This window comes from Pontibacillus sp. HN14 (assembly GCF_021129245.1).
GTDB lineage: Bacteria > Bacillota > Bacilli > Bacillales > BH030062 > Pontibacillus.
In genome coordinates this window covers 1-57,671 of the sequence record NZ_JAJOLR010000007.1, presented here as the reverse complement: position 1 = coordinate 57,671, position 57,671 = coordinate 1, and the positions used below count along the sequence as shown (strand labels likewise).

General features: G+C 39.8%; 56 protein-coding genes, 2 tRNA genes, 1 other RNA gene, 1 riboswitch and 1 other annotated feature (1 of these 61 running past the window's edge). Of the genes, 33 read left to right on the top strand and 26 right to left on the bottom strand.

Features of this window, described 5'->3' with window-relative positions; all coding sequences use genetic code 11:
* From ssb to LQ226_RS17925, 6 genes are all read right to left on the bottom strand, one after another.
* Positions 1 to 274, bottom strand: the 5' portion of a protein-coding gene (ssb, locus tag LQ226_RS17950; RefSeq protein WP_231419430.1) for a single-stranded DNA-binding protein. 206 nt of this gene lie to the left of the window's left edge; the window shows 274 of its 480 coding nt (coding positions 1-274); it begins with the start codon at positions 272 to 274; its stop codon lies beyond the left edge, outside the window.
* Between the two features lie 11 nt (positions 275 to 285).
* Positions 286 to 576: a 30S ribosomal protein S6 gene (rpsF, locus tag LQ226_RS17945; protein WP_231419429.1), complete on the bottom strand. Its 291-nt coding sequence runs from the start codon at positions 574 to 576 to the stop codon at positions 286 to 288.
* Positions 577 to 703: 127 nt separating this feature from the next.
* Entirely contained in the window at positions 704 to 1,804 is a 1,101-nt protein-coding gene (ychF, locus tag LQ226_RS17940) for a redox-regulated ATPase YchF (protein ID WP_231419428.1), read from the bottom strand.
* 258 nt (positions 1,805 to 2,062) lie between these two features.
* On the bottom strand, positions 2,063 to 2,263 hold the full coding sequence (locus tag LQ226_RS17935) for a DUF951 domain-containing protein (protein ID WP_231419427.1): 201 nt from the start codon (positions 2,261 to 2,263) through the stop codon (positions 2,063 to 2,065).
* Between the two features lie 11 nt (positions 2,264 to 2,274).
* A complete protein-coding gene (locus LQ226_RS17930) occupies positions 2,275 to 3,096 on the bottom strand; it encodes a mechanosensitive ion channel family protein (RefSeq protein WP_231419555.1) in 822 nt (273 codons plus the stop codon).
* Between the two features lie 125 nt (positions 3,097 to 3,221).
* Entirely contained in the window at positions 3,222 to 4,241 is a 1,020-nt protein-coding gene (locus tag LQ226_RS17925) for a YkvI family membrane protein (protein ID WP_231419426.1), read from the bottom strand.
* A gap of 89 nt (positions 4,242 to 4,330) precedes the next feature.
* On the opposite strand from LQ226_RS17925, the gene yyaC reads away from it, so the two are divergent.
* The gene (yyaC, locus tag LQ226_RS17920; protein WP_231419425.1) at positions 4,331 to 4,966 is read left to right on the top strand and encodes a spore protease YyaC; all 636 of its coding nucleotides are present in this window, start codon (positions 4,331 to 4,333) and stop codon (positions 4,964 to 4,966) included.
* Between the two features lie 84 nt (positions 4,967 to 5,050).
* Here the strand turns inward: yyaC and LQ226_RS17915 are convergent, their stop codons facing one another.
* The 11 genes from LQ226_RS17915 to rpmH form a co-directional block, all read right to left on the bottom strand.
* Positions 5,051 to 5,758, bottom strand: a complete 708-nt coding sequence (locus LQ226_RS17915; protein ID WP_231419424.1) for a DUF554 domain-containing protein — start codon at positions 5,756 to 5,758, stop codon at positions 5,051 to 5,053.
* A gap of 102 nt (positions 5,759 to 5,860) precedes the next feature.
* Positions 5,861 to 6,703, bottom strand: coding sequence for a ParB/RepB/Spo0J family partition protein (locus tag LQ226_RS17910; RefSeq protein ID WP_231419423.1), 843 nt, complete (start codon positions 6,701 to 6,703; stop codon positions 5,861 to 5,863).
* Entirely contained in the window at positions 6,684 to 7,457 is a 774-nt protein-coding gene (locus tag LQ226_RS17905; protein ID WP_231419422.1) for a ParA family protein, read from the bottom strand. Before LQ226_RS17905 ends, LQ226_RS17910 begins: the two co-directional genes overlap by 20 nt.
* A gap of 194 nt (positions 7,458 to 7,651) precedes the next feature.
* On the bottom strand, positions 7,652 to 8,527 hold the full coding sequence (gene noc / locus LQ226_RS17900) for a nucleoid occlusion protein (protein ID WP_231419421.1): 876 nt from the start codon (positions 8,525 to 8,527) through the stop codon (positions 7,652 to 7,654).
* Positions 8,528 to 9,333: 806 nt separating this feature from the next.
* The gene (rsmG, locus tag LQ226_RS17895; RefSeq protein WP_231419420.1) at positions 9,334 to 10,053 is read right to left on the bottom strand and encodes a 16S rRNA (guanine(527)-N(7))-methyltransferase RsmG; all 720 of its coding nucleotides are present in this window, start codon (positions 10,051 to 10,053) and stop codon (positions 9,334 to 9,336) included.
* An 18-nt stretch (positions 10,054 to 10,071) separates the two neighbouring features.
* Complete coding sequence (gene mnmG, locus LQ226_RS17890; protein ID WP_231419419.1) at positions 10,072 to 11,970, bottom strand: tRNA uridine-5-carboxymethylaminomethyl(34) synthesis enzyme MnmG; 1,899 nt, start codon at positions 11,968 to 11,970, stop codon at positions 10,072 to 10,074.
* A gap of 22 nt (positions 11,971 to 11,992) precedes the next feature.
* Entirely contained in the window at positions 11,993 to 13,369 is a 1,377-nt protein-coding gene (gene mnmE / locus LQ226_RS17885) for a tRNA uridine-5-carboxymethylaminomethyl(34) synthesis GTPase MnmE (RefSeq protein ID WP_231419418.1), read from the bottom strand.
* A 259-nt stretch (positions 13,370 to 13,628) separates the two neighbouring features.
* Positions 13,629 to 14,378 (bottom strand): RNA-binding cell elongation regulator Jag/EloR, encoded by a 750-nt coding sequence (jag, locus tag LQ226_RS17880; RefSeq protein ID WP_231419417.1) that lies wholly within the window; start codon positions 14,376 to 14,378, stop codon positions 13,629 to 13,631.
* The gene (gene spoIIIJ / locus LQ226_RS17875; protein ID WP_231419416.1) at positions 14,379 to 15,143 is read right to left on the bottom strand and encodes a YidC family membrane integrase SpoIIIJ; all 765 of its coding nucleotides are present in this window, start codon (positions 15,141 to 15,143) and stop codon (positions 14,379 to 14,381) included.
* 89 nt (positions 15,144 to 15,232) lie between these two features.
* The gene (gene rnpA, locus LQ226_RS17870; RefSeq protein ID WP_231419415.1) at positions 15,233 to 15,586 is read right to left on the bottom strand and encodes a ribonuclease P protein component; all 354 of its coding nucleotides are present in this window, start codon (positions 15,584 to 15,586) and stop codon (positions 15,233 to 15,235) included.
* A 308-nt stretch (positions 15,587 to 15,894) separates the two neighbouring features.
* Positions 15,895 to 16,029 (bottom strand): 50S ribosomal protein L34, encoded by a 135-nt coding sequence (rpmH, locus tag LQ226_RS17865; protein WP_036780566.1) that lies wholly within the window; start codon positions 16,027 to 16,029, stop codon positions 15,895 to 15,897.
* Between the two features lie 931 nt (positions 16,030 to 16,960).
* On the opposite strand from rpmH, the gene dnaA reads away from it, so the two are divergent.
* From dnaA to LQ226_RS17825, 8 genes are all read left to right on the top strand, one after another.
* Positions 16,961 to 18,313 (top strand): chromosomal replication initiator protein DnaA, encoded by a 1,353-nt coding sequence (gene dnaA / locus LQ226_RS17860; protein WP_231419414.1) that lies wholly within the window; start codon positions 16,961 to 16,963, stop codon positions 18,311 to 18,313.
* 183 nt (positions 18,314 to 18,496) lie between these two features.
* Positions 18,497 to 19,639, top strand: a complete 1,143-nt coding sequence (dnaN, locus tag LQ226_RS17855) for a DNA polymerase III subunit beta (protein WP_231419413.1) — start codon at positions 18,497 to 18,499, stop codon at positions 19,637 to 19,639.
* A 111-nt stretch (positions 19,640 to 19,750) separates the two neighbouring features.
* On the top strand, positions 19,751 to 19,972 hold the full coding sequence (gene yaaA, locus LQ226_RS17850; RefSeq protein ID WP_231419412.1) for a S4 domain-containing protein YaaA: 222 nt from the start codon (positions 19,751 to 19,753) through the stop codon (positions 19,970 to 19,972).
* A gap of 29 nt (positions 19,973 to 20,001) precedes the next feature.
* Complete coding sequence (recF, locus tag LQ226_RS17845) at positions 20,002 to 21,120, top strand: DNA replication/repair protein RecF (RefSeq protein WP_231419411.1); 1,119 nt, start codon at positions 20,002 to 20,004, stop codon at positions 21,118 to 21,120.
* A 9-nt stretch (positions 21,121 to 21,129) separates the two neighbouring features.
* Entirely contained in the window at positions 21,130 to 21,402 is a 273-nt protein-coding gene (remB, locus tag LQ226_RS17840; RefSeq protein WP_231419410.1) for an extracellular matrix regulator RemB, read from the top strand.
* 53 nt (positions 21,403 to 21,455) lie between these two features.
* Positions 21,456 to 23,381 (top strand): DNA topoisomerase (ATP-hydrolyzing) subunit B, encoded by a 1,926-nt coding sequence (gene gyrB, locus LQ226_RS17835; protein ID WP_231419409.1) that lies wholly within the window; start codon positions 21,456 to 21,458, stop codon positions 23,379 to 23,381.
* Positions 23,382 to 23,528: 147 nt separating this feature from the next.
* The gene (gene gyrA, locus LQ226_RS17830) at positions 23,529 to 26,066 is read left to right on the top strand and encodes a DNA gyrase subunit A (RefSeq protein ID WP_231419408.1); all 2,538 of its coding nucleotides are present in this window, start codon (positions 23,529 to 23,531) and stop codon (positions 26,064 to 26,066) included.
* Between the two features lie 89 nt (positions 26,067 to 26,155).
* Complete coding sequence (locus LQ226_RS17825) at positions 26,156 to 27,244, top strand: HD-GYP domain-containing protein (RefSeq protein ID WP_231419407.1); 1,089 nt, start codon at positions 26,156 to 26,158, stop codon at positions 27,242 to 27,244.
* A 33-nt stretch (positions 27,245 to 27,277) separates the two neighbouring features.
* Here LQ226_RS17825 and LQ226_RS17820 read toward each other — a convergent pair whose 3' ends face one another.
* A complete protein-coding gene (locus LQ226_RS17820) occupies positions 27,278 to 28,231 on the bottom strand; it encodes a YaaC family protein (RefSeq protein ID WP_231419406.1) in 954 nt (317 codons plus the stop codon).
* Positions 28,232 to 28,368: 137 nt separating this feature from the next.
* Between LQ226_RS17820 and guaB the strand changes: the two genes are divergently transcribed.
* The 6 genes from guaB to LQ226_RS17790 all read left to right on the top strand — a co-directional run bounded on the left by guaB (position 28,369) and on the right by LQ226_RS17790 (position 35,006).
* Positions 28,369 to 29,838 carry an IMP dehydrogenase gene (guaB, locus tag LQ226_RS17815; protein ID WP_231419405.1) on the top strand — a complete coding sequence of 490 codons (1,470 nt, stop codon included), beginning with the start codon at positions 28,369 to 28,371 and terminating at the stop codon, positions 29,836 to 29,838.
* A gap of 249 nt (positions 29,839 to 30,087) precedes the next feature.
* Positions 30,088 to 31,419 (top strand): serine hydrolase, encoded by a 1,332-nt coding sequence (locus LQ226_RS17810; RefSeq protein WP_370635526.1) that lies wholly within the window; start codon positions 30,088 to 30,090, stop codon positions 31,417 to 31,419.
* 103 nt (positions 31,420 to 31,522) lie between these two features.
* Positions 31,523 to 32,407: a pyridoxal 5'-phosphate synthase lyase subunit PdxS gene (pdxS, locus tag LQ226_RS17805; RefSeq protein WP_231419404.1), complete on the top strand. Its 885-nt coding sequence runs from the start codon at positions 31,523 to 31,525 to the stop codon at positions 32,405 to 32,407.
* 21 nt (positions 32,408 to 32,428) lie between these two features.
* Positions 32,429 to 33,019, top strand: a complete 591-nt coding sequence (gene pdxT / locus LQ226_RS17800) for a pyridoxal 5'-phosphate synthase glutaminase subunit PdxT (protein WP_231419403.1) — start codon at positions 32,429 to 32,431, stop codon at positions 33,017 to 33,019.
* 38 nt (positions 33,020 to 33,057) lie between these two features.
* Positions 33,058 to 33,277 (top strand) — a binding site (T-box leader).
* Positions 33,278 to 33,334: 57 nt separating this feature from the next.
* Positions 33,335 to 34,609, top strand: a complete 1,275-nt coding sequence (gene serS, locus LQ226_RS17795) for a serine--tRNA ligase (protein WP_231419402.1) — start codon at positions 33,335 to 33,337, stop codon at positions 34,607 to 34,609.
* 304 nt (positions 34,610 to 34,913) lie between these two features.
* A tRNA-Ser gene (locus tag LQ226_RS17790) sits at positions 34,914 to 35,006 on the top strand.
* A gap of 163 nt (positions 35,007 to 35,169) precedes the next feature.
* Here the strand turns inward: LQ226_RS17790 and LQ226_RS17785 are convergent.
* Together LQ226_RS17785 and LQ226_RS17780 are read right to left on the bottom strand one after the other, a co-directional pair.
* A complete protein-coding gene (locus LQ226_RS17785) occupies positions 35,170 to 35,850 on the bottom strand; it encodes a deoxynucleoside kinase (RefSeq protein WP_231419401.1) in 681 nt (226 codons plus the stop codon).
* Entirely contained in the window at positions 35,850 to 36,488 is a 639-nt protein-coding gene (locus tag LQ226_RS17780; RefSeq protein ID WP_231419400.1) for a deoxynucleoside kinase, read from the bottom strand. Before LQ226_RS17780 ends, LQ226_RS17785 begins: the two co-directional genes overlap by 1 nt.
* A gap of 210 nt (positions 36,489 to 36,698) precedes the next feature.
* Between LQ226_RS17780 and LQ226_RS17775 the strand changes: the two genes are divergently transcribed.
* Both LQ226_RS17775 and LQ226_RS17770 read left to right on the top strand, forming a co-directional pair.
* Positions 36,699 to 36,771 (top strand) — tRNA-Arg (locus tag LQ226_RS17775).
* A 137-nt stretch (positions 36,772 to 36,908) separates the two neighbouring features.
* On the top strand, positions 36,909 to 37,421 hold the full coding sequence (locus LQ226_RS17770) for a site-2 protease family protein (protein WP_231419399.1): 513 nt from the start codon (positions 36,909 to 36,911) through the stop codon (positions 37,419 to 37,421).
* Between the two features lies 1 nt (position 37,422).
* Here LQ226_RS17770 and LQ226_RS17765 read toward each other — a convergent pair whose 3' ends face one another.
* Positions 37,423 to 38,022, bottom strand: a complete 600-nt coding sequence (locus LQ226_RS17765; protein ID WP_231419398.1) for a hypothetical protein — start codon at positions 38,020 to 38,022, stop codon at positions 37,423 to 37,425.
* Positions 38,023 to 38,191: 169 nt separating this feature from the next.
* Between LQ226_RS17765 and LQ226_RS17760 the strand changes: the two genes are divergently transcribed.
* Genes LQ226_RS17760 through tatA form a run of 3 tightly spaced genes read left to right on the top strand, consistent with a single transcriptional unit; the run spans position 38,192 to position 40,887 of the window.
* Positions 38,192 to 38,941: a gluconate 2-dehydrogenase subunit 3 family protein gene (locus LQ226_RS17760; RefSeq protein WP_231419397.1), complete on the top strand. Its 750-nt coding sequence runs from the start codon at positions 38,192 to 38,194 to the stop codon at positions 38,939 to 38,941.
* A gap of 15 nt (positions 38,942 to 38,956) precedes the next feature.
* Positions 38,957 to 40,669, top strand: a complete 1,713-nt coding sequence (locus tag LQ226_RS17755; protein WP_231419396.1) for a GMC family oxidoreductase — start codon at positions 38,957 to 38,959, stop codon at positions 40,667 to 40,669.
* A gap of 26 nt (positions 40,670 to 40,695) precedes the next feature.
* Positions 40,696 to 40,887, top strand: coding sequence for a twin-arginine translocase TatA/TatE family subunit (gene tatA, locus LQ226_RS17750; RefSeq protein WP_231419395.1), 192 nt, complete (start codon positions 40,696 to 40,698; stop codon positions 40,885 to 40,887).
* A 499-nt stretch (positions 40,888 to 41,386) separates the two neighbouring features.
* Here the strand turns inward: tatA and queF are convergent, their stop codons facing one another.
* Positions 41,387 to 41,884: a preQ(1) synthase gene (gene queF / locus LQ226_RS17745; protein ID WP_231419394.1), complete on the bottom strand. Its 498-nt coding sequence runs from the start codon at positions 41,882 to 41,884 to the stop codon at positions 41,387 to 41,389.
* Positions 41,885 to 41,949: 65 nt separating this feature from the next.
* Positions 41,950 to 41,994: riboswitch (PreQ1 riboswitch) on the bottom strand.
* A 143-nt stretch (positions 41,995 to 42,137) separates the two neighbouring features.
* Here queF and aldA point away from each other — a divergent pair.
* The 6 genes from aldA (at position 42,138) to LQ226_RS17715 (ending at position 49,226) form a co-directional block, all read left to right on the top strand.
* Positions 42,138 to 43,586, top strand: coding sequence for an aldehyde dehydrogenase (aldA, locus tag LQ226_RS17740; protein WP_231419393.1), 1,449 nt, complete (start codon positions 42,138 to 42,140; stop codon positions 43,584 to 43,586).
* Positions 43,587 to 43,807: 221 nt separating this feature from the next.
* Complete coding sequence (acsA, locus tag LQ226_RS17735) at positions 43,808 to 45,523, top strand: acetate--CoA ligase (protein WP_231419392.1); 1,716 nt, start codon at positions 43,808 to 43,810, stop codon at positions 45,521 to 45,523.
* 317 nt (positions 45,524 to 45,840) lie between these two features.
* A complete protein-coding gene (locus LQ226_RS17730; protein WP_231419391.1) occupies positions 45,841 to 46,281 on the top strand; it encodes an Rrf2 family transcriptional regulator in 441 nt (146 codons plus the stop codon).
* Between the two features lie 190 nt (positions 46,282 to 46,471).
* Complete coding sequence (locus tag LQ226_RS17725) at positions 46,472 to 47,785, top strand: lysine N(6)-hydroxylase/L-ornithine N(5)-oxygenase family protein (protein ID WP_231419390.1); 1,314 nt, start codon at positions 46,472 to 46,474, stop codon at positions 47,783 to 47,785.
* A gap of 78 nt (positions 47,786 to 47,863) precedes the next feature.
* Entirely contained in the window at positions 47,864 to 48,376 is a 513-nt protein-coding gene (locus LQ226_RS17720; protein WP_255688828.1) for a type 1 glutamine amidotransferase domain-containing protein, read from the top strand.
* A gap of 91 nt (positions 48,377 to 48,467) precedes the next feature.
* Entirely contained in the window at positions 48,468 to 49,226 is a 759-nt protein-coding gene (locus LQ226_RS17715) for a DUF3891 family protein (protein WP_231419389.1), read from the top strand.
* 4 nt (positions 49,227 to 49,230) lie between these two features.
* On the opposite strand, the gene LQ226_RS17710 is transcribed toward LQ226_RS17715, so the two are convergent.
* The 4 genes from LQ226_RS17710 to LQ226_RS17695 all read right to left on the bottom strand — a co-directional run bounded on the left by LQ226_RS17710 (position 49,231) and on the right by LQ226_RS17695 (position 52,923).
* On the bottom strand, positions 49,231 to 49,815 hold the full coding sequence (locus tag LQ226_RS17710) for a DUF421 domain-containing protein (RefSeq protein ID WP_231419388.1): 585 nt from the start codon (positions 49,813 to 49,815) through the stop codon (positions 49,231 to 49,233).
* An 84-nt stretch (positions 49,816 to 49,899) separates the two neighbouring features.
* Positions 49,900 to 50,991, bottom strand: coding sequence for a L,D-transpeptidase (locus LQ226_RS21215; protein WP_231419387.1), 1,092 nt, complete (start codon positions 50,989 to 50,991; stop codon positions 49,900 to 49,902).
* A gap of 33 nt (positions 50,992 to 51,024) precedes the next feature.
* Positions 51,025 to 52,314 carry a glycoside hydrolase family 18 protein gene (locus tag LQ226_RS17700; RefSeq protein ID WP_231419386.1) on the bottom strand — a complete coding sequence of 430 codons (1,290 nt, stop codon included), beginning with the start codon at positions 52,312 to 52,314 and terminating at the stop codon, positions 51,025 to 51,027.
* Between the two features lie 72 nt (positions 52,315 to 52,386).
* The gene (locus LQ226_RS17695; protein WP_370635534.1) at positions 52,387 to 52,923 is read right to left on the bottom strand and encodes a cysteine hydrolase family protein; all 537 of its coding nucleotides are present in this window, start codon (positions 52,921 to 52,923) and stop codon (positions 52,387 to 52,389) included.
* A gap of 71 nt (positions 52,924 to 52,994) precedes the next feature.
* Between LQ226_RS17695 and tadA the strand changes: the two genes are divergently transcribed.
* From tadA to LQ226_RS17660, 7 genes are all read left to right on the top strand, one after another.
* The gene (gene tadA, locus LQ226_RS17690) at positions 52,995 to 53,474 is read left to right on the top strand and encodes a tRNA adenosine(34) deaminase TadA (protein ID WP_231419384.1); all 480 of its coding nucleotides are present in this window, start codon (positions 52,995 to 52,997) and stop codon (positions 53,472 to 53,474) included.
* Positions 53,475 to 53,581: 107 nt separating this feature from the next.
* An RNA gene (gene ffs, locus LQ226_RS17685) (signal recognition particle sRNA large type) lies at positions 53,582 to 53,847 on the top strand.
* Between the two features lie 156 nt (positions 53,848 to 54,003).
* Entirely contained in the window at positions 54,004 to 55,704 is a 1,701-nt protein-coding gene (dnaX, locus tag LQ226_RS17680) for a DNA polymerase III subunit gamma/tau (protein ID WP_231419383.1), read from the top strand.
* 13 nt (positions 55,705 to 55,717) lie between these two features.
* Entirely contained in the window at positions 55,718 to 56,032 is a 315-nt protein-coding gene (locus LQ226_RS17675; RefSeq protein ID WP_036780665.1) for a YbaB/EbfC family nucleoid-associated protein, read from the top strand.
* Positions 56,033 to 56,043: 11 nt separating this feature from the next.
* Positions 56,044 to 56,640: a recombination mediator RecR gene (gene recR, locus LQ226_RS17670; RefSeq protein ID WP_036780666.1), complete on the top strand. Its 597-nt coding sequence runs from the start codon at positions 56,044 to 56,046 to the stop codon at positions 56,638 to 56,640.
* Positions 56,641 to 56,653: 13 nt separating this feature from the next.
* Positions 56,654 to 56,869, top strand: a complete 216-nt coding sequence (locus tag LQ226_RS17665; RefSeq protein WP_231419382.1) for a YaaL family protein — start codon at positions 56,654 to 56,656, stop codon at positions 56,867 to 56,869.
* Positions 56,870 to 56,936: 67 nt separating this feature from the next.
* Complete coding sequence (locus LQ226_RS17660) at positions 56,937 to 57,200, top strand: pro-sigmaK processing inhibitor BofA family protein (protein ID WP_231419381.1); 264 nt, start codon at positions 56,937 to 56,939, stop codon at positions 57,198 to 57,200.
* The last annotated feature ends 471 nt before the right edge of the window (positions 57,201 to 57,671 follow it).

Sequence of the window (57,671 nt, the reverse complement as noted above, 5' to 3'; positions counted from 1 at the left end):
CAAAGACACGTTTTCCTTCTTGATTATCGAAGCTGCGGGATTGAAGGCGTCCATCAACACCGACTAAGCTTCCTTTATTCATGAAGTTTGCTAGGTTCTCTGCGGCACGACGCCATACAACGCAGTTAATAAAATCTGCATCACGGCTACCTTGTTGGCTAGTAAACGGGCGGTTTACAGCAATAGTAAAGTTCGCAACGGCTACTCCGTTGGGTGTATAGCGCAAATCAGGATCCTTGGTTAATCTGCCGGCAAGAACGACACGATTTAACACAGAACCACTCCTTATTGATCGTCTTCGCGTACAGCGATGTGACGAATAATATCATCAGAATACTTAGCAAGGCGATCAAATTCACTAACAGCTTGGCTGTCACCGTTGAATTTAATTACCATGTAGTAACCATCACGGAAATCGTTAATTTCATAAGCTAAGCGACGCTTGCCTACTTCTTTAGTTTCAGTAATTTCCGCACCATTATCAGTAAGAACCGTGTTGAAACGTTCTACAACTGATTTCTGAGTTTCCTCATCTACGTTTGGGCGGATGATATACATGATTTCGTAATTTCTCATCCGACTTCACCTCCTTTTGGACTTAGCGGCCCTTAACGGGCAAGGAGTAATTTCTCGTACAATTACTCACAATGTTGTATTATATCAAAGTTAATAGAAAAGCACAACCAAGTTTCCAATTTTACGCTTATACATTGAAGCGGAAATGAATAACATCTCCATCTTTAACTAAATATTCTTTGCCCTCTAAACGAACTTTACCATTTTCTTTAGCCACTGACATTTTACCAGCTTCCACAAGATCATTATATGCCACCGTTTCAGCACGGATAAACCCTCTTTCGAAGTCACTGTGAATAATCCCTGCTGCTTGAGGGGCTGTCATGCCTTCTTTAAAGGTCCAGGCGCGTACTTCTTGCTCACCTGCAGTGAAGTAAGTTGCTAATCCCAGAAGATTATAGGCCGCTTTAATAAGCTGATCAAGTCCGGATTCAGCAATCCCTAAATCGTCTAAGAATTCTTCCTTTTCTTCTCCTTCAAGTTCAGCAATTTCAGATTCAATCTTGGCACAAACCACAATAACCTGAGCGTTTTCTTTTTCAGCAAACTCTCTTACAGCTTGTACATACTCATTCCCGCTAGGGTCTGCAATTTCATCTTCTCCAACATTTGCTACATATAAAACTGGCTTAGATGTTAACAAGTGAAGTCCTTTAACAATTTTCTGTTGGTCATCACTATAATCTAGAGCTCTTGCTGGCACTTCTTCTTCCAGACCTTCTTTAATCTTCTCAAGAACCGCCTGTTCTGCAAGTGCTTCTTTATCTTTTTGACGTGCCATTTTAGCCACACGATCTAGTCGCTTATTAACCGTCTCTAGATCTGCTAAGATTAGCTCAAGGTTAATCGTTTCAATATCTGCAATTGGGTCCACTCCTCCAGAAACGTGTGTAATATTATCATCCTGGAAACAGCGCACTACGTGACTGATTGCGTCTACCTGACGAATATGGGAAAGGAATTGGTTCCCTAATCCCTCACCTTTACTGGCTCCTTTTACAATCCCTGCAATATCTGTAAACTCAAATGCTGTAGGGACTGTTTTTTTAGGATTAACCAGTTCTGTTAGTTTCTCTAACCTTTCGTCTGGAACTTCAACAATCCCAACGTTTGGGTCAATCGTACAGAACGGGTAGTTCGCTGACTCTGCACCAGCTTGTGTAATTGCATTAAATAAAGTTGATTTACCAACGTTAGGCAAACCTACAATTCCTGTTGTTAATGACATTAACTTTCCACTCCTTAAGGATTACCGTCCATATGAACGTCTGCAGTAACCCAATTATATTGCTCGTCCATTTATATGACAAGTAAGCACATTAGAAAAACAAGGGGGAAGTTCACCCTTGTTTTTCTATTTTTAACTCGATATTTTTCATTTTTTAAACAGCTAATCTGTATGATTTCTATATTTTCTAGTATACAACATAACATATACAAAGTTTAACGTGAAACAGATCAGAATAGCTCATGATTCATTCTTTGCTTATTCTTCTTCGTGTTTTTCAAGCACTTTCTTCATTTTACTCTCAAAGCGACGCCGCGGGATTAAAACACTATGCCCGCATCCTTCACACTTAATACGGATATCTGCACCTAAACGAATGATTTTCCATCTGTTCTCACCACATGGGTGTGCCTTTTTCATTTGTACAATATCGTTTAAAGAGTATGATTGAACAGCCATTTAAATCCTCCTTACGATGTTGTCTCCATGATTTCATGTTCCTCTTGCCTGCTGTACATCACTAAACGTGGGAACGGAATTTCAATACCTTGTTCATCCAGTCTAGTTTTTAATTCTTTTCGAATGGCACGTGCGATCGCCCAATGTTCCATAGGTTCTGTTTCAGCTATTACCCTTAGCACAACATCAGATGAACCCAGGCTCTGCACTCCAAGAAGGTCTGGAGTTCCCTTCAGTTCCTGATAGCGTTGAGGCAATTCTTCCAATAGATTCTCAATGACTGTTTCAGCTCGCTTGATGTCACCTTCATACGCAATACTGACATCCACTACGGCAATACTGTTATGAACAGAGTAATTCGTCACCTCAACGATACTTCCGTTAGGAATGATGTGTAATTTACCAGTCCAATGCTTGATCTTTGTTGTCCTAAGGCCAATTTCTTCTACAAATCCTTCTGAACTAGACGTTTGAATATAATCGCCTACTGAAAATTGATCTTCAAAGATAATGAAAAATCCTGTAATGATATCTTTCACTAGGTTTTGGGCACCAAAGCCGATGGCCAATCCTGCAATTCCAGCCCCAGCTAATAGCGTTCTAACATCAATACTAATCGTATCCAGAATCATAATGGCCGCAGTAAAATAAACCATATACGTGAGCGTATTCTCCAGTAATTTCACAAGAGTTAGTTCACGCCTTTGAGTAATCTTAAATGGACCTTTACGTCTTCTTTTAAAGATGTTCTGAATGACTTGCTTCCCAAACTTAATAATGAAGTAAGATAGTATCAATATAACCAGTACATTGAGTACGCCCTTACCAAGCATGATCCACAATTCCGGGCCGGTAATATAGCTAATAGAACTCGTCCATTTATCTTGTAGCCAGTTCCACAATGTGCTTTGATCCCTCCCCCTTAAAAACCTTCATAATATACTATTGTATCAGCTTTTTAATCAATTTTGTATCGATTTAAAAAGGGGTACAACAAAATAGCAGAGAGCACATAAAGGTTTAACAAACCATACAATGGATATAAATATTTTATCAACGTTGAGAAACCAATACTGGTAAGAGGAAGCATAAGGAATAACGTGCATGCTGCCATAAACCAAAGCGGCCCTTTCAAACGATTTCTGAATCTCGTGATTAATCCTAGAACGCCTGATGCCGCTGTTGTAAAAATGGCAATCCATAATAGAAAGGATATAAATAGGAACATCTCATAAGGGTAATGTTTAAGGATAGCAAACAAGGGAATTTCATAAAGTAAAATATCGTCTGCAATTTGAATGAGACTACTATTGTATATAAAGGAAATTAAACCAAGAACCAAACCGCTCCCAACACTTGCAATCCAAATTTCTCCCTTATTACGCACCTCACTACCTACTGCACCTAACACTGCAATAAGAGGAAGAATATTGAGGGCAGTGAAAGGGAAAGCCGCTGGCCAGTTCCTTTGTTCACCAAGGTGAGAGAAGATTGATAGTTCTTGCTGAACAGTGAAGAGAATCAACACGTAAAGCAACCCCCCAATAAGCAAAGGCAGTATAAAACTATTCATGGATAAAATTCCTTTGATATCCCAGATAAATACAAGAATAAGAGGCACTACTATAGCGAAGATTCCTAACCAATAGGAGAAGTGAAAGGCCTGCCAAGTAGCACCACTTCCTGCCAACATAATAACAGTAGTGGTAAAAAGGTAAAGAATGATCATCCCATCATACAGAAACGTTAAATGGTCTCCCACAATCGTGCGAAGAACAGGAAGGTAATGCTTCGACTTTTTTTCGAAACTAATCCTTAAGATTACGTAACAGGAAATAGTAAATAATATGGTGAATATCAGAATAGCCAGTCCGCTTTCATGACCAAAGAATTGCCATAGCTCTCTTCCTGAAGCGTAACCTGCTCCAATCATGGTGCCAATGATCAAAAACATCCATTTAATACCAGATCGAATCATATTTTTCCTCCTACCTTCTTTCTTCGTCTATGTATAGAATTCGTGAAATCGCTGTATACTAATAACAATATGACTACGGAGGAAAAGCTATGAATCTAAAGCAAAGACTTTTTTCTCAGAAAACAGAACATCGCTACCATTATGAAGATGAGCAATTAATGATTGGTCTAACTCAAACTCTAAAAGAGTGGGTACCAGCTAATCGTGATATTGTTGTTGTTTGCATTGGTACAGATCGTTCTACAGGTGACTCACTCGGCCCTTTGATTGGCACTCTCCTTGAAGAAGGAAAGCTACAGCACATCCATGTGTACGGTACTCTAGATGAACCTGTTCATGCTGTTAACTTAAATGAGAAGCTTGAATTGATTCAAAAGCGTTACCATCATCCATACATTATCGGAATTGATGCATGCCTTGGTAAGTTATCCTCAGTAGGAAACGTAATACTAGGGCAAGGCCCCGTAAAACCAGGAGCCGCAGTAAAAAAACAACTCCCTGATGTAGGCGAAATCCACCTTACAGGTGTAGTGAACGTGAGTGGGTTCATGGAATATTTTGTTTTACAGAACACACGGTTAAATATTGTGATGCAAATGGCAAAGAGGATGGCGAAGGCAATTCAAAGTTTCGATCAGCAAATAGAACGAACACAGGTAACTAAGCACCTTCAATCTGATGCGCTTACTCCAAAAAGAAAGCGCTGGTTACCTATAAAGGAATAATACTTCATGCTAGATTAAGTCTGAATACAAAGAAGGAGCCGAAACTTTACTCGTTTCGGCTCCTTCTTTGTCACTGAAGTACTTTCATATCCCTATTTGTAACCAACCATACAGAATGAACCCTATAAACAACAGGCTTGGTAATAAGTTAGCAACGCGTATTTTGGTTATATGTAAAATGTTAAGTCCAATGGCTACAATGAGAATTCCACCGGTGGCTGTCATTTCTACAATAAATAGATCCATGAAAGATTGGGGAATCCACTTATGAATTTGGGTAGCGAGTAACGTAATTCCTCCTTCATATAATAAAACCGGAATAACCGATAGCATAACGCCCCATCCTAAAGTTGTCGTTAGAACTAAAGCAACAAAGGCATCAATAATAGCTTTAGTCACTAAGACATCATGGTCACCTCGAATCCCACTATCAAGAGCACCCACAACAGCCATTGCACCAATCACAAATATTAAAGAAGCTGTTATAAATCCCTCTGAAACTGTGGAGTGTCCACCTTTACTAAATTTAGATTCTAGTACAGAACCAAGTTTCTCAAAACGCTCCTCTAGCTGTAGCCATTCCCCTGCAAAAGCTCCAAACAATAAACTAAGAAGCATAACAATAATTTGATCCGTCTCAATAGCCATTCGTAGACCAATTAAGGTGACAGCTAACCCAATCCCATTCATCGTTGTTTCTTTTGTTTTTTCTGGAATTCTATTAAAAAAGAGACCTACTAAGCTTCCAATAGCGATCCCTACCCCATTTACGAGCGTACCAAATAAAATCATATTTCGTTCCCCCAGCTTACTATGTTTCATGTGAAACATGTCGAATGAAATTAGACGAAGAAAAAACCTGATGCTTGGGTCACAAACATCAGGGCCGCTTCTTTAATCTTCAAAGTAGTGTAAAATACGGTCAAGATCATCTTCTGAGAAAAACTCGATTTCTATTTTTCCTTTTCGTTTTCCTTTTTGAATCGTAACCCCTGTTCCTAAGCGTTCTTGTAGAAGGGATTCCCTCTCCTGAATGAAGACATCTTTTTTTACTTTTTTCTTTTTCTTCTTTTGCATGTTCTTCTCATTTAACTGGATGATATACTGTTCAACTTGCCGTACATTTAATCCTTCTTTTCGGATCTTTTCAACGAGGGGAAGAAGCTGATTTTTATCCTTTAATCCCAGCAATGCCCTTCCTTGCCCCATTGAGAGTTCTCCGTTATTTATAAGCTCTCCTACAGGTTCAGGTAATGATAATAGGCGAACTAAGTTTGCAATATGTGGACGACTTTTTCCAAGACGCTTTGCTAACTGTTCCTGTGTTAAGTCGAGCTCTTGCATTAAGTTAGAATAGGCTTGCGCTTCCTCAATAGGAGTGAGGTCTTCACGCTGAAGATTCTCAAGCAACGCTAGTTCCATCATATGTTGTTCAGATAGGTCACGTATGACAACGGGAACAGTTGTTAGTCCTGCCTCTTTAGCAGCCCTAAATCTTCTTTCACCTACTACAATGTCATACCCTTTTATACTTTTACGTACAATGATAGGTTGAAGAATGCCATATTGGAGAATAGATTCCTTTAATTCTTCAATAGCTTTTGGATCAAAGACTTTTCGAGGTTGATAAGGATTCGGGCGACATTCCCTTACAGAAATCTCTTGAACCTTTTCCTCTTCTGTTGCTTCCATGTCAGGAAAGAAAGAACCTAAGCCTTTACCCAACCCTCTGGCCATTCGTCATCACTTCCTTTGCTAATTCTAAGTAAACTTCAGCGCCACGTGACTTTGGATCATAAAGAATGATGGGTTTTCCGTGACTTGGAGCTTCACCTAAACGAACGTTACGAGGTATAACCGATCCATAGACCTTATCTTGGAAGTATTTCTTTACTTCCTCAATTACTTGTATTCCTAAATTGGTACGAGCATCTAGCATTGTAAGTAATACGCCTTCAATCATAAGCTGTTTGTTCAAATGTTTCTGCACGAGGCGTACCGTGTTTAACAACTGACTTAACCCCTCTAACGCATAATACTCACATTGCACCGGTATTAAGACAGCATCGGAAGCCGTTAATGCATTAATTGTAAGCAAACCTAAGGACGGGGGACAGTCAATAATGACATAATCATATTCATCCTTAACCGAATCAATTGCTTTCTTTAAGCGAACTTCCCGTGAAATCGTTGGAACAAGCTCAATTTCTGCACCTGCTAACTGGATCGTTGCAGGAATTGCATCTAAATTCTCCACCATCGTAGGAACCTTCACATATTTTGCTTCTAAGTCCTCGACCAACACATTGTATACACACTGATCCATATCAGCTTTCTCAATACCAACTCCACTTGTCGCATTTCCCTGTGGATCAATATCGACAAGCAATACCTTGTGATTTAAATAGGCCAAACAAGCACTTAGATTTACAGCAGTCGTGGTCTTTCCTACCCCACCTTTTTGATTGGCAACGGCGATTACTTTACCCATGATGTCACCTACCTCTAATCTGTCAAATCTTCCAATTTTTATTTTATCATTTTTTGAATGCACAAGAAGCAATAATTCAGATAAATCGTGAAAAATAAAAGCCTTCTCTTTGAAAAGCTCTTTATTTCTTAACATGTTTCATGTGAAAAAAATACCCACCTTATGCAGGACACAAAAGATGGGGAGTTAGAGCATCATGATTGTTTTTTAGGAATTTTAATTGTGATCTGGTAATAGTCATCATAGTCTTCTTCATCCGTTTCAAGGTCAATACCTGTATCAGATACCATCGTTAGCGATTGCTTGATCGTGTTCATCGCAATACGCATATCTTTACTGATTCCTTTTAATCGTGGCTTACGCTTTTGGGGTTTACTTTCCCCTTCACGCAATTTCGCTATTTTCTCTTCTGTTTGCTTTACATTAAGAGACTTTTCTATGATCTCTTGCAGTAACTGTTCTTGCTTCTCCGGATCTTTAAGCGCGATTAATGCCCGGGCATGTCGTTCGGTTATTTTCTTATCCAGAATAGCCTGTTGCACCACATCGGGCAGCTTTAATAATCGCAGTTTATTGGCAACGGTTGATTGGCTTTTCCCTAGTCGTTGCGCTAAAGCTTCCTGTGTAAGGTTATGAATTTCTAATAGTTTCGCATACGCCATTGCTTCTTCAATAACCGTTAGTTCTTCACGTTGTAAGTTCTCAATTAGAGCAACGGATGCCGTTTGGGCTTCATCCATTTCTCGAATAATAGCCGAAACATTTTCCCATCCTAAATGTTGTACAGCTCGCCAACGACGCTCTCCTGCAATTAATTCATAACCAGCATCTTCATCTTCCATTTTGCGAACCACAATAGGCTGAATCATCCCGTGTGTCTGAATGGTCTGAGCCAATTCTTCAATCTTCTCATGGTTAAAAATTGTACGAGGCTGATAGCGATTCGGCTGAATATTCTTCACCGGTAATTGAATGACTTCATCAGGATGATAGTCTTGTCGCTCTTGTTCTTTCTCTTCCGCTTCGGACTTATCCCCTATTCCAAATAAGCGGCTGAATGGGTGTTTCATCCTTTGACACCACCTTTTCTACTTTCACCCTTTTTAGGGTACCCTTCGTGTTATCATCTAAGGAATGTTTCACGTGAAACAGTAAAAGAAACCATTATAGAAAACATCTCTTCACATGAGAGATGCGAGGATCCAAGTATGCTTTTCTTTTATTACTTAAAGAAAAGTTGAAAGTGCAAAAAAGCGCTGCAGCGGAGAGCTGCCGCGCATATAACGTCCACTTTGCGATTGTATAGAAGCAGTCTTCTTCTATTATCGTTTAATTCTACCTATATTTTAGCATACAATCTATAAAATGAGCAGGGAGAGCTAGAAAATCTTTTCAAATATTCTTGGCTAAACGACAATTCTACAACACTTCTTTCATTCAATATGTATATATTCTCCATGTGTAGACACAATTCCTTCTCCCTCATTCACCCTCCTACACAATTCGATGATCACATCTGTTTTCGTAGGTCGTTTCCGCTGAATCATTTTGTTTCTCTTCCATTACTACTTAAAAGCCCTATATTTCCTACCAGTTATCAACAGAATATTCGTTTTCGTTAACTTCTGATAGACTAACAGAATTGTGCTTCCCTCACAAACTTGGGTCTAAATGTATTGTCTCGTTTAAGCTATTTCAAGGATAATTGGTGTTTGTAAACGGACCGTAGTGAACCCTTTCTAATAGCCTGTTTCCGCCCCCCTTACCTCAAGTCAAAAGTAAGGGAAACACACTCTAAAGCATGACTTGTTCAACTATCCTACAAAAAAAGCATGCGGGCTCCGTTAAGGAGAACCACATGCTTTTGCTAAAGCTATTATTGTGTTAGCGGACTCTTATTCGGAAGCCCTGCCTTACGAGGATATTTCTTAGGTGTTTTGCGTCGTTTATGATAGATTCCAATATTCCGTTCACTATCCTCTTCAGGTAACTGAAATGTATAATGCTTCTCTAGTTCAGCTCCAAGGAGATTTGTCGCAAAGGCAGCATCCTCAAGCTCTTCTTTAAAAGAGGCACCTTTCATCGCTACAAATTTGCCACCCACTTTCGTAAGGGGAAGGCATAATTCGCTTAAGACAGATAGTCTTGCTACAGCTCTCGCTGTTACCATATCATACTGCTCTCGGAACTGTTGATTCTTACCGAAGTTTTCAGCCCGATCATGATAGAATGCTACATCGTCCAGTTCTAATGTAGTAGCTAGATGATTGAGAAAGGTAATTCGCTTTTTTAACGAGTCAACGATTGTCACTTTTAGCTGTGGAAACACGATTTTTAATGGAAGGCTAGGGAATCCTGCCCCAGCCCCTACATCACAAATCGATAATGGTTCGTTAAAGTCTAAATAAAAGGCTGCCGTCAATGAATCATAGAAGTGTTTTAAATAAACACCCTCTTCATCTGTAATAGCCGTTAAATTCATTTTTTCATTCCACTCTACTAAGGCTTCAAAGTAATCATGGAATTGCTTCTCTTGTTTCTCACTCAGCTCAATTCCTTGATCTTGTAAAGCTTGAAGAAAGGTTTGTTTGTTCATGACACCGGTCCTTTCTGCTTAGGCTTCATCTCCAGATACCTTAGCAATTTTTCCTTGTTCTATATAAACAAGCAAGATCGAAACATCCGCTGGGTTCACACCAGAGACACGAGAAGCCTGCCCCACAGATAATGGACGAACCTCTTTCAGACGATCCCTCGCTTCAGATGCAATTCCATGAATATCATCATAATCAATATCTTCAGGAATTTTTTTGTTTTCCATTTTTCTCATTCGTTCAATTTGTTGTTCCGACTTTTGAATATAGCCTGCATATTTGGTGTGGATCTCTACTTGCTCTTCCACTTCATTAGGAAGGTCCTTTTGCTCCTCTAGAAGCCCTGCAACCATTTCATATTTCATTTCTGGTCGTTTCAGAAGATCATAAGCATTTACAGCATCTTTAAGCGGCGAGCCTCCAGCCTGTTCAATAACTTCCTGAGCTTTTTCTGTTGCTTTAATCGTAATTCCTTTCAAACGTTCAATCTCTTCTGAAATCATACGTTTTTTGTCCTGGAAACGAGCATAGCGATCCTCTGAAATTAAACCAATATCATGGCCAATATCCGTAAGGCGTAAATCCGCATTGTCGTGGCGTAGAATTAAGCGATATTCAGCACGGGAAGTTAGAAGACGATACGGTTCGTCTGTTCCTTTTGTGACCAAGTCATCAATGAGCACTCCAATATAGGCTTGAGAACGATCTAAAATAACCGGGTCTTTACCTAGTACTTTAGAGGCAGCATTAATTCCAGCCATGAGCCCCTGTGCCGCCGCTTCTTCATAACCAGAAGTTCCGTTAATTTGACCAGCGGTGAAAAGTCCTTCAATCGCTTTTAACTCAAGAGTTGGCCAAAGCTGTGTAGGCACCACAGAATCGTATTCAATTGCATAGCCGGCACGCATAATTTCTGCTTTCTCAAGGCCTGGAACTGTCTCGATCATCTGCTTTTGCACATGTTCAGGTAGGGAAGTTGATAGCCCCTGTACATAGACTTCTTCTGTATTTCTTCCTTCAGGTTCTAAGAAGACCTGGTGACGAGGTTTATCATGGAAACGCACAATTTTATCCTCTACTGAAGGACAATATCGAGGTCCTGTACCTTTTACCATACCAGAGTACATCGCAGAAGAACTTAAATTATCATCAATAATCTTATGAGTGAACTCATTGGTATACGTTAACCAGCAAGGGATTTGATCTGTGATATACTCCGTCGTTTCATACGAAAACGCACGAGGAACTTCGTCTCCTGGCTGAATTTCTGTTTTTGAGTAATCAATAGAATGACTGTTTACACGCATTGGCGTCCCAGTCTTAAAACGAACCATATTAATGCCAAGCTCTTCAAGGTGAACCGACAGATCGGTAGAAGCACGTTGGTTGTTAGGTCCGCTTTCATAAGCTAGATCTCCAATAAGAACTTTTCCGCGCATAAATGTTCCGGTAGTAACAATAACAGAGTCTGCCGTATAGGCTGCTTTCGTCTCTGTTACAACGCCCTTACATACCCCGTCTTCTACCATTAGTTCCTTAACCATCCCTTGGCGAATCGTTAAGTTTGGTTCATTTTCGATTACCTTTTTCATTTCTTGAATATATAAATGCTTATCTGCCTGTGCACGAAGGGCGCGAACAGCAGGCCCTTTTCTTGTGTTCAACAGACGCATTTGAATATACGTTTTATCAATAACTTTGGCCATTTCGCCACCTAAAGCATCAATTTCACGAACAACGACACCCTTTGCCGGGCCTCCAACAGATGGGTTGCACGGCATGAAGGCGATCATATCCAAATTCAAAGTCAACATTAGCGTTTTTGCACCACGACGAGCGGCCGCTAAACCAGCTTCTACACCTGCATGACCAGCACCAATAACAATAACGTCATAATGTCCTGCTTCAAAAGTATTCATGACTCTCTCTCCTTAACTCACTTTATTTTCCTAAACAAAACTGAGAGAATAACTGATCAATTAAGCTTTCTTGAACCGTATCGCCCACGATTTCACCAAGAAGCTCCCATGTTCTCGTTACATCTATTTGTACCATATCAATCGGCATACCAGCTTCCATGCCTTGCATTGCTTCTTCTAACGTATCTTTTGCCTGATTCAGCAACTGAACGTGACGAACATTTGAAAGATAGGTCATATCACCCGTATCAATATCTCCTTCAAAGAAAATCTCAGATATGGCGGTTTCTAATTGATCAATCCCTTGCTCTTCAATTAACGACGTCGTGACAATAGGATGGTTCCCTGCAACTTCTCGCAGTTCTCCCATATCAATTTGTTGCGGTAAGTCTGTCTTATTTACGATGACAATAACGTCCATCCCTTTAACCGCTTCAAATAACTTTTTATCCTCTTCTGTAATGGTATCTCCATTATTTAAGACAAGGAGGATTAAGTCGGCCTCTTGCAATACTTGCCTGGATCGTTCGACACCAATTTTCTCGACAAGGTCTTCTGTTTCCCGGATGCCCGCTGTATCAATTAGACGAAGGGGGACTCCTCGGACGTTGACATACTCCTCAATCACGTCACGAGTCGTTCCTGGCACCTCAGTAACAATCGCTTTATTTTCATGAACAAGAGCGTTCATTAAAGACGATTTCCCTACGTTTGGACGCCCGACTATAGCCGTACCAAGACCTTCACGAAGTATTTTCCCTTGTTTGGCCGTTCTTAACAGTCGCTCGATCTCTTGATGAACGCTTTTCGTATTGTGAATCATCATCTCATTGGTCATCTCTTCAACATCATCGTATTCAGGATAATCAATATTCACTTCTACTTGAGCCAGAACTTCAAGTAATTCCTGCCTTAAATTCTGGATCAAACGGGACAAACGCCCATCCATTTGTTTTAACGCAACATTCATCGCTCGATCCGTTTTGGCACGAATTAAATCCATTACAGCCTCTGCTTGGGATAAATCAATACGTCCATTTAAGAACGCACGCTTCGTGAATTCACCTGGTTCCGCTAAACGGGATCCTTGAGCTAATGTTAATTCCAACACACGGTTTACAGATACAAGACCACCATGACAATTGATCTCTACTATATCTTCACGAGTGAACGTTTTAGGAGCACGCATGACAGAAACCATCACTTCTTCTACTAATTCATTGGTCTTAGGGTCTACTAATTTTCCATAATGAATTGTATGAGTGTTGACTTCGTTTAAATCTTTTCCTTGAAATATTCCGTTGGCTAACGAAACAGCTTCAGGGCCACTTAAACGAACAATGGCAATCGCCCCCTCTCCGACCGGGGTAGATATTGCACTTATAGTATCTGTTTCCATGCTCTCACCTCTTTTCTTAATCTTAATTATATTTTATCCACAATTATTTGTTTTATATAGTCACTAACTTATTAGATTAGCACATAACACGATTCTTTGAAAAGCTTTTACTTCAAAAGGTTTTTATATACGAAAGTTATCCACATGTGGACAGTCAATTTCTTTATTCTAACACGTTTTCTTCTTCTATAATTGACCGATTCTTCAAACAAGAGGCACAAGAAATGCCCCCGGTACTTAACCAGGGGCAATTTCATTACTATTCAGGTTTTATAACCACGTGACGATGGGGTTCTGAACCGTCTGAATAAGTCGAAACTTGTTTGTTATGCTGCAACGCAGCATGGATAATCTTTCGTTCATAGGAAGGCATTGATTCAAGTGCTATTTCAGTCTTTGTACGCACTGCTTTATCTGCTAAACGCCCGGCTAACCCAGAAAGAGTCTCTTTTCTTCTTTCACGGTAGCCTTCCGCATCAACTATTGCTGTTAAATACTGACGTCCATCTTGATTGATGACGAGTTGCGCTAATGACTGCAAAGCATTTAATGTTTGGCCACGTTTTCCAATGAGTAAAGCGATCTTGTCTCCCTCAAGCTCAAAGATAATCTCTTTACTTTTCTTCTTATAAGAGACTTGGATCGGTGCCCCCATTTGCTGACCAATTTGTTCTAAATACTCTTTAGTCGCTTCAATAGCTTCTTCCATCTTAAGTGATTTATTTTCACTTTCATTTTCTGAACTGGTATGATCATCTATCTCTAATGAATCAACTTGCGGTTCGTCAGGATCTTTAGCCTGCTCAGGTGCGGTTTCAACCGGTTCTTCTTTAGCGGCTACCATCATAACTTTAACAATGGCTTTTTTAGCACCAAACACACCGAAGAATCCCTTCTTACCTTCGTCAATAACTTCTACATTAACTTGGTCCCTCGAGGTGTTTAACTGCTCTAATGCTGAACGGACCGCGTCCTCAACTGTTTGTCCAGTAGCAGTTACTTGTCTCACTTATTTCGCTCCCTCTGTTTTTGAATCCTTCATCATTGGCTTACGAATAAAAACAGTTTGTGCAATCATAAATAAGTTACCTACCACCCAGTAAAGCGCAAGCGCAGCTGGGAAGTTTAAAGCAAAGATACCAATCATAACCGGCATAATATAAAGCATCATTTTCATTTGCGGATTTTGATCAGCTGTTCCAGCCATCATGAGCTTTTGCTGAATGAACGTAGTAGCTGCCGCAACGAGTGGCATGATAAAGAATGGATCTGATTGCCCTAATTCAAACCATAGGAAACTGTGATTTTCAATTTCCTGTGTTCGAACAATAGCATGGTAAAAGGCAATTAAAATTGGCATTTGTAAAAGAATCGGGAAACAACCCGCTAACGGATTCACACCGTTTTGTTGGAACAACTGCATGGTTTCTTGTTGCAATTGTTGCTGAGTTTTTTGATCTTTTGAGCTATGTTTTTGTCTTAGCTCTTGTAATTGTGGTTGTATTTCCTGCATAGCTTTTGAGCTCTTTAGCTGTTTAACGTTTAATGGTAAAAGAATTAAACGAATAATCAGCGTAACTACGATAATAGATAAACCATAGCTCTCACTAAACAAGCCTGCGAAATACTTAATTAACAACGACAGTGGATATACAAAATACTCGTTCCAAAATCCTGTACTTTCAGATGTAATGTTTTGGTCAATTTGCGTACAACCTGATAGCACAACAAGAAGTCCTGTCAGCGTTAATAAAAAAAGGACCTTCTTTCGCAACTTTTCTTCCTCCTTATTATCCCAAACGGTATTATTCCAGTAATACATGTATTCTATCATTAGTCACTGGCTGGCTTCTATATAAAATCTTAAGCTTTTAGCGATTTTGCTAACAGATTTGTTTTCTTTAAAACGTGAGACAAACTTTTCTTGATTTCGTGAAAATCCATTTGATTGGTGGGTTTTCTAGCAATGACAACTACATCGTAATTCTGTTTCATTCGTGGCTCAAGTTCAAGAAAGGCTTGTCTCAAGTAACGCTTAATCTGATTTCTCATGACCGCGTTTCCAATCTTCTTGCTTACTGATAGGCCAATCCGAAAGTGAGGTTGTTCCTCTTTTTTTACGTAGTAAAGTACCAGTTGTCTGTTAGCGAATGAAGAACCATTCCTAAATACATATTGAAATTCTTCATTTTTTTTGATCCGATATTGTTTCTTCATATTTTCATCCTCACTCTAAAGAAAGCATAGTGCTTTGAGGAAGCACGAAAGGTTCATCGTCAAGAATAACCCAGTAGTTACAAACGACAGAATCGTAATTGAACGTTCTGTCCTCCCCTATTGCCATCTCAACATAAAAAACGTATTCCCCCTGCTTACAGCATATCCCCTACAGAAAAAAGTTATATCATACGAAACAGCATTTTCTTAAAGAAATATCAGATCAGCGCCATTGAATAGGCATGTTGAGGAATACGTTTTATTTACGTTCAAACTAGAAAAAAGACCACTGACATATGTTCAGTGGCCTATGCAGATAATGTTTTTCTACCTTTGCGACGACGGCGCGCTAGTACTTTACGTCCGTTAGCAGAACTCATACGATTACGGAAGCCGTGCACTTTTTTACGTTTACGGTTATTTGGTTGAAATGTACGTTTCATTGTATAGACACCTCCCTGAGGATTAAATAAAATCAAAAACTAAAAAGACAGTCCAATTCATTATAAGAAGAATAGGTATAAAAAGTCAACTTTCTTTTTAAATCAACAGCTGAAAGCAACGCATCCTTGTGAACCATAAGCGTGCTGTGCCACCTTTAACAGCTTTCCAGACTCCTCAAATTTTTTATTAAAGTCCTTCTTCAACTCTCCATTTTTCATTTCAAATATGGCCGCTGTACTGTTCCAAACTTTCTAAAAGACAGACGCGTTCCCAAATTCTTTATCAACATCACTCGTTTAGTTCCTAGTTTGTCCAAATGTAAGTATAAACCTTTAGTCAGATCTATGAAAGATCCATGTTACTAAATCTATTTTTAGAGGATCCAACGATTTATGAAAAGAAGTTATAAAAATGGTTTAACAGGTCATCTTTTTTCTGTACACTTCGTCTGTGCATAACTTTTTAACCCCATTTCGACTATCCACATCAATTATCGACAAGATAATCACAAAATATAGTGTTGTGGATAAAAAATGTCTACAAGCAGTAGATAATGTGGATAAGTAACCGAAAACCATTGCAACAGAGGGATTTATTTGGTATTATATTTGTGTTTTAGTAATGAATAATTAAACACGCCAATAATTCTTTTCCACAGGTTGTGGATAAAGTGTGGACATCTATTCACAGTGGTGTGCATGTACTTATCAACAATATTGTGGATTGTGCTTATAAGTGAACTGCAAGCTGTTATAGTAACAGTTTTGCTTCCACAGCATTATAAGTCCTTAAGATTGCACAAAAGTTGTACAACCCACCTCCGGATCTCCTTTCTTCTGGTTTATTTAGAAAGAAAGGTTTAGATACGTGAGGTTTTTTGTTTCATAAACCATTCTTTATTACATGATTGCTCGAAAGGGGTGAAATTTGTTGGAAAATATCAATGAGCTTTGGGACAACACACTTAAAAAGATAGAAGAAAAAATCAGCAAACCAAGCTTTGAAACCTGGCTAAAGAGCACAAAAGCAGATTCTCTTAAAGATGATACGCTCATTATCGTAGCGCCCAATGAATTTGCTAGGGATTGGCTTGAAAGCCGTTATTCTAAGTTAATCTCTGATGCTTTATTTGAAGTAACAGGAGCAAAGCTTCAAACAAAATTTATTATTCCTGAAGCAAAAGATGTAACTCCTGACGAAGTGAAACCAGCCATGAAACAGGTTCAGAATATGGAACAAAATGAGCAAGAGGAATCGCCTCAAAGCATGCTAAATTCTAAGTATACGTTTGATACATTTGTCATTGGATCAGGAAACCGTTTTGCTCACGCAGCCTCACTCGCTGTAGCTGAAGCACCTGCAAAAGCATACAATCCTTTATTTATATACGGGGGTGTTGGGTTAGGGAAAACACACCTCATGCATGCAATTGGCCATTATGTTCTTGATCATAATCCATCTGCTAAAGTGGTTTATCTTTCTTCAGAGAAATTTACAAATGAATTTATCAATTCCATCAGAGACAACAAAGCCGTTAATTTCCGCAACAAATACCGCAATGTAGACGTGCTATTAATTGATGATATTCAATTCCTTGCGGGAAAAGAACAAACCCAAGAAGAATTTTTCCACACCTTTAATACACTTCACGAAGAGAATAAACAGATTGTCATTTCAAGTGATCGACCACCTAAAGAAATTCCTACTTTAGAAGACCGCTTGCGTTCTCGATTTGAATGGGGACTCATTACGGATATAACCCCACCTGATCTTGAGACACGTATTGCCATCTTGCGCAAAAAAGCTAAAGCAGAAGGTCTAGATATTCCGAATGAGGTTATGCTTTATATTGCCAATCAAATCGACACCAACATTCGCGAACTAGAAGGCGCACTTATTAGAGTTGTAGCTTACTCATCTCTGATTAATAGAGATATTGATGCTTCATTAGCAGCTGAAGCATTAAAGGATATTATTCCAAGCTCCAAGCCTAAAGTCATTACCATTCAAGCTATACAAGAAGTTGTAGCTGAAAAATATAATATTAAACTTGACGATTTCGCTGCGAAAAAACGAACCAAAACCATTGCTTATCCAAGGCAAATCGCTATGTACCTATCAAGGGAAATGACGGATTACTCTCTTCCGAAGATAGGAGAGGAGTTTGGAGGACGCGATCACACTACCGTCATCCATGCTCATGAAAAAATTTCAAAGATGCTTAGCCAAGATCAGCAGTTACAAAAAGACTTAGATGATCTAAAAGAAACACTTAAATCGTAAATGTCGTCTGTGGATATCCATTAAAGTTATTCCAAAAATTACTCACAGTCTATCCACATGTGGAAAACCTGACAGTTATAGCGATGAAACCACTTATGCACATATTCACAGCCCTTACGACTACTACGACCTTTTTTATAAATAAATATAATTAAAGAAGATCCATTTAGGAGGATTCGATTCATGAGATTTACAATTCAACGCGATCAATTAATGAACAGCGTTCAAGATGTTATGAAAGCTATATCTTCTAGAACGACTATTCCTATTCTTACCGGAATGAAAGTAGAAGCTACAGAATACGGGGTAAAACTTACAGGTAGTGATTCTGATGTCACTATTGAATCCTTTATCCCTGTTGAAGAAGATGGGATTGTTTTGGTTGAGAACATCGAACCAGGCAGTATTGTATTGCAAGCTAAATACTTCCCGGATATTGTTCGCAAGTTACCTCAACAAACGGTAGAAATCGAGGTTGATGATCACTTCAACGTAAATATTCGTTCTGGTAGTGCAGAATTCCATTTAAATGGCCAAGACGCTGAAGAATACCCGCACTTGCCGCAAATTCAAACCAACCAAAGTTTTGAAGTTCCGATTGATTTACTAAAAGACTTAATTCGACAAACGGTCTTTGCGGTGTCCACCTCAGAAACACGCCCTATCTTGACAGGTGTAAACATGAAAGTGGAAAACGATGATTTATACTTTATTGCAACGGATAGTCATCGTCTTGCTTCTAGAAAGATTCCAATGGGTGACAACGTTCAACCTTTATCATTTGAGAATGTTGTTATCCCTGGAAAAAGCCTGACAGAACTCAACAAAATTCTTGATGATTCTCAAGAAACCATTGAAATCAGCGTTACAGAAAATCAAATTTTATTCCGTACAAAGCACTTGTACTTTTTATCACGCTTGCTAGACGGGAATTATCCAGAAACATCAAGACTTATTCCTGATGAAGTCAAAACAACGGTGTTCATTGATACCAAAGAATTGCTTCAGTCTATTGATCGTGCATCTCTGTTGGCAAAAGAAAATCGCAATAGTGTGGTCAAATTAACCACAAAAGAAAACAACCGTGTGGAGATTACAAGTAATTCCCCTGAAGTAGGGAATGTTGTAGAAGAAGTAACAGCGGAATCGTTAGAAGGGGAAGATTTAAAAATTTCCTTTAGCGCGAAATATATGATGGATGCACTTAAAGTTGTCGACTGTGAAAAAGTAAACATCCAGTTTACTGGTGCTATGCGTCCATTCTTAATTCGACCAAATGAGAATGATCAAATTTTACAGCTTATTTTACCTGTTCGAACGTATTAATTTCTCCATTTAGCAAATAAAAAGCAAGGGATGACATCCCTTGCTTTTCTTATGGACAAATCTTTAGTAAAATAGGTAGAAGGTCAAGTCTGGAATTAGGGTGAAAAAATAATGTATGAAGCTATTGAAATAGAAACTGATATGATTCCTTTAGGTAAATTTTTACAAATTGCCAATGTTATTGAAACTGGAGGTATGGCTAAATGGTTTTTATCCGAATACCCAGTTTTTGTAAATGGTGAGCCAGAGAATCGTCGTGGTAAGAAACTATCTATTGGAGATCTTGTAGAGGTTGAAGGTGTAGGTACCTTTAAGGTTGTATCAGAATCTTAATTTCCCAATTAAGTTGAAGGGGACTCCCTATGCATTTAGAACAACTAACATTAAAACACTATCGTAATTATGAGCAGTTAGATATAACGTTTGATGATAAGGTAAACGTTATTATTGGAGAGAATGCTCAAGGAAAAACTAACCTTATGGAAGCTATTTACGTTTTAGCTTTTGCAAAATCCCATCGAACTCCCCGTGATAAAGAACTTATCATGTGGGACCAAGAGTATGCTAAAATTAAAGGGAGTGTGTTTAAGCGAAAACGCCATTTCCCATTAGAAATTGTAACGTCAACAAAGGGTAAGAAGGCAAAGCTTAACCATCTTGAGCAGAAACGTTTAAGCGACTATATAGGCGCATTAAATATTGTCATGTTTGCACCTGAAGATCTAAACCTGGTAAAGGGGAATCCTCAGGTTCGTCGTCGTTTTATAGATATGGAGATTGGACAAATTCAGCCTGCTTATATTTATCATTTGGGACAGTACCAAAAAATCTTAAAGCAACGAAATCATTTATTAAAAGAGTACCAGCGTAAACAAAATCCTGATTTAACGATGTTGCGAATATTAACTGACCAACTTATTGAGCATGCTGCAACAATTGTTCAGAGAAGATTTAAGTTTCTGGGGCTACTTAGAGACTGGGCCTTGCCAATACACGAAGGAATTAGCCGCCAACTGGAAAAACTTGAAATTGCTTATAATCCTACAGCTGACGTATCAAAAGATATGGATTTGTCTATGCTTGTAAGGGTATTTCAAGAAAAATTTCAAGAAATAGAAAAACGTGAATTAGAACGTGGAACTACTTTAATTGGTCCACATCGTGATGATTTAATTTTCTATGTGAATGGAAAAGACGTACAAACCTATGGCTCTCAAGGTCAGCAACGTACGACGGCTTTATCACTGAAACTAGCTGAAATTGAGTTAATTCATAGTGAGGTTGGTGAGTATCCGATCTTGCTTTTAGATGATGTATTAAGTGAATTAGATGATTATAGACAATCCCATCTATTGCATACCATTCAGGGAAAGGTTCAAACGTTTGTTTCTACGACAAGTGTAGACGGCATTGAGCACGAAACACTTAAAAAGGCGGATGTTTTCTACGTTCAGGAAGGTAGCGTAACCAGGGCGAATTGAGGTGGAAGTTTGTTTATTCATATTGGGGAAGATCATGTTATTGAATCAGGAGACGTTATTTCGATTATTGACTTTGAATTGCTAAGCTCATCTTCAATCGTAGAGGAAATGATTCAAAATCAGCGATTGAACCAAAGAGTCTTTGAATCTCCAAATGCGGAGGCAAAGTCAATTGTTATAACGAGAGACTATATATACTTCAGTCCACTTTCTGTCTTTACTCTTAAAAAACGTGCCAACATGACTTCAACATTGAACAAAATCGAAGACTTTGCAGAATGATTCAGGAGAACGAAAGAATATAACCTAGGGAAAGAAATGTAGGTGAATGACTGATGAGGGAAGAAAATCTACCAAATCAACAGGCATATGATGAGAGTCAAATTCAGGTGCTTGAAGGTTTAGAAGCGGTGCGGAAACGTCCAGGAATGTACATTGGTTCAACAAACGAAAAGGGACTTCATCACCTTGTTTGGGAAATTGTTGATAATAGTATCGATGAAGCACTAGCAGGCTATTGCGATCACATCACTGTAACAATTGAGAAGGACAATAGCATTACCGTAACAGATAACGGACGCGGGATTCCTGTAGGTATGCATAAAAAGGCAAACCGTCCTGCTGTTGAGGTTATTCTAACGGTACTGCACGCTGGTGGTAAGTTCGGTGGCGGCGGCTATAAGGTATCAGGTGGTCTCCATGGTGTTGGAGCTTCCGTGGTAAACGCCTTATCGAGCAGTTTAGAAGTATATGTACACCTGGATGGTAAAATTCATTACCAAGAGTATCATAGAGGTGTTCCTCAAGAAGATCTGAAGGTAATTGGAGAAACGGATGTAACGGGTACACGTATTCACTTCACCCCAGATCCTGAGATTTTCAACGAAACAAGAGAGTATAATTTTGATACATTAGCTAACCGACTTCGTGAGTTAGCGTTTTTAAATAAAGGGATTCGCATTACGATTAATGATGAGCGTAATGAAGAACAAGGGGCAAAAGATTTTCTTTACGAGGGTGGTATTGTTTCTTATGTAGAGCATTTAAACCGTACTCGTGAAGGACTGCATGAGCCTTTCTATGTTGAGAATGAAAGTGAAGACATCAGTGTGGAAATTGCTTTACAGTACAATGATGGCTTTGTAAGTAACATCTATTCTTTCGCAAATAACATCAATACCTATGAGGGCGGAACACACGAATCCGGATTTAAAACAGCTTTAACAAGAGCTATTAATGATTATGCCCGTCGGAACCAAATGTTTAAGGAAACAGACCCGAATCTAACAGGTGATGATGTACGCGAAGGGCTTACAGCAATCATTTCCATTAAGCACCCAGATCCTCAATTTGAGGGACAAACCAAAACAAAACTAGGAAATAGTGAAGCCCGTACTGTCACGGATAATATCTTTAATGAGTATTTCTCTAAGTTTTTATTTGAAAACCCTGACTCAGCGAAGATGATCGTCGAAAAGGGGCTTATGGCTTCTAGAGCACGATCTGCTGCTAAGAAAGCACGTGAGTTAACGCGCCGTAAGAGTGCGTTAGAAATCTCTAACCTACCAGGTAAGTTGGCTGACTGTTCTTCTAAAGATGCTAAGATCAGTGAGTTGTATGTGGTAGAGGGAGATTCAGCAGGTGGATCTGCTAAGCAAGGACGAGATCGCCATTTCCAGGCTATTCTTCCTTTAAGAGGTAAGATTATTAACGTTGAGAAGGCCCGTTTAGATAAGATCCTATCCAATAATGAAGTTCGCTCTATTATTACAGCGCTTGGAACGGGTATTGGAGAAGAATTTGATATTACAAAGGCAAGGTACCACAAAATTGTCATTATGACGGATGCGGATGTCGATGGAGCGCACATTCGAACATTGCTCTTAACATTCTTCTATCGTTATATGCGTCCGCTACTTGAATATGGCTATATTTATATCGCCCAGCCACCTCTTTATAAAATTCAACAGGGGAAAGCTATTCAATACGCCTTTAACGATAAAGAAATGGAAGCTACTCTAGCCCAGCTGTCTAAGCAGCCTAAGCCTAGCTTGCAGCGTTATAAGGGTCTTGGAGAAATGAACTCAGAGCAGCTTTGGGAGACTACAATGGATCCTGAAACGCGTACAATGCTTCAAGTTAGTCTCCAGGATGCTATGGAAGCAGATGAAGTGTTTGAGATCTTAATGGGAGATAAAGTAGAGCCTCGTCGTAACTTTATTCAAGATAATGCCCAGTATGTTAAGAATTTAGACGTTTAAGATAAAGAAATGCTTCATGGACTTACACAAGCCGAACCCTCTTATGGTGGTTCGGCTTGTAAGCTTGAAGCAAGAGAAATGAGAACAGATGAATGAACTTTAGAGGCTGTAGAGCTCTCTTTTCCTTATTGAATAGGAGGTATCACGATGGCGGATGAACAACGCCCAAACGTAAAAGAAATCAATATTAGCCAAGAGATGCGTACATCCTTTATGGATTATGCCATGAGTGTTATTGTGTCCCGTGCTTTACCAGACGTAAGAGATGGATTAAAGCCTGTGCACCGCCGTATTCTATATGCGATGCATGATTTAGGTATGCACTCAGATAAGGCCTATAAGAAATCAGCACGTATTGTAGGGGATGTTATTGGTAAGTATCACCCTCATGGTGACTCTGCTGTGTATGATTCTATGGTACGTATGGCACAAGATTTTAACTACCGCGCGATGCTGGTAGATGGCCACGGAAACTTTGGTTCTGTAGACGGTGATGCTGCCGCAGCAATGCGTTATACAGAAGCAAGAATGTCCAAGATCTCAATGGAACTCCTGCGTGACATCAACAAAGATACCATTGATTATGCGGATAACTATGATGGGACAGAGAAAGAACCTATTGTTCTTCCTGCCCGTTTCCCTAACTTACTTGTGAATGGAGCAAGTGGTATTGCGGTGGGAATGGCTACTAACATTCCTCCACACCATTTAGGGGAAGTCATTGATGGCGTTTTAGCAGTCAGTCATAATAGTGAGATTACTATTGATGAACTAATGACTGATTATATATATGGACCGGACTTTCCGACCTCTGGTCAAATTTTAGGGCGAAGTGGTATTCGCAAAGCCTATGAAACAGGAAAAGGGTCTATTACCATTCGTGCAAAAGTAGATATTGAAGAAATGAAGAACGGGAAGTCCCGTCTTTTGGTTTCAGAACTACCATTCCAAGTGAATAAGGCTAAGCTTGTCGAGAAAGTAGCCGAACTTGTTCGTGATAAGAAGATTGATGGAATTACGGACTTACGTGATGAGTCAGACCGTGAAGGAATGCGCGTTGTTATTGAACTTCGTAAAGATGTAAATCCAAACGTTGTTTTAAATAACCTCTATAAGCAAACAGCTCTTCAAACATCCTTCGGGATTAATATGCTTGCACTAGTAGATGGGCAACCGAAAGTATTAAATCTAAAGCAATGTTTAGAACATTATTTAGAACACCAGAAGGTTGTCATCAGACGTCGTACAGAATATGAGCTTCGTAAAGCGGAAGCTCGCGCACATATTCTAGAAGGTTTACGAATTGCGTTGGATCATATTGATGAGATTATTGCTTTAATTCGCGAATCTGAAACGACTGACATTGCTCGTGAGAACCTTATGACGAATTTCGAGCTCTCAGAGAAGCAAGCTCAAGCGATTCTAGACATGCGTTTACAACGTTTAACTGGGTTAGAACGCGATAAAATTGAAAAAGAATATGAAGAACTTGTTCAGTTGATTGCAGAACTAAAGGCTATTCTAGCTGATGACGAAAAAGTTCTTGAGATTATAAGAGAAGAATTAACAGAAGTAAAAGAACGATTCTCTGACGAGCGACGAACAGAAATCATAGCTGGTGGAACAGACTTTATCGAGGATGAGGATCTGATTCCTGAAGAGACGGTGATTGTAACGGTTACTCACCAGGGTTATATCAAACGTCTCCCTGCGACCACATACCGCTCACAACGAAGAGGAGGACGCGGTGTTCAAAGTATGGGAACCAACGAAAATGATTTCGTAGAACACTTACTATCAACATCCACTCATAACACTCTTTTATTCTTCTCAAACAAAGGGAAGGTTTACCGGGCTAAAGGGTATGAGGTACCTGAGTTCAGCAGAACAGCAAAAGGAATTCCAATCATTAATATGTTAGAAATTGAGAAAGATGAGTGGATTAATGCTGTAATTTCTGTAGAAGAATTTGCTGATGACTGGTATTTATTCTTCACAACGAAGCATGGTATTTCTAAACGTACTACGTTATCTGCCTTTGCTAATATTCGCCGTGGTGGACTTATTGCGCTGAACCTCCGTGAAGATGATGAATTAATCTCAGTCCGTCTTACAGATGGTCATAAGCATATTATGATTGGTACAAAAGGCGGTTATCTGATCCGATTCCCAGAAGAAGATGTACGTACAATGGGACGTACAGCAGCTGGGGTGAAAGGAATTTCATTACGAGATGAAGATGAAGTTGTCTCTATGGAGATTATTGAAGATGGCCTTCAAGTTCTAAACGTTACGACTAAAGGGTTCGGTAAACGAACACCAGCCGATGAGTACCGTATTACAGGGCGTGGTGGTAAAGGAATTCGTACTTGTAATATTACTGAGAAGAATGGTGACGTTGTCGCTGTAAAAGCTGTTACAGGTGAAGAAGATGTTATGATTATTACAGCAGCTGGTGTGCTTATTAGAATGGGTGTAGAGAGCATCTCTCAAACCGGACGTAACACACAGGGCGTACGTTTAATTCGTCTTCAAGAAGGCGAAGAAGTAGCAACGGTGGCTCGTATTCAAACTGAAGAACAAGAAGAAGAAACGTTAGAAGAAGCAAGTGAACAAGCTATTGAAGGCATTTCTACAGAGCAAGAAACAATCATCGAAGAAGACTCAACATCAGAAGATGAGTAACTAAAAAAGGAGATGTACATACATCTCCTTTTTTTTACACAAAATGAGTTCCAATTTAGTGGAAATGGTTATAGTGGAGGGGGAAAAACATGCGTGTGCACCCTGACCAGTTAATTCCTGGTTGTATTGTAATGAGAGATGTTATGGGGAAAACAAATCGTCCAATTGTGACAAAGAATACAGTGATTAAGCCTGTTCACATTACGGTCCTGCACAAGTTCTTAGTAGATGAAGTGGAAGTTGGACAAAAACTTTCAAACGGAAGTTCTTTTTTACCTGAAAAAAGTAATAATCAGCCACAAGAAATATCGGCTGTTCACGAAACAGAGCAACCTCCGTTTACAGAACAATATCTCCAGGCCGTTCAGGCCTATAAGAAGATGTTTCACCAGTGGAAAGCTGGATTTGCTATTAATATGCCTGGTGTTAGGGAAGTAATTGTCCCTTTAATTGAACAAGCGCCAAAGCATAAAAATGAAATTTACTCTTTGCATCATTTCACGAGTAAAGATGATTACTTTTATCATCACGGCATTGCTGTTGCCCTATTGTCAGCCATAATAGCAGATCAGCTGAACTATTCTAAAGGAGAGGTCATTCAAGTTGGGATTGCAGGTTTCTTAAGTGATTGTGGAATGGCGAAAATTGATGAAGGGCTTTTATCAAAGAGGGGATCACTAACTTCTTACGAATACGAAGAAATTAAAAAGCACCCGACTTATTCTTATAGAATGGTCGAAAACATTCCGGCTTTAAAAAATGAAGTTCGTCTCGCTGTGCTGCAACATCATGAGCGCCTTGATGGAAGTGGGTATCCATTAGGTATCTCGCAGGATAAATTGCATACATATGGGAAAATAATTGCTGTGAGTGATCTCTATCATGCAATGACTTCAGAAAGGGTCTACCGATCTAAACAGTCTCCTTTTAAGGTATTAGAAGAACTTCTACATCAACAATTTGGGAAGTTTGATCCTACTATTACTCAAACACTCGTTCAGAGTATGACTAGCCTATCTTCAGGGATGAAGATACGCTTAACAAATAACCAATTAGCAGAGATCGTTTTTATTGAATCCAAATATCCAACAAGACCTATGATTCGACTACAGCACAACGATGAGATTATTCATCTTAAATTCCACCGGGAAATTTATATCGAAGAAATTATCTCCTGACAAACGTCCTCCTTAGAAGTAAGGGGGACGTTTTTATAGGTGAGAGTGAAGAAAGTCGGCTATTAGCCATGGAATCTTTGTCTTTGTTATTTCTAGAAACGTACGAATATACACCAAGTCCTCACTTGTGTAGGAATGAAGAATATCTCCCCACCACTCAGTCTCATAGCGGGAAAGCATGCTTAAATTATACAAAACCAAATAGTGAGACAGGAGTTCAGGAAAAGGATACTGTAATGAACGATGGTTAGATATAAATAAACGATCATCCTCTTGATTGACGTAAATATAAGGGTGGTGAAGTGTACGGAAGGGTGATTTCAGAGATACATTTATTGAGTTATTTTCTATACTGACATGGTTTCCTTCAGTAATAATAGATGGAATATGTTGTTTGAAGTAATTCTCAGACCAGTGGTAATCATCAAGGATAGAAAGGGGGAAAGTGAGCGTATCTGCTCCCATACTTCCAATAAAGTATCCTTTTTTGGGGTGGTTTTGGAAACGATACACCTCACCCATTTCTGGAATCCTTGAGAGTAATTCACTCATTGTAAACTTTTCTTTAGAAGATTGTTCCATGTGAAACATATGCTCGGCGACATAAGAAAAGAGTCCTTTGTGTTGAACTTTCACTTCGTCTTGAAGAAAAGAATAATTTTGCTTTTTTCGTTTGCGACTTGTTACCCCGTGAGCTAAAACACTCGTTGACTCAGGATAATCTGGACGTACGGTTAAGAGCGCAGCTTTAATAAACTGTGCCATTCCATAAAAGTATAGAATAGGTTGAATCGATAATGGAGACTCCTCTCCTTGCTTATAAAAAGTTTGGCCATGTTCTAAATAATAGATTAACCGATAGGTGTTATCATAACTCTTTCGTTCAGCATCTACATCAATGGGGGCATAACATTGTTGTAAGTAACTTTGGGCGAAAGGAGCAGATTGAAGATTTGTATAAATGGACAGAATATTTCGGATATTCATAATAGAGGCCCCACTTCCTTAAAAACAGTTGAAAAACCCTTTTTAATAACGTATTGTAATCTACAATATAACAACTTATAGGTTTAGTTTGTCCTAAATCACAAGAAAACATGAATACGTGTCAGGAGGGTAATGAAATGCGTGAAGATAAGTTCGCTAAAGAAAGTTTAACATTTGATGATGTACTCTTAATCCCGGGGAAATCAGACATATTACCAAGGAATGTAGAAGTAAAAACTGAATTAAGCTCTAGTTTGAAACTGAATATTCCGCTGATTAGTGCAGGGATGGATACGGTGACAGAGGCAGAAATGGCAATTGGAATGGCTCGCCAAGGCGGCATTGGTATTATTCATAAGAATATGTCCATTGAGGAGCAGGCAGAGCAAGTGGACCGTGTGAAGCGAAGTGAAAGTGGCGTCATTTCAAATCCTTTCTTCTTAACGCCAGAACATCAGGTGTATGATGCTGAATATCTAATGGGGAAATATCGTATTTCAGGCGTACCAATCGTGAATAACGAACAAGACCAACAGTTAACTGGTATTATTACAAATCGTGACCTTCGTTTTATTCAAGACTATTCTATTAAGATCTCTGAAGTTATGACAAGCGAAAATCTCGTTACAGCTCCTGTTGGAACAACGCTTGAAGAAGCAGGAAAGATCCTTCAAACCTACAAGATTGAAAAACTTCCACTAGTAGATGATAACCGGGTTTTAAAAGGCTTGATTACAATCAAAGATATTGAAAAAGTCATTGAATTCCCAAATTCAGCTAAAGATGAATTTGGACGACTTCTAGCAGGTGCGGCTGTAGGCGTAACAGCTGATGCTGACACACGTATTCAAAAGCTTGTTGATGCAGGAGTTGATGTTATCGTAATCGATACAGCTCATGGTCATTCACAAGGTGTAATTGACCAAGTAGCGTCTGTTCGTAAGCTTTACCCACACCTAAATATTATGGCGGGTAATGTCGGTACACAAGAAGCAACCCGCGAATTAATTGAAGCAGGGGCGAATATTATTAAAGTAGGAATTGGACCTGGTTCTATTTGTACAACCCGTGTTGTAGCTGGAGTCGGGATCCCGCAGATCTCAGCCGTCTACGAATGTGCTTTAGAAGCCAAACAGCACGGCATTCCAGTTATTGCTGATGGGGGAATTAAGTACTCAGGAGATATTGCCAAAGCTCTTGCAGCCGGTGCCCATGCCGTTATGATTGGAAGTATGTTTGCTGGTGTATCTGAAAGTCCAGGTGAAACAGAGATCTTCCAAGGAAGACGCTTTAAAGTATATCGTGGAATGGGCTCTGTAAGTGCGATGAAGTCAGGATCTAAAGATCGCTACTTCCAAGAGTCTTCAGAAGCAAATAAATTGGTTCCAGAGGGAATTGAAGGGCGCGTACCTTATAAAGGGCCTCTAGCTGATACGGTACACCAACTGATTGGTGGTCTACGTTCTAGCATGGGATATTGTGGCGCTTCTGACTTAACCATTTTCCGTAACGAATCTCGCTTTACTCGTATTACCAATGCCGGTTTACGTGAAAGCCATCCACATGATGTACAAATTACGAAAGAAGCACCGAACTACTCTATTTAATACCTTCTTTTTTTAAAATTAAACATTCATTGGATCAGAGCTCAGTTTGTCATATTCTGAGCTCTGTCTTTTATGGAGGAAACAACTAAACATACAACTATAAGGTTCTACATACGACCAGGATCAACTTAAAATGAGGTATATACGGCTCAGTTCCGTCATAACGGGTGGAAAGTCTGTTTCTCTATTAAGTCGTCCTATGATAAAATAACGTCATATGTATACTATCTTTTTGGAGGTTGAAGGACGTTGAAAACTAGATTAAAAGTACCTTTTCTATTGTTAATAATGGTACTTGTAACATTTACTTCCATGCTGACGAAACCGATTACAACTTCAGCAGCGGTAGATGTGCAAGCTAAAACTGCCATTCTAGTAGACGCAGAAACTGGTAAAATTCTATTTGAGAAAGATGCAGATGTAGCATTGCCACCCGCTAGTATGACAAAGATGATGACCGAATACTTAGTACTTGAAGCCATTAATGAAGGGAAAATTAGTTGGGACACGACGACCCAAATTACAGACTACCCTTATAGCATTTCTGCAGATCCAGCTTTCTCTGGAGTTGGATTGAAGCAAAATCAAGACTACACGGTTCGAGAACTTTATGAAGCGATGGCTATTAACTCAGATAATGCTACAGCTATTGCATTAGCTGAACTTGTTGCAGGTTCAGAAGGCGATTTCGTTAAGATGATGAATGAAAAAGCAGACCAGATGGGTCTCCCTGATGCAAAGTTTGTCAATGCGACAGGGCTGGCTAATTCTGATTTAGGTAATAATGTCCCGGAAGGAACTGGCGCTGACGAAGATAACTTAATGTCTGCTCGTTCAGCAGCATTACTTGCCTACCGTTTAATTAATGATTACCCAGAAGCTCTGGATATATCCAGTATGACGACCACAGAATTTGATGGTCAGGAAATTCAGAATTGGAACTGGATGTTGCCAAATATGCCGGGTTATTTATCACAATATGGATATGAAGGCATGGATGGACTTAAAACAGGTTGGACGGACTTAGCTGGATTCTGTTTCACGGGTACAGCTGAGCGCAGTGATCAGCGCTTGATTTCAGTGGTCATGAAAACGGATAGTAAGGAAGCTCGTTTTGAAGAAACGAGAAAACTACTAGATTATGGATTCAACCAGTTTGAAAAGAAAGAATTATACCCTAACGAATATCAGATAGAAGATCAAAAGACTTTATCTGTTACAAAAGGGAAGCAAGACACAGTTGAAATTGCTTCTAATGCCCCTCTCACGACTATGATTGAGAAAGGAACGGAAGATCAATACAACGTGGAATACAAGTTGGATGACTCAGTTCTGAACGACAAAAAAGAATTGACTGCCCCGATTAAAAAGGGACAAAAAGTCGGTTCTGTAAAACTAGTCAATAGTGAGAAAGATTTCGGATATATCACCTCTGATGGTGAGCAAAAAGAAAGCGTTGATCTTGTAACACAAGAAAAAGTAGAGAAATCTAACTGGTTCATGCTTATGATTGGCGCTATTACTGGTTTCTTTGCTGATATCTTTACGAGTGTTGTAGATACTGTAAAAGGATGGTTTTAAACCTAGTAATGATGTAGGTTTTTAGAGTGGTTTGGTATACAATATCTTTAGGAGAAGCTGTCCTATAAATACTATGTGCACATTTGGACTAGGAGGAATATTCATGTCAAGAACAGGTACAGATCGAGTAAAAAGAGGTATGGCGGAAATGCAAAAAGGCGGCGTCATTATGGACGTTGTAAATGCGGAACAAGCTAAAATTGCAGAGGAAGCTGGAGCGGTTGCTGTAATGGCGCTTGAGCGAGTTCCGGCAGATATTCGTGCAGCAGGTGGCGTAGCCCGCATGGCTGACCCAACGATTGTAGAAGAAGTTATGAACGCTGTATCCATTCCAGTTATGGCTAAGGCACGTATTGGACATGTGGTAGAAGCTCGTGTATTAGAATCAATGGGCGTAGATTATATTGATGAAAGTGAAGTACTTACTCCAGCAGATGAGGTCTATCATATTAAGAAAAATGATTATACCGTTCCATTTGTTTGTGGTTGTCGCGACCTTGGTGAAGCAACACGCCGTATTGGCGAAGGTGCTTCCATGCTTCGCACAAAAGGTGAACCGGGTACAGGGAATATTGTAGAAGCGGTACGTCATATGCGTGAAGTACAATCTCAAATTCGTCAAGTAGTTGGCATGAATGAAGATGAATTAATGACTTATGCTAAAAACATCGGAGCCCCATATGAACTCCTTATTCAAATTAAGGAAGAAGGGCGTCTGCCTGTTGTAAACTTCGCTGCAGGTGGTATTGCAACACCAGCTGATGCAGCATTAATGATGCAACTTGGAGCAGATGGAGTCTTTGTTGGTTCTGGGATCTTCAAATCCAATAATCCAGAGAAGTTCGCTCGTGCTATTGTAGAAGCGACAACTCATTATGATGATTACAAGTTAATTGGAGAGCTATCTAAAGGTCTTGGAACGGCAATGAAGGGTATGGAGATGTCTACTCTACAACCTTCTGATCGTATGCAAGACCGTAGTATGTAATGAATAAAAGGGGAATACATCATGACTTTAATTGGTGTCTTAGGTTTACAAGGAGCAGTTCGTGAACATGTCCGCTCTATCGAAGCGAGCGGAGCTGAAGCGGTTATTGTTAAACGTACATCACAATTAAACGATATTGACGGCCTAATTTTGCCTGGGGGCGAAAGTACAACCATGCGTCGTCTAATTGATAAGTACAATTTTCTTGAGCCTTTAAAACAGTTTGGGCAAAGTGGTAAACCTATCTTTGGAACTTGTGCTGGTTTAATTTTGTTAGCTACTGATATTCAGGGCCAAGATCAGCCGCATCTTGGCTTAATGAATATGACAGTAGAACGAAATGCATTCGGTCGCCAAAGGGAAAGCTTTGAAGCCCATCTGGATATTAAGGGGATTGCTGAAGGGTATGAAGCCGTATTCATCCGGGCACCCTATATTGTAGATGTAGGGGACGGATCTGAAGTCCTTGCCAAGCAAAATGATAAAATCGTTGCAGCTCAGGATCGGCATTACCTTGCATGTGCTTTTCATCCTGAATTAACAGATGATCATCGTTTAACGGAACATTTTGTAAGAATGGTGGAAGAATCCAAGAAAACACTTGCATCTTAGTCAAAAATTCGCTATTCTTCTTCATAACAACATTTATATGAAACGTGATGACAGGAACTAGTAACAACGTTAACTTCTTAAGAGAGCTGGTGGTCGGTGAGAACCAGTGAAGGTGCGTTGCCAATCCATCCTCGAGCTGATATGCCGAATCTAAGTAAGCATGTCCGGTGCTGACGCATCGTTACTGTAAAGTGAGCCGGAAGGTAGATACCTTCAATAAGGGTGGCATCGCGGGAATATACAACTCTCGTCCCTAATCAATTGATTAAGGACGAGAGTTTTTTGTATGTACAAATTATTGAGGAGGCAACAACAATGCTAGATTTAAAATACTTACGTAATCATTTTGATGAAGTAAAAGATAAGCTTCAAAATCGTGGGGAAGACTTATCCGATTTAGACGCATTTGGTGAATTGGATGAACGTCGTCGTGAGCTTATTCGCGAAACAGAGGAACTAAAAGCAAAACGAAACGAAGTATCTAAAGATATTTCTGCTTTGAAAAAAGAAAAGAAAGATGCGGATCATTTAATTACGGAAATGCGTGAAGTAGGAGATCGCATTAAAGAATTAGATACAGAGTTAAAAGAGGTTGAAGAACGTCTTGAAACTCTTCTTCTTTCGATCCCGAATATTCCTCATGAAAGCGTACCGGTAGGAAGTGATGAGGATGATAATATCGTTGCTCGTGAGTGGGGAGAATTACCTCAATTCACGTTTGATCCTAAAGCCCATTGGGATGTAGCGGATCATTTAGATATTCTAGACTTTGAGAGAGCTTCCAAGGTAACAGGGAGTCGTTTTACTTTCTATAAGAAATTAGGGGCTCGCTTGGAACGTGCACTAATGAGTTTTATGATGGACTTGCATGCAGAGGAGCATGGTTATGAAGAAATGCTACCTCCTTATATGATTAACCGGACAAGTATGACAGGTACAGGGCAGCTTCCTAAGTTTGAAGAAGACGCCTTTAAAGTAGAAGAGTGGGATTATTTCCTTGCACCTACAGCAGAGGTACCTGTTACAAACTACCATCGCGAAGAAATCCTTTCTCTAGAGGACCTACCACGAAAATATGTCGCATTCAGTGCTTGTTTCCGCTCAGAAGCAGGGTCTGCTGGCCGCGATACACGTGGACTCATCCGTCAGCACCAGTTTAACAAAGTAGAGCTTGTGCAGTTTGTAAAACCTGAAGAGTCTTATGACGCACTTGAACAGCTTACAGGGCACGCAGAGAAAGTACTTCAGCTGTTAAAACTACCTTACCGTGTCATGGATATGTGTACAGGTGATCTGGGCTTCACAGCTGCTAAGAAATATGACATTGAAGTATGGCTGCCTAGTTACAATACGTATCGTGAAATCTCTTCTTGCTCTAACTTCGAAGACTTCCAAGCTCGTCGAGCGGGCATTCGCTTCCGACGCGATCAGAAAGGGAAGCCTGAATTCGTTCATACCTTAAATGGATCTGGTTTAGCCCTTGGACGTACGGTAGCTGCAATTTTAGAAAATTACCAGCAAGAAGATGGAACGGTAGTAGTTCCAGAAGTCCTTCGTCCGTATATGGGTGGGAAAGATGTAATCAAATAAATGAAGAAGTAAAAAAAGAGCTCGCTTGCACGAGCTCTTTTTTTATTGGGCGATTATGGGGCCGTTACGTTTGATAAGAGCTTGGGCTTGCTCGGAGACAACGGTAAACTACAGTGAACATACTAGCTTTTTATAAAAAAATTAATAAAAGGCTTGTTTTTTATATATAATTCAGATACAATATTCTTTGTGGTTGTTTTCAGCCGATGTAAGAGGCAACCAACAGTTTTCAACATTTTAAAAGATATTGTTGAAAATCATTGACTTTAATAATACTAAATGTTATATTATTAAATGTCGCTACGGAGGAGTACCCAAGTCTGGCTGAAGGGAGCGGTCTTGAAAACCGCCAGGGGGTTAACGCCCCGCGGGGGTTCGAATCCCTCCTCCTCCGCCATTTTTTATGCGCGTAAAAATTGGAGATTGAAAAATCACTAACGATATAGATCAAACCTCAGTGAGTTATCACTGAGGTTTTTTTAATGGCTTATTATAGTGAGTCAAAATTAAGATATAAAAAAAGTGAGCAGATCCTTTAAAAAGGAAAGCTCACTCTTTTTTTACGTAAGTTGGCGAGAGCGCCACTTGCGGGATTGTTGAATGAAATGTCCAATCTTCTCTAAAATGGGTTCAATGGAATTCTCATCATTTACAACGTCGTAATCGGCAATGTTAAGACGAAGGACAGGGCATGCATTGAAGTCATCAATCCAGTTCTCATAACGCCCAAACATTTCTTCCCAGTACTCTACTGGTGTTTGTTGTTCCATTGGGCGACCGCGTTCCTTGATGCGGCTTACCACATCATCAAATGATCCTTCTAAATAAATAAGAAGATCAGGATGTGGGAAGTATGGTGTCATAACCATTGCATCAAATAGGTTCGTGTAGGTATTATAATCTACTTCATTCATCGTACCTTTTTCGTAGTGCATTTTTGCGAAGATACCAGTGTCTTCATAAATCGAACGATCCTGGATAAAGCCGCCACCATACTCAAAAATCTTCTTCTGCTCTTTGAAACGTTCAGCTAAGAAGTAAATCTGTAAATGGAAGCTCCAACGCTCGAAGTCGTTGTAGAACTTATCCAAATAAGGGTTCGTATCAACTTTCTCAAATGACGTTCTGAAATTTAAAGCTCTGGCTAAAGCGTTTGTCATGGTAGATTTACCAACACCAACAGTGCCGGCGATCGTAATGACAGCATCATGTGGAATGCCATATTGATTACGTGCATTCATTATATAACTTCCCCTTTTTTAAAGTGATTCTCGATTGTTTGAATCATGTAGTCTAGATCATCCTGGTGTTTGACAAAATCCAAGTTGTCTCCGTTAAAACGGATTACAGGAATATCTGGATGTTCACGCTCGAATTTCTCCATAAATAATTCATAATCATGAAGTAATTGTTCTAAATAACTCGCTTGGATATTTTGCTCTACTTCACGGCCGCGCATTCTTATACGTTCTAGGAGTGTATCTAGACTGGCATGCAAGTAAATAATCATATTCGGACGAGGCATATCCTTTGTGAGGATATCGTATATTTGAACATATTTTTTATATTGTGTTTCCTTTAGTGTACGTTCAGCGAAAATTAAATTCTTAGAAATATGGTAATCAGAAATCACAGGTCGGTTTTGATTTAAATAGTAAGTTTCGATATCTTCTAACTGCTTAAATCGATTGCATAAGAAGAACATCTCAGTCTGGAAGCTCCATTCTTCAATGTTGTCATAGAATTTCCCTAAGAACGGATTCTCCTCGACAATTTCTTTTAATAAGGTATATTCAAATTGGGTGGCTAATTTTTGTGCCAGGGATGTTTTCCCTACCCCAATTGGACCTTCTACTGCAATAAAGGGAGTATTCCCCATCTCTCCTCCTCCTTCGCCAACAGTATTACTCTATACGTTCAGACAGACAAACTACATTTTATCATAATCACTGGACGTAAGTAACGGTCATATTCTTTAAAATTGATTCCATATGTAGGTTGTGCCAGTTGGTTGTATACCATGTATTGAGCTGAGTGCAGAGACTTCCCAAAATCGTTCTTTTTTTATATAATAGGGAAAGGAATTCATGGCTCCGTAGCTCAGGGGATAGAGCATAGGTTTCCTAAACCTTGTGTCGCAGGTTCGAATCCTGCCGGGGTCATCTATTAGAAAAAGCTGTCCAACTCTGGACAGCTTTTTCTTTTTATTTCCTATTTTAGGATAGTGTTCCTAGTTTAATGTCTTGGATAAAAAGGAATCCCATTCACATGATTATTTTCCGTGAAGGGGGCATTAAACTTGTTTGGATTATACGATATCTTGTACTTAATGGTTTCCATTTTTATTATATTGCCCATTGTGTCTATGATTCATGAGATCGGACACTTATTCTTCGCGGTCTTGTTTAAAGCGAAAAACCAAACGTTAGATATCGGCTGTGGAAAGCCGATTTTACAAATCGGACGATTATGCTTTCGTAAATATTATTTCTTCTATAGCTGGTGCCAGTTCGAGCGCCTTGAAAAGAATACACGCTTTCACTATATTCTGGTCTATGCCGGCCCAATGATTTTTAATATTTTAGCCGCTATTGGCGTAAACGCACTCATTTATTATGATCTTATAGAGGGACAGAAGTTTTGGAATCTATTTGTATATTATTCCATTTACTTTGTTATGTTTGATGCGATTCCAATGCGTTATCCCGATGGACAGCCGAGCAACGGTTTAGTGGTATTTGAAATGTTAAAGGATGGGAAGCGTGCGACTTTCCAAAAGGAAAAATGGGCAGAAGAGGAGTTAAACTGTTGATTTACTCCTCTGGCTCAATAAAAATTGTCCTCATTGGCACGTCATTTGCTTCTATATAGGCATAAATTTTATTACGGTAGTCAAAGAAGTCCCGATCATTCTGAACCGTAAACCGCGTTCCGTCTTTTCCGATAAACTCGTGTTCTTTTAATGTAATGGTATTGTTCTCACGTGTTGTTACCTTAATGACCTCTTCTATATCCCCCCACTCCATATCATGACGCTCCAGTGTGAAAGCTTCATTGAAGTGAAGTCCTTCTGGATCAAAGTAAAAGTAACTATTTACTCCTAATGCACAAGTTAAAATAACCACAGGTATACCGATGAAAAACATCCACGGTCGGTGTTTTAAATTTTTATTCTCTCGTTTGGAATTGTAGAGAAGATCTAAAACGACCGTACTAGCCATTAACATGGATCCCGCAAAGAAAAAGGCATAGGCAGCGAATAAAGGCTGGAAGTAAATGTGCTCTCTTGAGAAGAAGAAGATATCTTGAAAGAAGATTACAAGAAAGAGTGGAAAGAAGAAGCTCCCAATTACAAAAATGACGATCATACCAACTTTTATTGGCTTTGTATCTTGTCCAATCATGGCTTTCAAATGAATTCCCCCTGAACCCTAACGATCTTTATTTCTTTCTATAACATAGAAAATATTAACATATTTTGACTGATGCTTAAAACTTTTTAAGTATCTTTTTTGTTTTGGAAAGTATAACAGTATTTTCTAGAGGAATACTGAAGACAAAACATTTAAGGGAGGTCTACACATGAGCGAGCAAGAGAAATATAGTCGCCGGGACTTTTTAAAGAAAAGCGGTTATGCAGCAGGTGGTGTAGTCGGTGGAGGGTTAATTGCTAGTTTGATTACTATGCAAGTAATGGAGGATGACCCTAAAACCAAAAATAGTCAAACGAATGGTGGAAGTGAAGATCAATTCAATGATGCCTTTATGTTCTTTACGAACCGTGATGACTTCCGTGTATTAGCTTCAAGCTGTGAGCGGATTTTTCCAGAAGATGAAAATGGTCCGGGGGCTATTAAGCTAGGTGTACCATTCTTTATTGATCATCAACTTGCAGGTCCTTGGGGCAATAATACTAAAGAATACATGCAAGGTCCTTTCTACAAGGGCGAGCCTACACAAGGATATCAGTCTCGTATGAACCGCGGGGAGATCTTCCGTGTGGGCATTAAGAAGTTAAAAGAAAAGGCCCAATCTGATTATGAGAAGAGCTTCCAAGAGTTAAGCGCAGAAGAACAGGATAAGATCTTAACGGCTTTTGAAAATGATGATGTGAAGATAAGTGGTACAACTTCTGCGGAGTTCTTTGAGATGATGCGAGCAGCAACGATTGAAGGAGTTTATGCAGATCCAATGTATAGTGGAAACCGCAATATGGAAGGCTGGAAGATGAAGCAGTTCCCAGGTGCCCAAATGTCTTATATCGGTAAAATCGAGAGCGATAAGTTTGTAGATATAGAGCCGCAAAGCTTGCATTCTATGTTGAATAAATAGAAAGGCGGAGATCATATGGCAAAGACGTTGCCAAAGGTTGATGTAGTAACGGTAGGAGTAGGTTGGACAGGTGGTATTTTAGCAGCAGAGTTAGCGAAAGATGGTATGAAGGTAGTAGGACTTGAAAGAGGGAAAGAAAGGTCAACAGAAGATTACTTGCATGGTCACGATGAACTGCGTTATGCGCTTCGCTATGAGCTAATGCAGGATACATCTAAAGAGACCCTTACATTCCGTAATAATCGTAAGCAGCGCGCTCTACCTATGCGTCAACTAGGTTCCTTCTTATTAGGAGAGAATTTAGGTGGTGCTGGTGTGCACTGGAACGGACAAACCTATCGCTTTTTCCCTTATGACTTTGAAATCAAATCTATGACTGAGAAGAAGTATGGAAAAGGGAAAATTAAAGATGGCTATTTTGTTCAGGACTGGGGCATTACATATGACGAGTTAGAGCCCTACTATGATCAATTTGAAAAAGCATGTGGCATCTCAGGCGAGGAAAATCCTATGGCTGGAAAGCGAAGCAATCCTTATCCAACCCCTCCAATGAAAAGTACTCGTTCATTAGATAAGTTTACAAAAGCGACAAAGGATTTGGGGTACAAGCCATATCGAATCCCTTCTGCTAACTTATCTGAACCGTACAAGAACCAATATGGTATGCAAATTAATGCGTGTCAATACTGTGCCTTCTGTGAACGTTTTGGATGTGAGTACGGAGCAAAGTCTGATCCGGTGATCTCTGTTATTCCAGCCGCTAAAGAATCAGGGAATTATGAAATTCGCTATCACTCTAACGTGACAGAAATCATCTACGATGGAAATAAAGTAACAGGAGTGAAATACGTAGATGTTCAAAGCGGAGAGGAATTTATCCAGCCTGCTGAGGTTGTGGCCCTAACATCTTACGTGATGAATAATGTTAAGTTCTTGCTAATGTCTAATATTGGTAAGAAGTATGATCCTAAGACAGGTAAAGGTGTTGTGGGACGTAGCTATTGCTATCAGATTCTTCCTGGTGCAACCGGTTTTTATGAAGAGGAGCAATTTAACACTTTTATGGGTGCCGGTGCCCTTGGTACTTCGATTAACGATTTTTATGGGGATAACTTTGACCATTCTGATCTTGATTTCATTCATGGCGGAGTCGTTTCCATTACGCAAACAGGTAAGAGACCTATAGCAAATAATCCAACACCTCCTGATACACCGAGGTGGGGGAAAGAGTTTAAAAATAATTCGATTAAATATTATACACGCACACTCACAATCGGTTCTCAAGGTGCTTCCTTACCTTATAAGGAAAACTTCTTAGATCTTGATCCAACCTATAAAGATGCCTATGGTCTACCTTTATTACGTATGACGTATAATTTTACCCAACAAGATAAGAATCTGCAAAAGTACATTACTAAAAAGGCTGCAGAAATATCTGAGAAAATGGGAGCCTCAAAGACGGTTCCAAACCCAGAGTTAACAGACTATAGCATTGTGCCATATCAGACCACCCACAACACGGGTGGTGCCATAATGGGGGCTGATCCAAATAGCTCTGTTGTAAACAACTACTTGCAGCATTGGAATGCGGAGAATTTATTCGTCGTAGGAGCTTCAGCATTTGCTCATAATGGAGGAGTAAACCCAACAGATACAGTAGGCGCACTTGCCTATCGTGCCGCTGAGGGGATTAAGAAATATCGTAAAAATGGTGGTTCTCTCGTTTAATTTCTAAACAAAAGGAGTGAAGCCCTATGCTTCCTCAAATCGGAATCCCTGGTTTAGTGCTCATCTTAGTATTGTCGCTCATTTTATTCGGCCCCAAAAAGTTACCGGAGATCGGTGCAGCGTTTGGGAAGACATTAGCTGAATTTAAACAGTCTACAAAAGAATTGCTAGAAGATGAAGAGGAACCTAAATCATTACAGGAACCTAAAAAAGAATAATGTAAAGCCAAGTACATCCTTTTGTACTTGGCTTTTTTATTTCTTAATGTTTTCCTTTTGTCCAAACCGCTTGGGCTTTTCTAATGTCTAGCTCCGGCAGGTAAAGGCTAGCGAGATAAGCAAACTACCTGCAGTGGCTAATCGCCACTTCCGGCAGTTTGCTTCTCCGGCCCCACAGGACGTGGGGTCGTTCGATGTTGTCACAGGATGTGACGTTCTTAGTCGAACTTCCTCATTTCCTTCAACCCGCCTGCGCTTTTCTAATGTCTAGCTCCGGCGGGTAGGACCTAGCGAGATAAGAAAAGCCACTGCAGTGAGACAAGCTCACTTCCGTGGCTTTTCTTATCCGTACGGTCCTGACCAACCCGCCTGCGCTTTTCTATGGTGTCTAGCTCCGGCTCCTAGCCCCTAGCGTCATAAGCAATCTAACTCCAGTGGCCTTCAGCCACTTCCGTTAGCTTGCTTATGCGTACGGGGCTAAACAGTCGCCTGCGCTTTTCTATCTATTATCAATCTTCTCCGGATACATATCATGATTCATTAGGCGGTGTTCGGCCATTTTTTCGTACTTGGTGTTTGGTTTTCCGTAGTTGCAGTAAGGGTCGATTGAGATGCCGCCTCTTGGTGTGAATTTACCCCATACTTCAATATAACGAGGGTCCATAAGGTTGATTAAATCGTTCATAATGATATTCATACTGTCTTCATGGAAATCGCCGTGATTGCGGAAGCTGAAAAGGTAAAGCTTTAAGGATTTACTTTCCACCATCTTTTCTCCTGGAATGTAACTAATATAAATGGTTGCGAAATCTGGCTGGCCTGTTTTAGGGCACAGTGTTGTGAATTCTGGGCAATTAAATTTAACGAAATAATCTCGCTGTGGATGTTTGTTATCAAATGACTCTAATACGTCTGGGTCGTAATCAAATGAGTAACTCGTTCCTTGATTACCGAGTAATGTTACTCCTTCTAATTCTTCGTCTTTTCTTCCTGCCATAGTTGGTCACCACTTTCTCAAAGAACAAAAAAAGAGGATGCTCTTCTCATGGAAGATTCACCTCTCGTCCTTTAGTTTTTTATAGAGGGTTTAGCTAGAACCTCTCCCAATTCGGAATGTCCTATACTGTTAATAACTTTAGTATATAAGGGGGAGTCAAAGGTGTCAACGCGCGCTAGTAACCTACTAAAAAGTTTTGATTTCTAGATAACGAGGTAAATTTGTAGAGAACACTCATTTAAGGAGGATTCTCATGCAACCCCATAAATTATACATTAACGGCGAATATGTTGAGTCTACAGGCAGTGAGTTTATTGATATTATAAATCCATCGACAGAAGAAGTTATTTCAAGAACCCCAAAAGGGACTGAGGAAGATGTGAACAAAGCTGTTGAGGCAGCTTTTCATGCTCAGAAGGAATGGGAACTTACCCCCGCTATTAAACGCGGTGAAGCAGTACGTGAGATGGGAGATAAAATAGCAGAGAAACGCGATACATTTATTCAATTACTACAAGAAGAGCAAGGGAAAGCATATGAATTAGCAAGTGGGGAAATCGACCTTGCTATAGATTATTTCCGATACATGTCAGAATGGGCAAGAAGAATAGAGGGAGAAATTGTTCCAAGTGATCGACCAAATGAAAACATCATGGTTTATAAGAAACCTATTGGCGTAGTAGCAGGTATCGTTCCGTGGAACTTCCCTATGTTTATTTTAGCCCGTAAAGTTGCTACATCCCTTGTGACAGGTTGTTCTATTGTACTAAAACCGAGTCAACAAACACCAAATACAGCAGCGGAGTTTACTAAGATCATTGATGGTATGGACTTGCCGAAAGGAATTTATAACTTTATCACAGGTACTGGAGGTACGCTTGGTAATGCCATGGCTACCCACGAGAAAGTTCATATGATCTCAATGACAGGTAGCGTGGGTGCTGGTACCAAGGTTATGGAAGCGGCTGCGCAGAATATTACAAAAGTTAATCTGGAACTGGGCGGTAAAGCGCCAGCTATTGTAACGGCGAACGCAAACTTAGACGTGGCGGTAGAAAATGTGATGCAATCTCGCCTGATTAATAATGGACAAGCTTGTACAAATGCTGAAAGAGTCTATGTACATGAAAGTGTAGCGGAGGAGTTTATTAATCGTCTCCAAAAATCCTTCGAAAATCAAAAACTCGGAAATCCTCTTCAGGACAAAGAAGCGGATGTAGGTCCTTTAATTAGTGAAGACCGTATTCAAGAGGTTGAAAAAATGGTAGAGAGTGCTGTGAGTGAAGGAGCTCGTATCGTAACAGGAGGTAAGCGTGGTGACCAGGAGAAAGGTTTCTTCTATGAACCGACCATCCTAGCTGATGCTACTCATGATATGACGGTTGTACAGGAAGAGATCTTTGGGCCTGTTATTCCGGTTGTGACGTTCTCCACTATTGATGAAGCCATTGAAAAAGGAAACGATACAGTTTATGGACTATCCTCTTCTGTATATACAGAAGACCTTAGTGAAGCCATGCGTATCGTAAATGAACTTAAGTTCGGGGAAACATATGTAAACCGTGAGAACATGGAAGCGGTCCAAGGGTATCACCAAGGACTTCGTAAGTCTGGTATAGGTGGCGCCGACGGTAAGCACGGTGTCGAAGACTTCCTTGTAACGCAAGTGGTTTATATGGATTATAACTCCAGTAAGAAATAATAGAAACGTGGAAAAAGTCCTGTGAGATTTTATCTTGCAGGGCTTTTTTCATTCTCTGACTAGTATATTCCAGTTATTGTGAGGGTTATGACTTTAAATTTATTCGTGAATCCCATACAATAGAATTAATTAACGGAATTTTTAAATAGTTTCAGCTTCAAACGAACCTTCTTTTTTAAAGAAGACTGTAATCGTTTACAAAATGGGGACGAGGTGATTGGATGAACATGCAACGTATTGAAACCAAAAGTGGAAACTACAACATGAAGAACTATGAGGAAACGTATCAAAATTTTAATTGGGATGAAGCTAAATCCAATTTTAGCTGGCATACGTCAGGGAAAGTAAATATCGCGTACGAAGCCATTGACCGCCATGCTGAAAATCCAGATAAGGCAGATCAAGTTGCCCTTATTTACTCTGCACCCGATCGGGAAGAAAAACTGACTTTTACAGATTTAAAACAATCGAGTAATCAATTTGCTAATGTATTGAAAAAATACGGGGTAGAGAAAGAAGATCGTATCTTTCTTTTCATGCCTAGAAGTCCGGAGTTTTACTCCGCTTTCCTCGGGATCTTAAAGGTCGGAGCCATTGCTGGTCCACTGTTTGAAGCGTTTATGGAGCAAGCGGTTCGTGATCGTTTAGAAGATAGTGAAGCTTCCATGTTGGTAACGACACCGGAGCTATTAGAGCGAGTACCTTTTGAAGATTTACCTCACTTAAAGAAAATCGTCTTGGTAGGAGACTCTGATCACACAGGGGATGCGTATATTGATTATTACGCGGAAATGAAAGAAGCCTCTAAAAGTTTTGATGTGGAGTGGGTGGATTTAGAAGATGGTATGCTTCTTCATTATACTTCCGGGTCTACTGGTAAACCAAAAGGGGTGTACCATGTTCACAATGCCATGTTACAACACTATCAAACAGGTAAATGGGTATTGGATTTAAAAGAAGATGATATCTACTGGTGTACAGCAGACCCTGGCTGGGTAACAGGCACAAGTTACGGGATTTTCGCCCCTTGGCTAAATGGCGTTACTAACTTGGTACGTGGAGGGCGATTTAGTCCTGAACAGTGGTATGAAACACTGCAAGATCAAGAGATCACTGTGTGGTATTCTGCACCGACAGCGTTCCGTAAGTTAATGAGTGCTGGTGAGGATATTGTTAAACAATACAACCTGAAGAATCTTCGCCATGTACTCAGTGTAGGGGAACCACTTAACCCTGAAGTTATTGCCTGGGGAATGAATGCATTAGAGCTTCGCATTCACGATACATGGTGGATGACAGAAACAGGAGGTCAATTAATTTGTAATTTCCCTGCTCTTGATATGAAACCAGGCTCTATGGGGAAACCATTCCCAGGGATCGTTGCTTCTATTATTGATAATGAAGGGAACGAACTACCGCCTAATCAAATGGGTAATTTAGCTGTTAAAGCCCCTTGGCCTTCTATGATGCGCGCTATATGGAAGCGACCAGAGAAGTATGAAAGCTACTTCTTAAATGGATGGTACATTTCAGGGGATAGTGCGTATAAAGATGAGGAAGGTTATTTTTGGTTCCAAGGACGTCTGGATGATGTTATTAATACGTCTGGTGAACGGGTAGGACCTTTTGAAGTAGAAAGCAAATTAATTGAACACCCTGCCGTTTCAGAAGCCGGCGTTATTGGTAAACCGGATCCTGAGCGAGGAGAAATCATTAAAGCATTTATTACGTTAAACGAAGGATATTCAGAATCAGACGAGCTTTTAGAAGAGATTCGTCAATTTGTAAAGAAAGGGTTAAGTGCTCATGCTGCACCTCGTGAGCTAGAAGTAAAAGATACCATTCCAAAAACCCGTAGTGGTAAGATCATGCGTCGATTGCTGAAGTCTTGGGAGTTAGGGCTTCCAACCGGAGATGTATCTACGCTAGAAGAGTAAAAGTATTGGGCTGTTCCAAACAGGAACAGCCTTTTATTTATGTGAAATAAATATAAGAAGTGGGCATAAGTAAAATGTTTATAAAATGGTATATTTAGCAGAGTATAATAAAATTACACTTATTCCTTTCGGGGTTAAGGTTGTTAAATAATTTTCAATAAATTTAAGTTAGTAATAAAATTTACTTTAAATAGCTGATATACCAGGGTTTTGCAGTAATGGACGTTTTAGGGTAATCATTATTATAGTTCGTTAGGAAGGAAATTCTTTGTTATAATAATATAATAAAAACTGACGGCTATAAAGGAGCAAAATGTATGCGTCTAAAAAAGTACACAGATTACTCTTTGCGCGTCCTCGTATACGTAGGTTCTAAAGAGCAAGATCATTTATCTTCAATAAAAGAGATTTCTCAAGCATTTGGAATCTCCCAGAACCACTTAAGTAAGGTGGTTTTTCATCTTGGGAAACTTGAACTTATACAAACGATTAGGGGACGATCAGGTGGAATTAAACTTTTAGAACCTCCTGAAAATATTAATCTTGGAGAGGTCATTCGAAAAATGGAAAATGACTTTGTTCTTATAGATTATGGTCAAAAAGAGTCACAAGAGGAAGTTTTAAAACCATCTGATCAGTTAAAGTATGCTCTAGAAGAAGCTTTGCAGTCCTTCTTCTTTGTTTTAAATCAGTATACTTTAAAGGATCTCTTACAAGAAAATGATGAAGCGACTAAAATACTACACCTTGAAAAATAGGTGATAGGGTCACAGAGGAGAGGTTATATGTTCTGCATATAACCCAGATCTTCCCGTCTTTTTCCCTGGATCTACTTGAACCATACATATAGCGAAAGAGTAACCTGGCTAGTCTAAGGTTACTCTTTTGTTTTATTTTCCTGAAATTGAGGGAAAATGAAGAGGACTCTGTATAAAAGGTGGATAAAGTATGTCTAATCAAATATATGATGTAATCGGCGTAGGAATAGGCCCATTTAATCTCGGGTTGGCAGCTCTTATAGAGCCGCTAGAAGATGTAAATGGTCTTTTCTTTGAACAGACAGAGCAATTGCAATGGCATCCTGGAATGTTAATTAAAGGAACAAATCTACAAGTTCCTTTTCTTGCTGATTTAGTTACATTTGCAGATCCTACAAGCAACTACTCGTTTGTTAATTATTTACATAAACAAAATCGGTTGTACCCCTTCTTTTTCTTTCAAGAGCTTCAGGCTCCAAGAGAAGAGTACAATGAGTACTTACAATGGGTGGCGGATCAGTTAAACCATCTACGCTTTGGAGAAAAGGTCGTAGACGTTGAGGAAAAAAGGGAAGAGGATGAACGTTTCTTCACAGTAACCGTGAGAAATCGTGATGGAGAAGAAGTCTATTATAATACAAAACATATTGTGATGGGGACAGGTAGTAAGCCGCTTGTTCTAAAGGGGATGGAGGATCTCCCAGAAGATGACGTTGTTCATACAAGTCGCTATTTATATAAGAAAGAAGAGCTTGTAAAAGGAGAAAAGATTACGGTTATCGGATCTGGGCAAAGCGCTGCAGAGATTGTTGAGGATCTGCTAGTAGAACAAGGCCATTATGGTTTTGAGATAACCTGGCTCACACGTTCACCCGGCCTCTTTCAGCTAGATACGGCGAAGTTGCCTCAGGAATTCTTCTCGCCGGACTATGTCACTTACTTTCATTCATTAACATACGAACAACGAAAGGACACACTCTCTGACCTTGATTCCTTACAAAATGGGGTGGATCCTTCTACTCTAAGTAATATATATAACTGGTTATATCATCGTTCTATCGGTTCTAAAGAGAACAAAGTTACCATTCAACCCCTAACGGAGGTAAGTGGTATACAACAAGCTGAAGAAGGGTACACCCTTGAGTGTCACCAATGGCAAGCGGATGAAACATTTTCTTATTCTACCGATAAAGTGGTCTTAGCTACTGGTTATAAACCGAATATCCCTGCATGGTTTACTAAACGATTCGCCAAAGATGTTATTTATGAAGATGAGAAACTGTTTAAAGTCGGTCGAAATTGTGAAATTAAATTTCAAGAAGAACGTCCAAATAAGATCTTTACCACTACAAATATTAGTCACTCTCATGGTACGGGCGCGAACAATTTAGGTCTCTCAGTAAATCGAAATATCAAAATGGTCAATACCATTGCAGGTAGAACGGTATACCCTGAGGGAGAAGGAGCTATATTTCAGCAGTTTCAAATGAAAGAAAAGGATTGAAGCCGCCTGTAGTGTTTAAACAAGAGGACAAAGGGAATTAAAGGAAATGTAATCAAAATTGAAGGAGAGGATATCATCATGAGTAAAATTGCATGTGTCATTACAGAACTTTTTGAAGATGTTGAATACACAGATCCAGCTAAAGCTTTTAAAGAAGCTGGCCATGAAGTTGTAACGATTGAAAAGCAAAAAGGCAATACAGTGACAGGGAAGCAAGGGAATGAATCTGTAACGATTGATCAGAGCATTGATGATGTGAAACCAGAAGATTTTGATGCGTTATTTATTCCTGGAGGTTTCTCCCCTGACCAGCTACGTGCAGATGAACGTTTTGTTCATTTTGCCAAGCACTTTATGGATGAGAAGAAGCCGGTCTTTGCCATCTGTCATGGTCCTCAGCTGTTAATTACAGCTAAATCATTAGAAGGGCGAACGGCAACAGGTTTTACGTCTATAGCGGTTGATATGGAATATGCAGGCGTTACGTACAAAGACGAAGAAGTCGTGGTTTGTGGCAATCAACTAGTAACAAGCCGCCAGCCAGATGATATACCGGCATTTAACCGAGAAGCACTGAAGCTTTTGGGCTAATGTAGCCACTTTAAAGATAGACTTCATAAAAAATCCTGCAACTGTAAAGGTTGCAGGATTTTATCTTGTTATAGAAAAAGGGGGAGGAACCATGATTGTTGTAAAAAATGATGATTCCATAATGATGTTTAATCAACATCATCATGCGTTAGTGTCAGGTGTGATGGCAAGAAAATGGAACAAGGAGTACAAAACCAAAGGTGGATATGAGGATGAGGTTGAATACGCTATTATGAATCACGATCGGGCGTGGGTGCCGTTGGATCAGAAACCACGGTGGAATACGGAACAACACCTGCCCTATTCCTTTATTGATTATCCTGAGGAAGAGAAAGTAGCAGCTTATCAAGAAGGGGTTAATGAAATTGAGAAAACTTCGTCCTATGCTGCCCTTTTATGTAGTTTACATTACGCTTCTTTCTATCATAATGACGATACAACTTCAAAATCGGTAAAACAGTTTTTACATAATGAAAGTAGGAGGCGAGAGGCCATTCTTTCTTCTCTGCCTGTAGAACCCGTTCGCCTATATGATCATCTCGATCTCCTTCAATTTTGCGATAATCTTTCTCTTTATTGTTGTATGAATTCACCAGGTGTGAAAAAGGAAAACGAATTATCCTGGTTTCGTAGCGGGTTCCCGCAGAAATTCTCCTTTGCTCCAGAAGGGGTGGAGGCCGAATGGGTTGATTCTACACAAATCCGCATCCGTCCATTTCCGTTTGAAGATGCTTTCACACTCTCTATTCCTTTTAAGTGTATCAGTCCTTCCGTTTCTGGTGATCAACTTTTGAAAGCTTATCATTCAGCTGATTGGCAAGAGAGAACTGTGACATTTATAGAAGGATAAGGGGCTATTTGAGTTTTGGATCAGAATGCAATTCCTTTTGGTTGGTCATTTCTTCAAATATATTTGTACTGGATTGATTAGAAGTATTCGGAACTTCCTTTAGCATAGAAGGGTGGATGAGTCGCTTGAACTCTCCAATTGTCAGGGGCTTTTCTTCTTCCTTTAATTCGTACCCGAGTTGCCCGTTTGGCTCAATTGTGGCCGTCTTCAGCGAAGAAAGACTAGTAATGCCTTGTTGTCGTACAAGCATCTCTAATTGGTCCACCGACAATCGTAACTTTCGAAGTTCGGCCGTCTGTAGTTGACTGTTCTGAATGACAATGCGTGATTTGCCGGTAATCCATTTCTCGAACCCATTAAATTTGAGTTGTAAGAACTCAAATAGAATAAGCATTAAGACAAATACGGAAGCAGCTACAATGGTGCGCCATATACTTGTTTCGATTATGGGTTGAATAATAATGGATCCAATTGAAATCATTATAACCGTTTGAGCTAAAGACATTTGAGAAATTGATTTTCTGCCGGCAAATCTTAATAAGCAAACGCCTGCGGTTATCATAAGAATGGACTTTAAAATAACGATCATTCATGACACTCCTTTCTGCACATATAGGTTGTGACAAAGGAGTGTTTTTTAGTACGGGTTTAGGTGAAACACACTTTTAAAAATTTAATGTCTCCACATAAACGATTGGCTCGACTCTTCATCTGCCGACTTGAGGAGCGTATGAGCTGGGTAAGGTGGAAGGCCATTTTGAAATACAGGAGGGTCCGGGGATTCGTGACGAACAATAAATGGTGTTCCAAGTGGGATGTATTTATATATTCGTTCAATATCTTCATTAAACATACGAATGCAACCGTTGCTTTCTTTTAGGCCAATGCTAGTGGGCTCATTTGTTCCATGTATGGCTATGTTATGTTGCAACACTAATCCCCTTGTTCCATAAACCCCATCCCCTCCGTTAGGTTTCACGATCCTTCCTTGTACATAACCTTCTTGAAAAGGTAAGGGAGGGCCGCTTCCGACAGGATAAACCGCCATAGTGTTTCCGTCAGAGGTTTCAACAGATAATTGATTTCCTTCTGGATAAAAGACCAGGATTAGAGTTGGGATTGCTTTCTTTACTGAAGCGGAAGACAGGCCAAGCGTGATGTTATCCCCCGCTTTACTATAGGAAAAGGTAGCAGGGGCAACTGATAGATAGTTATTAGGATAATCTTGAATTAAATCTTTAATGAAAGAGGGGTATGTTCCATGATCCTTCTGATAGCTAGATAAGGCTGTTTGGACTGTAGCTAAGGCGAGTTCCCCTTGGGTAGGTGAGGCAGGAGTCTCAATGGGAAGAGTGGGTCGATGGAATACGTTTTGTTCATAGTAGTGTTGTTCTATTGCGACTTCTTGGTACAAAGTGTGATGGAGGATGAAGTAGGTAAGTAGAAAGCCGATTAAGAATAGGAGACATAACAACACGATATACCAAATGAAGGATGGGACAGCTCTCTCTTTATTGGAAGTTATAATAGGGACAGATGAGGGGCGGATTGCCCTCATTGCCCCCAGGTGCCCAAGCTGAGCTGCCTTCTTTAACCTGGCCTTATACGCTTTGTGATCTCCGCTACTCATTGCTTCATTTGCATATTCAACCCACTTATCCGCGTCATAAGGACGATAATGCAAGTACTTCCTTAAATAGCCGGGATCATGCTTTGAGAGAAATATATTAGGCTTTACTTCAACGAGAACTTCGGAAGACTTCACAAACTGTTTTCCCCCTTCTTCCTTTCTGTTTTTTTAGGAACGTTTAACAACGTCGAATTGATTCTCAAGCAGTTCCCAGTTTTGGGGGAATGGAAGCCCCAACTTCCAATAGCTTACGCCTTTCAAACCAAGTTCTTTTACGAGGTCGAATTTAGCTTGTATGGATCTCGCATCCTCAAACCAAACTTCATGTTTTTTCCCATCCGCATCTTTATACGTATAGAAAGGGGCCTTGGCTTCTTCGTCAAATTGAATTTCCACATTATTTTCTCGTGCCCTACGAATTGCTTTTTGAGGAGAAAGTGCCTCGGCTGGTTCATTACCTTTTTTATATGGGAGAGTCCAGTCATAACCATATAGGTTCTGGCCAAGAAAGATCTTTTCAGCTGGCATGACGCTTAAAGCGTACTCTACTACGTTTCTGACGGGTTCAATAGGTGAAACAGGCATAGGCGGTCCACCGCTATACCCCCATTCATATGTCATGAGGACGACGAAATCGGCAATCTCACCGTGCGCTTTGTAATCATGTGCGCTATACCAAGCTCCTGTTTGCTCAGCACTTTTTTTAGGAGCGAGCGCTGTAGACATTTGAAGTCCTTCAGCTGAAAGGCGTTTTTTGGCTTTTCGCAAAAAGGAGTTGTAGTCTTCCCTCGTATCAGGAGGAAGAAATTCAAAATCAAAATGAACATCGCCGAACCCTTTTTCCTTTGCCGTCTTGATTATATTATCAAGAAGTTTATCTTGTAGTGTGGCGTCTGTCACAATAAGGCGTCCTAATTCTTTACTGAAACCACCTTCTTCAATGTTATTTACGACTAGCATCATTTCAACATTGTTTTGTTTTGCTATTGAAAAATAATCATTTAGAGGAGGTTCTACCAATGACCCATCGCGGTTAATTTCATAACTAAACGGTGCCAGGTAGGATAGTGATTTAGCATGCTCTCTCACATAGTCCTCTAACTCTTTGGATACTTGATCACCATAGGTTTCTGCATACCCATTAAAAGCTGCTTTTACTTTGGGTTGTGGTGGAATATATAGACGTAAATTTAGAGGAAGAGGTTGATCAACCGGTATGTTATTGATATTAGCCAGCTCCTGGGCTGTTAGACCGTACTGCTTGGCAATAGAATATAGAGAATCCCCTTTTTGTACAAAATAATACTCACCCCGGTCTGGGATGACTAAGGCTTGACCGATGACCAGATCATTAGGCGCATCCAATTCATTTGCTTTAACGATTTCCTCCATTGAAACACTGTACTGATTTGCAATACTATAGAGACTTTCACCTGAAGACACGACATGAATTTGCACACCATTGCCCCCTTCTTTGTAAATGCTTAACTAATTAAGACATATGTAGAAAGGGGCTGAAGTATGATTGGATCATGTTTTACGAATAGGAGAAACATCAGCTTTTAAAACGTTTTTCATCATTTTTAAAGCATAAATGTTATCCTCAGGATCATTAGATGCGATGCAATCAGAGGGAACGTGTAATGTGTATTCACGCATATAAGCGTCGTTTGCTGTAAATAACACACAAATGTTGCCTGCAATACCGCTTATGATAAGGTGGTCTACTTTTAACTCCACAAGCAAAGCTTGAAGAGCTGTTTGGTGGAAAGCAGAGTGTTTCGGTTTAATAAGGAAGTAATCTGATTGTGCGGGTATAATCTGATTAAGAAATGTATGGTTTTGCTCATTTCTACATTTATCTACAATCCTGTCTAGGTCTGCTTGCCAAAGTTTATAATGATCATTTATGTAGATAATAGGAAGGTTGTGCTTGTTTGCATAGGATTTTAATCGTAAAATGTTCGGTAGCATAGAATGGCATTCATTTAGCAATGTTGATCCATGTTGGAATTGAAAATCGTTAATCAAATCAATGAAGAGAATAGCAGTTCTTTTGGTCTTCATCATGTAACCTCCCTTTTACTGTTATTCTTTCTAGAGTGATAAGAATTAAACAAGTAAAGTGAAGTGATAATATGAATGACATAACATTTATGGAAATGGCTATTCAAGAAGCGGAGAAAGCGGCACAAAAAGGCGAGGTGCCTATTGGTGCTGTCATCGTAAAAGACGGCGAGGTCATCGCGACAGGACACAATGTTCGTGAAACAGAGCAATTAGCCTCTTCTCATGCCGAATTCATTGCCATTGAACGTGCAAATCGGGTAGTAGGGAGTTGGAGGTTAGAAGAATGCACGCTATATGTAACCTTAGAACCATGCCCGATGTGTGCTGGGGCCATATTGCAATCTAGAATACCTCGTGTTATCTTTGGGGCATACGATCAAAAAGCTGGTTGTGTAGGTTCTCTCATGAATCTGTTGCAAGATGATCGCTTTAATCATACGTGTGAAGTGGTTGCCGAAGTGAAGCAATCTGAGTGTAGCAGCCTTCTCACTGATTTTTTTCGCCAATTAAGGGAGAGAAAGAAGAGGGCTAAACGGGATTTACAATAACTTACAGAACAGAAGCTTTAATTTCGTTTGCATTTTAAAGAAAAAATAGATATACTATTTATTGCGCACTTACTAGAGGCGCAATGAACAAATTGATAACAAGTTTGCCGTGCTAAGCGGGAAGGTAGCGGTGTCCTGTACTCGCAATCCGCTATAGCGAGGCCGAATTCCCACCCAAGGTGGGGCGGTTTCAAGGTCTGCCTTGAGGGATTGGTGTTGACACCCGGGTCCCGCACAATGGGAACCCGTAAATCCTGTCAGGTCCGGAAGGAAGCAGCAGTAAGCGGTCATTCCCGTGTGTTGCGGGACAGCCCGGGTCGAGCCATGAACTCAAGTAACGCTTGGGGCCGCCTCATCGACGGTGGGTGCACGGCGCCAATACATAAACACAACTCACCTGACTTAAGGTGAGTTTTTTATTATAAAAAAACTACTTCTAAATAGGTGGTAACGAGAGGGAAATAACTTTTGAAATGCCCCTCTAGATTTAGGTATAATGAGGAAGAAACCATAAAGGAGATTGGGAACAATGAGTTATCAGGCTTTATACCGGGTATGGCGTCCGAAAAACTTTTCTGATGTCGTTGGACAAACACACATAACACGTACTCTGCAAAATGCGACTGTCCAGAATAAGTTTTCCCACGCTTATTTGTTCTCAGGACCCCGTGGGACAGGGAAGACCAGTGCTGCAAAAATCTTTGCTAAAGCTGTAAACTGTGAGCGTTCTCCTGTGAAAGAGCCATGCAACGAATGCTCAGCGTGTTTAGGTATACAAGATGGTTCCATATCAGATGTTATAGAAATTGATGCAGCATCTAATAATGGAGTGGAACAAATTCGTGATATACGAGATAAGGTGAAGTATGCACCAAGTTCTGTCCCTTATAAAGTGTATATTGTCGATGAAGTTCACATGCTTTCTATCGGGGCATTTAATGCTTTATTAAAAACATTAGAAGAGCCTCCTAAACATGTCATATTTATATTAGCAACAACGGAACCTCATAAAATCCCTCTCACTATTATTTCAAGGTGTCAGCGTTTTGACTTTAAACGAATTTCACAAGGAGCACTTGTGGAACGGATGGAGTATATTGTTGACCGAGAGCAAATAGGTGTAACGAGGGAAGCCTTAGAAGCTGTAGCTCTTTCCGCTGAAGGTGGAATGCGAGATGCTCTTAGCTTATTGGACCAAGCCATCTCCTATAGTGAAGACCAGGTAGCCATTGATGATGTGCTAGCTGTCACTGGATCTGTATCGCAGCAAAAGTTAGCTACGATCGTCGAAACATTACAGAGAAATGAAGTAAAAGAGACGTTGCAACATGTGGACTCGCTTATTCAAGAAGGGAAAGACCCGGGACGCTTTATTTTTGATCTTATCTACTATTTACGGGATCTTCTTCTTTATCAAAGTGCCCCTGGGCTTGAAGATATCCTGGAACGAGCTATCCCTGATGAAGCATTTAAGCAGTTGAGTTCTTCGATTACAGCAGACTGGATTCAGCAGACCATATCAGTACTGAACCAGTGTCAGCAGGAGATGAAATGGACGAATAGCCCAAAGGTATTCATTGAAATAGCTATGTTGAACATATGTGAGATTCAAGGGATACCTAAACTAGCAGCCCAATCTTCTTCAGTTGAACCAGAGTCTGTGCAGAAACTGCAACAACAAGTAGAAGCTTTAGAAAAACGGTTAGCCACTATTCAACAACAGCCGGCAGCGGCAGCTACTTCTGCTCAAGAACAAAAACGACCACAACAACGTGCAAATCGTAAGAACTCGTACAAAATTCCGTTTGAACGCATACGGCATGTTATGAACGAGGCTTCAAAACAAGACTTACAAACCATTAAAAATCAGTGGGCTAGTTTTATGGACTCTCTAAGACAGACAAGTCCTCCTGCCCATGCTAGGTTGATGAACAGTACACCAAGAGCTGCATCTGACAATGCGATTGTCCTATCCTTTAAATATGAAATTCATTGTTCACTTGCTCTTGAGAACCAAGCTATTATCCAACAGCAATTGGCTGAGTTTATGGGGAAAGAAATTACCATTATTCCAATCCCTGAAACGAATTGGCAAGAGTTGCGTGAAGAATATGTACAGAAACAACGCCAACAAGATCAGCCGGAAGAGGAATCTCAACAGGAGGATCCACTTATTGCAGAAGCGCGTAAGTTAGTTGGCGATGAGTTATTAGATATTCAAGAAGACTAAAGGAGGTATTGCCATGAAAGGTAATATGAATAATATGATGAAACAAATGCAGAAGATGCAAAAGAAAATGATGAAAGCTCAAGAGGAACTACATGAGATGAGTTTTGAAGCTACTGCTGGCGGTGGAGTTGTTAAGGTTGTAGCCAATGGTAAGAAAGAAATTACAGATGTAGAGATTCAAGAAGACGTAGTAGACCCAGACGATGTAGATATGCTACAAGACTTAATCCTTGCAGCAACGAACGATGTGTTAAAACAAGTAGATGATAAAACAAACGATACAATGGGACAATTCACTAAAGGAATGAATATGCCTGGAATGTTCTAGGGGGAATTGAGATGTATTATCCGGAACCCATTTCCAAATTGATCGATAGTTTTACGAAATTGCCAGGGATTGGGCCCAAGACGGCTGCGCGCCTGGCTTTTTTCGTATTGGAAATGCAAGAAGATGATGTTTTAGATTTTGCCAAAGCATTAGTAAGTGCAAAAAGGGAATTAACCCATTGCTCTACATGCGGTCATATTACAGACCAAGATCCATGCGCTATTTGTCAGGATGAACAACGGGATTCAAGTGTCATCTGTGTCGTCCAGGATCCGAAAGATGTTATAGCGATGGAGAAAATGAAAGAGTTTAGTGGTAGATACCACGTACTGAATGGAGCCATCTCTCCAATGGACGGTATAGGACCTGAAGATATAAATATATCTAGTCTGATTAACCGTCTTCAGGATGAAGGAGTACAGGAACTCATTATTGCGACGAATCCTAATATTGAAGGAGAAGCTACAGCTATGTACATTTCACGCTTAGTCAAACCAGCTGGTATACGGACTACAAGAATTGCTCATGGATTACCTGTGGGTGGAGACCTTGAATATGCGGATGAAGTAACATTATCTAAAGCGTTAGAAGGTAGAAGAGAACTGTAAAAGAGGAGACACCATGTTCAGACGCAAAAAGTTTAAGAAAGAAGAATATGATAGACAGCTTCTCGATGAAATACAACGTCTCAAGCAGGAATGGGAGTCTCTTGAGCGAATAATGGAGCATAGTATCGATGCGAGTGAAAAGGGACTTATGGATTTACGTTTAGTAGAAGCGAAATATTTCTATTTATTAAAAGAAGCAAGACAACGAAAAATAAGAGCTAATCACTAATGAAAGTGTCATTTCCTCCTTATGCAGGTCATACATTTAATGTAGGACAGGCAAAGGGGGTTTTTTCTTGAATACAACAGTTATTGTGATAAGTATTGTAGTCATGATCGGTGTGTTGTTAATAGCGGGTGCTCCGTTAAAGCCTTTGCGTTATTTAGGGAATGGAGCAATTAAGGTTGTAATCGGAGTTTTATTCTTATTCTTCTTTAATGTATTTGGTGCTTCATTAGGAGTTCATATTCCGATTAATGTTTTTACAGCGATGATATCAGGATTCTTGGGACTTCCTGGCTTAGCTTCACTAGCTGCTATTCAATTATTTGTTGTGTAATAGCAAATCATACTAATACAAGAAAAACCCGCATAAAGCGGGTTTTTCTTGTGTTTATGTACTTTTTTAATAAAAAAACCAAAAAAATATAGGAAAACCATTGCGTTCGTAAATACACCATGGTATATTTATTTATGTCGCATTGAGAGCGGCAAAACAAAACAACATTTTCGAAGCAAGCGAACTTCTAATTATACTAGAAAAAGCTTTTCAATTCTATAAAAGAAATTCGGAAATGAGGTTGAAAAAGAGATCAAAAAAACTTCAAAAAAGTTATTGACTCAAAAACAACCACATGTTAAGATAATTAAGTCGCTGTTAAAAAGCGCACTAAACAATGAAACATTTGATCTTTGAAAACTGAACGAAACAACATGTAACGTCAATGTCTTTAAATTGATTTTTAAAGCCAGTAATCATTTATTTTGATGCTAGGCAGACTCACATTTTATGGAGAGTTTGATCTTGGCT

Excerpts from the sequence above, each read along its gene's own strand:
- yyaC (WP_231419425.1), top strand. The coding sequence starts at position 4,331 with ATGAATCTAAAGCAAAGACTTTTTTCTCAGAAAACAGAACATCGCTAC.
- rnpA (WP_231419415.1), bottom strand. The coding sequence starts at position 15,586 with ATGAAGAAACAATATCGGATCAAAAAAAATGAAGAATTTCAATATGTA.
- LQ226_RS17720 (WP_255688828.1), top strand. The coding sequence starts at position 47,864 with ATGAGTAAAATTGCATGTGTCATTACAGAACTTTTTGAAGATGTTGAA.
- ychF (WP_231419428.1), bottom strand. The coding sequence starts at position 1,804 with ATGTCATTAACAACAGGAATTGTAGGTTTGCCTAACGTTGGTAAATCA.
- gyrB (WP_231419409.1), top strand. The coding sequence starts at position 21,456 with ATGAGGGAAGAAAATCTACCAAATCAACAGGCATATGATGAGAGTCAA.
- serS (WP_231419402.1), top strand. The coding sequence starts at position 33,335 with ATGCTAGATTTAAAATACTTACGTAATCATTTTGATGAAGTAAAAGAT.
- LQ226_RS17785 (WP_231419401.1), bottom strand. The coding sequence starts at position 35,850 with ATGAATGCACGTAATCAATATGGCATTCCACATGATGCTGTCATTACG.
- LQ226_RS17915 (WP_231419424.1), bottom strand. The coding sequence starts at position 5,758 with ATGATTTTATTTGGTACGCTCGTAAATGGGGTAGGGATCGCTATTGGA.
- tadA (WP_231419384.1), top strand. The coding sequence starts at position 52,995 with ATGAATGACATAACATTTATGGAAATGGCTATTCAAGAAGCGGAGAAA.
- LQ226_RS17905 (WP_231419422.1), bottom strand. The coding sequence starts at position 7,457 with ATGGGTAAAGTAATCGCCGTTGCCAATCAAAAAGGTGGGGTAGGAAAG.
- yaaA (WP_231419412.1), top strand. The coding sequence starts at position 19,751 with ATGTATGAAGCTATTGAAATAGAAACTGATATGATTCCTTTAGGTAAA.
- guaB (WP_231419405.1), top strand. The coding sequence starts at position 28,369 with ATGCGTGAAGATAAGTTCGCTAAAGAAAGTTTAACATTTGATGATGTA.
- mnmG (WP_231419419.1), bottom strand. The coding sequence starts at position 11,970 with ATGAATACTTTTGAAGCAGGACATTATGACGTTATTGTTATTGGTGCT.
- queF (WP_231419394.1), bottom strand. The coding sequence starts at position 41,884 with ATGGCAGGAAGAAAAGACGAAGAATTAGAAGGAGTAACATTACTCGGT.
- gyrA (WP_231419408.1), top strand. The coding sequence starts at position 23,529 with ATGGCGGATGAACAACGCCCAAACGTAAAAGAAATCAATATTAGCCAA.
- recR (WP_036780666.1), top strand. The coding sequence starts at position 56,044 with ATGTATTATCCGGAACCCATTTCCAAATTGATCGATAGTTTTACGAAA.
- LQ226_RS17755 (WP_231419396.1), top strand. The coding sequence starts at position 38,957 with ATGGCAAAGACGTTGCCAAAGGTTGATGTAGTAACGGTAGGAGTAGGT.
- LQ226_RS17675 (WP_036780665.1), top strand. The coding sequence starts at position 55,718 with ATGAAAGGTAATATGAATAATATGATGAAACAAATGCAGAAGATGCAA.
- noc (WP_231419421.1), bottom strand. The coding sequence starts at position 8,527 with ATGAAACACCCATTCAGCCGCTTATTTGGAATAGGGGATAAGTCCGAA.
- LQ226_RS17730 (WP_231419391.1), top strand. The coding sequence starts at position 45,841 with ATGCGTCTAAAAAAGTACACAGATTACTCTTTGCGCGTCCTCGTATAC.
- dnaX (WP_231419383.1), top strand. The coding sequence starts at position 54,004 with ATGAGTTATCAGGCTTTATACCGGGTATGGCGTCCGAAAAACTTTTCT.
- pdxT (WP_231419403.1), top strand. The coding sequence starts at position 32,429 with ATGACTTTAATTGGTGTCTTAGGTTTACAAGGAGCAGTTCGTGAACAT.
- LQ226_RS17820 (WP_231419406.1), bottom strand. The coding sequence starts at position 28,231 with ATGAATATCCGAAATATTCTGTCCATTTATACAAATCTTCAATCTGCT.
- LQ226_RS17925 (WP_231419426.1), bottom strand. The coding sequence starts at position 4,241 with ATGATTCGATCTGGTATTAAATGGATGTTTTTGATCATTGGCACCATG.
- LQ226_RS17760 (WP_231419397.1), top strand. The coding sequence starts at position 38,192 with ATGAGCGAGCAAGAGAAATATAGTCGCCGGGACTTTTTAAAGAAAAGC.
- rpmH (WP_036780566.1), bottom strand. The coding sequence starts at position 16,029 with ATGAAACGTACATTTCAACCAAATAACCGTAAACGTAAAAAAGTGCAC.
- acsA (WP_231419392.1), top strand. The coding sequence starts at position 43,808 with ATGAACATGCAACGTATTGAAACCAAAAGTGGAAACTACAACATGAAG.
- LQ226_RS17935 (WP_231419427.1), bottom strand. The coding sequence starts at position 2,263 with ATGGCTGTTCAATCATACTCTTTAAACGATATTGTACAAATGAAAAAG.
- aldA (WP_231419393.1), top strand. The coding sequence starts at position 42,138 with ATGCAACCCCATAAATTATACATTAACGGCGAATATGTTGAGTCTACA.
- LQ226_RS17710 (WP_231419388.1), bottom strand. The coding sequence starts at position 49,815 with ATGATCGTTATTTTAAAGTCCATTCTTATGATAACCGCAGGCGTTTGC.
- recF (WP_231419411.1), top strand. The coding sequence starts at position 20,002 with ATGCATTTAGAACAACTAACATTAAAACACTATCGTAATTATGAGCAG.
- LQ226_RS17725 (WP_231419390.1), top strand. The coding sequence starts at position 46,472 with ATGTCTAATCAAATATATGATGTAATCGGCGTAGGAATAGGCCCATTT.
- LQ226_RS17695 (WP_370635534.1), bottom strand. The coding sequence starts at position 52,923 with ATGAAGACCAAAAGAACTGCTATTCTCTTCATTGATTTGATTAACGAT.
- LQ226_RS17780 (WP_231419400.1), bottom strand. The coding sequence starts at position 36,488 with ATGGGGAATACTCCCTTTATTGCAGTAGAAGGTCCAATTGGGGTAGGG.
- pdxS (WP_231419404.1), top strand. The coding sequence starts at position 31,523 with ATGTCAAGAACAGGTACAGATCGAGTAAAAAGAGGTATGGCGGAAATG.
- rsmG (WP_231419420.1), bottom strand. The coding sequence starts at position 10,053 with ATGAACAAACAAACCTTTCTTCAAGCTTTACAAGATCAAGGAATTGAG.
- LQ226_RS17910 (WP_231419423.1), bottom strand. The coding sequence starts at position 6,703 with ATGGCCAGAGGGTTGGGTAAAGGCTTAGGTTCTTTCTTTCCTGACATG.
- LQ226_RS17665 (WP_231419382.1), top strand. The coding sequence starts at position 56,654 with ATGTTCAGACGCAAAAAGTTTAAGAAAGAAGAATATGATAGACAGCTT.
- LQ226_RS17825 (WP_231419407.1), top strand. The coding sequence starts at position 26,156 with ATGCGTGTGCACCCTGACCAGTTAATTCCTGGTTGTATTGTAATGAGA.
- dnaN (WP_231419413.1), top strand. The coding sequence starts at position 18,497 with ATGAGATTTACAATTCAACGCGATCAATTAATGAACAGCGTTCAAGAT.
- LQ226_RS17715 (WP_231419389.1), top strand. The coding sequence starts at position 48,468 with ATGATTGTTGTAAAAAATGATGATTCCATAATGATGTTTAATCAACAT.
- rpsF (WP_231419429.1), bottom strand. The coding sequence starts at position 576 with ATGAGAAATTACGAAATCATGTATATCATCCGCCCAAACGTAGATGAG.
- tatA (WP_231419395.1), top strand. The coding sequence starts at position 40,696 with ATGCTTCCTCAAATCGGAATCCCTGGTTTAGTGCTCATCTTAGTATTG.
- mnmE (WP_231419418.1), bottom strand. The coding sequence starts at position 13,369 with ATGGAAACAGATACTATAAGTGCAATATCTACCCCGGTCGGAGAGGGG.
- LQ226_RS17930 (WP_231419555.1), bottom strand. The coding sequence starts at position 3,096 with ATGCTTGGTAAGGGCGTACTCAATGTACTGGTTATATTGATACTATCT.